The sequence below is a fragment of the Pseudomonas sp. WC1 genome (genome assembly GCF_050586565.1).
GTDB lineage: Bacteria > Pseudomonadota > Gammaproteobacteria > Pseudomonadales > Pseudomonadaceae > Aquipseudomonas.
On record NZ_JBOBDQ010000048.1, the window covers coordinates 1 to 46,545 of the forward strand.

The 46,545-nt window shown below is 66.4% G+C and carries 36 protein-coding genes, 1 pseudogene and 1 riboswitch; of the genes and pseudogenes, 20 read left to right on the forward strand and 17 right to left on the reverse strand.

From position 1 onward, the window contains the following. Positions 1–627 precede the first annotated feature (627 nt). The 10 genes and pseudogenes from ACQ4OD_RS19720 to ACQ4OD_RS19765 form a co-directional block, all read left to right on the forward strand. Positions 628–727: pseudogene (locus ACQ4OD_RS19720) on the forward strand (transposase); the annotation flags it as partial. A gap of 280 nt (positions 728–1,007) precedes the next feature. After that, on the forward strand, positions 1,008–2,558 hold the full coding sequence (locus ACQ4OD_RS19725; protein WP_430944807.1) for a ShlB/FhaC/HecB family hemolysin secretion/activation protein: 1,551 nt from the start codon (positions 1,008–1,010) through the stop codon (positions 2,556–2,558). 40 nt (positions 2,559–2,598) lie between these two features. Further along, positions 2,599–4,404, forward strand: a complete 1,806-nt coding sequence (locus tag ACQ4OD_RS19730; RefSeq protein ID WP_430944789.1) for a DUF2341 domain-containing protein — start codon at positions 2,599–2,601, stop codon at positions 4,402–4,404. Positions 4,405–4,414: 10 nt separating this feature from the next. Continuing rightward, positions 4,415–4,840 (forward strand): ExbD/TolR family protein, encoded by a 426-nt coding sequence (locus ACQ4OD_RS19735; protein ID WP_430944790.1) that lies wholly within the window; start codon positions 4,415–4,417, stop codon positions 4,838–4,840. 8 nt (positions 4,841–4,848) lie between these two features. After that, a complete protein-coding gene (locus ACQ4OD_RS19740; RefSeq protein ID WP_198755584.1) occupies positions 4,849–5,523 on the forward strand; it encodes an energy transducer TonB family protein in 675 nt (224 codons plus the stop codon). A gap of 38 nt (positions 5,524–5,561) precedes the next feature. Then, on the forward strand, positions 5,562–7,259 hold the full coding sequence (locus tag ACQ4OD_RS19745; protein WP_430944791.1) for a putative porin: 1,698 nt from the start codon (positions 5,562–5,564) through the stop codon (positions 7,257–7,259). Between the two features lie 15 nt (positions 7,260–7,274). After that, on the forward strand, positions 7,275–7,922 hold the full coding sequence (locus ACQ4OD_RS19750; protein WP_430944792.1) for a DNA repair protein: 648 nt from the start codon (positions 7,275–7,277) through the stop codon (positions 7,920–7,922). A gap of 28 nt (positions 7,923–7,950) precedes the next feature. Next, positions 7,951–8,427 carry a YbjN domain-containing protein gene (locus ACQ4OD_RS19755; RefSeq protein ID WP_139670603.1) on the forward strand — a complete coding sequence of 159 codons (477 nt, stop codon included), beginning with the start codon at positions 7,951–7,953 and terminating at the stop codon, positions 8,425–8,427. After that, complete coding sequence (locus ACQ4OD_RS19760; protein ID WP_198755585.1) at positions 8,424–9,380, forward strand: peptidylprolyl isomerase; 957 nt, start codon at positions 8,424–8,426, stop codon at positions 9,378–9,380. The genes ACQ4OD_RS19755 and ACQ4OD_RS19760 overlap by 4 nt, the downstream gene beginning before the upstream one ends. 57 nt (positions 9,381–9,437) lie before the next feature. Beyond that, a complete protein-coding gene (locus tag ACQ4OD_RS19765; protein WP_430944793.1) occupies positions 9,438–10,400 on the forward strand; it encodes a LysR substrate-binding domain-containing protein in 963 nt (320 codons plus the stop codon). A 2-nt stretch (positions 10,401–10,402) separates the two neighbouring features. Here the strand turns inward: ACQ4OD_RS19765 and alkB are convergent, their stop codons facing one another. Then, the gene (gene alkB / locus ACQ4OD_RS19770) at positions 10,403–11,047 is read right to left on the reverse strand and encodes a DNA oxidative demethylase AlkB (protein ID WP_198755586.1); all 645 of its coding nucleotides are present in this window, start codon (positions 11,045–11,047) and stop codon (positions 10,403–10,405) included. A gap of 81 nt (positions 11,048–11,128) precedes the next feature. Continuing rightward, the gene (locus tag ACQ4OD_RS19775; RefSeq protein WP_430944794.1) at positions 11,129–13,219 is read right to left on the reverse strand and encodes a TonB-dependent siderophore receptor; all 2,091 of its coding nucleotides are present in this window, start codon (positions 13,217–13,219) and stop codon (positions 11,129–11,131) included. Between the two features lie 133 nt (positions 13,220–13,352). Between ACQ4OD_RS19775 and ykgO the strand changes: the two genes are divergently transcribed. Beyond that, positions 13,353–13,499 carry a type B 50S ribosomal protein L36 gene (ykgO, locus tag ACQ4OD_RS19780; protein WP_023632134.1) on the forward strand — a complete coding sequence of 49 codons (147 nt, stop codon included), beginning with the start codon at positions 13,353–13,355 and terminating at the stop codon, positions 13,497–13,499. A gap of 50 nt (positions 13,500–13,549) precedes the next feature. Here ykgO and ACQ4OD_RS19785 read toward each other — a convergent pair whose 3' ends face one another. The 3 genes from ACQ4OD_RS19785 to ACQ4OD_RS19795 all read right to left on the reverse strand — a co-directional run bounded on the left by ACQ4OD_RS19785 (position 13,550) and on the right by ACQ4OD_RS19795 (position 17,621). Next, positions 13,550–15,004: a PepSY domain-containing protein gene (locus ACQ4OD_RS19785; protein ID WP_430944808.1), complete on the reverse strand. Its 1,455-nt coding sequence runs from the start codon at positions 15,002–15,004 to the stop codon at positions 13,550–13,552. Positions 15,005–15,009: 5 nt separating this feature from the next. Continuing rightward, a complete protein-coding gene (locus ACQ4OD_RS19790) occupies positions 15,010–17,160 on the reverse strand; it encodes a TonB-dependent receptor (RefSeq protein WP_430944795.1) in 2,151 nt (716 codons plus the stop codon). A 71-nt stretch (positions 17,161–17,231) separates the two neighbouring features. After that, positions 17,232–17,621, reverse strand: a complete 390-nt coding sequence (locus ACQ4OD_RS19795) for a DUF2946 family protein (RefSeq protein WP_102685002.1) — start codon at positions 17,619–17,621, stop codon at positions 17,232–17,234. 143 nt (positions 17,622–17,764) lie between these two features. Continuing rightward, positions 17,765–17,968: riboswitch (cobalamin riboswitch) on the forward strand. Between the two features lie 90 nt (positions 17,969–18,058). Here ACQ4OD_RS19795 and ACQ4OD_RS19800 point away from each other — a divergent pair. The 3 genes from ACQ4OD_RS19800 to ACQ4OD_RS19810 are packed head-to-tail and all read left to right on the forward strand — an operon-like array spanning position 18,059 to position 21,670. Next, on the forward strand, positions 18,059–20,014 hold the full coding sequence (locus ACQ4OD_RS19800; protein ID WP_430944796.1) for a TonB-dependent receptor plug domain-containing protein: 1,956 nt from the start codon (positions 18,059–18,061) through the stop codon (positions 20,012–20,014). 11 nt (positions 20,015–20,025) lie between these two features. Continuing rightward, positions 20,026–20,754, forward strand: a complete 729-nt coding sequence (locus ACQ4OD_RS19805; RefSeq protein ID WP_430944797.1) for a (2Fe-2S) ferredoxin domain-containing protein — start codon at positions 20,026–20,028, stop codon at positions 20,752–20,754. Continuing rightward, entirely contained in the window at positions 20,747–21,670 is a 924-nt protein-coding gene (locus tag ACQ4OD_RS19810; protein ID WP_198755592.1) for an ABC transporter substrate-binding protein, read from the forward strand. Before ACQ4OD_RS19805 ends, ACQ4OD_RS19810 begins: the two co-directional genes overlap by 8 nt. A gap of 45 nt (positions 21,671–21,715) precedes the next feature. Here the strand turns inward: ACQ4OD_RS19810 and ACQ4OD_RS19815 are convergent, their stop codons facing one another. Then, positions 21,716–23,074 carry an 8-oxoguanine deaminase gene (locus ACQ4OD_RS19815; protein ID WP_430944798.1) on the reverse strand — a complete coding sequence of 453 codons (1,359 nt, stop codon included), beginning with the start codon at positions 23,072–23,074 and terminating at the stop codon, positions 21,716–21,718. A gap of 569 nt (positions 23,075–23,643) precedes the next feature. Between ACQ4OD_RS19815 and ACQ4OD_RS19820 the strand changes: the two genes are divergently transcribed. Next, a complete protein-coding gene (locus tag ACQ4OD_RS19820; RefSeq protein ID WP_430944799.1) occupies positions 23,644–26,520 on the forward strand; it encodes an HD domain-containing phosphohydrolase in 2,877 nt (958 codons plus the stop codon). Between the two features lie 32 nt (positions 26,521–26,552). Continuing rightward, positions 26,553–27,083 (forward strand): MgtC/SapB family protein, encoded by a 531-nt coding sequence (locus ACQ4OD_RS19825; protein ID WP_102684996.1) that lies wholly within the window; start codon positions 26,553–26,555, stop codon positions 27,081–27,083. Positions 27,084–27,621: 538 nt separating this feature from the next. On the opposite strand, the gene ACQ4OD_RS19830 is transcribed toward ACQ4OD_RS19825, so the two are convergent. The 3 genes from ACQ4OD_RS19830 to ACQ4OD_RS19840 form a co-directional block, all read right to left on the reverse strand. Beyond that, complete coding sequence (locus ACQ4OD_RS19830) at positions 27,622–28,521, reverse strand: hydroxymethylglutaryl-CoA lyase (protein ID WP_430944800.1); 900 nt, start codon at positions 28,519–28,521, stop codon at positions 27,622–27,624. Positions 28,522–28,541: 20 nt separating this feature from the next. Next, positions 28,542–28,943, reverse strand: a complete 402-nt coding sequence (locus ACQ4OD_RS19835) for a MerR family transcriptional regulator (RefSeq protein ID WP_023631568.1) — start codon at positions 28,941–28,943, stop codon at positions 28,542–28,544. An 83-nt stretch (positions 28,944–29,026) separates the two neighbouring features. Next, positions 29,027–29,899 carry a helix-turn-helix domain-containing protein gene (locus ACQ4OD_RS19840; protein ID WP_258601165.1) on the reverse strand — a complete coding sequence of 291 codons (873 nt, stop codon included), beginning with the start codon at positions 29,897–29,899 and terminating at the stop codon, positions 29,027–29,029. Between the two features lie 183 nt (positions 29,900–30,082). On the opposite strand from ACQ4OD_RS19840, the gene pobA reads away from it, so the two are divergent. Continuing rightward, a complete protein-coding gene (gene pobA / locus ACQ4OD_RS19845; RefSeq protein WP_430944801.1) occupies positions 30,083–31,270 on the forward strand; it encodes a 4-hydroxybenzoate 3-monooxygenase in 1,188 nt (395 codons plus the stop codon). Positions 31,271–31,278: 8 nt separating this feature from the next. On the opposite strand, the gene ACQ4OD_RS19850 is transcribed toward pobA, so the two are convergent. Beyond that, the gene (locus ACQ4OD_RS19850) at positions 31,279–31,941 is read right to left on the reverse strand and encodes an ankyrin repeat domain-containing protein (RefSeq protein ID WP_198755595.1); all 663 of its coding nucleotides are present in this window, start codon (positions 31,939–31,941) and stop codon (positions 31,279–31,281) included. A 158-nt stretch (positions 31,942–32,099) separates the two neighbouring features. Here ACQ4OD_RS19850 and ACQ4OD_RS19855 point away from each other — a divergent pair, with 158 nt between their 5' ends. Further along, on the forward strand, positions 32,100–32,981 hold the full coding sequence (locus tag ACQ4OD_RS19855; protein ID WP_023631572.1) for a LysR substrate-binding domain-containing protein: 882 nt from the start codon (positions 32,100–32,102) through the stop codon (positions 32,979–32,981). A 12-nt stretch (positions 32,982–32,993) separates the two neighbouring features. Here ACQ4OD_RS19855 and ACQ4OD_RS19860 read toward each other — a convergent pair whose 3' ends face one another. From ACQ4OD_RS19860 to ACQ4OD_RS19890, 7 genes are all read right to left on the reverse strand, one after another. Beyond that, a complete protein-coding gene (locus tag ACQ4OD_RS19860; protein ID WP_430944802.1) occupies positions 32,994–33,722 on the reverse strand; it encodes a DUF899 domain-containing protein in 729 nt (242 codons plus the stop codon). An 876-nt stretch (positions 33,723–34,598) separates the two neighbouring features. After that, entirely contained in the window at positions 34,599–35,381 is a 783-nt protein-coding gene (locus tag ACQ4OD_RS19865) for an amino acid ABC transporter ATP-binding protein (RefSeq protein ID WP_198755852.1), read from the reverse strand. A 23-nt stretch (positions 35,382–35,404) separates the two neighbouring features. Further along, positions 35,405–36,649 (reverse strand): FAD-dependent oxidoreductase, encoded by a 1,245-nt coding sequence (locus tag ACQ4OD_RS19870; protein WP_430944803.1) that lies wholly within the window; start codon positions 36,647–36,649, stop codon positions 35,405–35,407. A 16-nt stretch (positions 36,650–36,665) separates the two neighbouring features. Further along, positions 36,666–37,376 (reverse strand): ABC transporter permease, encoded by a 711-nt coding sequence (locus ACQ4OD_RS19875; protein WP_102685465.1) that lies wholly within the window; start codon positions 37,374–37,376, stop codon positions 36,666–36,668. Next, a complete protein-coding gene (locus tag ACQ4OD_RS19880; protein WP_102685466.1) occupies positions 37,373–38,092 on the reverse strand; it encodes an ABC transporter permease in 720 nt (239 codons plus the stop codon). The genes ACQ4OD_RS19875 and ACQ4OD_RS19880 overlap by 4 nt, the downstream gene beginning before the upstream one ends. Positions 38,093–38,193: 101 nt before the next feature. Beyond that, a complete protein-coding gene (locus ACQ4OD_RS19885) occupies positions 38,194–38,946 on the reverse strand; it encodes a transporter substrate-binding domain-containing protein (RefSeq protein WP_430944804.1) in 753 nt (250 codons plus the stop codon). A gap of 26 nt (positions 38,947–38,972) precedes the next feature. Next, a complete protein-coding gene (locus tag ACQ4OD_RS19890; protein WP_430944805.1) occupies positions 38,973–39,845 on the reverse strand; it encodes a MurR/RpiR family transcriptional regulator in 873 nt (290 codons plus the stop codon). A 143-nt stretch (positions 39,846–39,988) separates the two neighbouring features. Between ACQ4OD_RS19890 and ACQ4OD_RS19895 the strand changes: the two genes are divergently transcribed. Together ACQ4OD_RS19895 and ACQ4OD_RS19900 are read left to right on the forward strand one after the other, a co-directional pair. Next, positions 39,989–41,014, forward strand: a complete 1,026-nt coding sequence (locus tag ACQ4OD_RS19895) for an Ldh family oxidoreductase (RefSeq protein ID WP_198755849.1) — start codon at positions 39,989–39,991, stop codon at positions 41,012–41,014. A gap of 326 nt (positions 41,015–41,340) precedes the next feature. Next, positions 41,341–46,545, forward strand: a 5,205-nt coding sequence (locus ACQ4OD_RS19900; protein WP_430944806.1) for an amino acid adenylation domain-containing protein, incomplete at its 3' end; no start/stop codon positions are given.

Sequence of the window (46,545 nt, forward strand, 5' to 3'; positions counted from 1 at the left end):
TGGAGCCAGGATTTTTTGGTTCCTTTTTGATCCTTCAAAAAGGGACCCGCCGTAAGGGCGGAAAGGTGACTAGATGTCGACATCTTCTACGAATGCGCAAACAAAAATCAAAACAATCACTTCCGACCCCGACCCCGACCCCGACCCCGACCCCGACCCCGACCCCGACCCCGACCCCGACCCCCTCGAAACCACCCCCTCTGATGAACCTTTCATGACAAAACTTCGGTAGCAATCCGCCACCCCCGTCAAAGCCATGGACACCAACAAGGCACCTGGCCATCAGGCCGATGAAGCCTTGAGAACCGGCCTGGGAGCGGGGCAATGGGCACTATGGAACGCTACACGAAAGTGGGAATGCAGGAGCTCGACCAGCGTCTGGCCAAGATCGTCGAGGCCGCCCGCAAGCAGCCCGTCTCGGTCTACCGCTACGGCGCCCCCTGGGTATGGATCGTCTCCCAGGACGACTGGCAGGGCGCCCTGCGCGAGGTGGCCAGCTGCGTGCCGCCCGGCCATTCGCTGGCGCTGCTCAAGCCGCGCATAGAGGCATTGCTGGACGCGCACCAGCCCGCGCTGGCGCTGCTGGCCGAACAGCAGGGCATGATCATCGCCCCGCGCACGCTGATGCATGTGCTGCTCCTGCAGCTGCTGTATTCGGTGCCCAGCGAAAAGCAGCTCTACGAACAGCTCAACTACAACCTGCTGTTCCGCTGGTTCACCGGCCTGGAGCTGAAATCGCGGGTGTGGAACTTCAGCCTGTTCAGCCATGACCTCGGCGTGCTGCTGGGCAGCGCCATGGCCGTTTCGCTGCTGCAGCGCATGGTCGACGAAGTGCTCGGCGCAAGCCTGCAGGCCATGCCCGAGTTCAGCCTCAACCTGGCCCTGTTGCACAGCTGGCTGGCCCGCCACCAAGGCCAGGCCGCACCCAGCGACAACCACTAGAAAACCAACGAATTCCTGGCGCTCAAGGGGGCGGTGTGGAGCATTTTTTCTTCAAGCGATGCGGCATGGGCGCAGGGGCGCTGCTGTGCCTGTTGGCGGTCGAGGTGATCGCGGACGAGGCGCAGCGCCGGGTCGAGATCAACGAGTACGTGGTGCGCGGCAACACCGTGCTCGACGCCCAGGCCATCGAAGAGGCGGTCTATCCCTACCTGGGGCCGGACAAGACCCTGGCCGACCTTGAAGGCGCCCGTGAGGCGTTGCAGAAAAGCTATCAGGCCCAAGGCTACCAGTCGGTGTTCGTCGAGCTGCCCGAGCAGAAGGTCGAAGGCGGCGTGGTCTACCTGCAGGTGAGCGAAACCAAGGTCGGCCGCGTGCGGGTGGTGGGCGCCAAGCATTACTCGCCGCTGGAGATCCGTGAACAGGTGCCGGCGTTGGAGGAGGGCAAGGTCCCCGATTTCGCCCAGGTACAGAACGAGCTGGCCACGCTCAATCGTGCCCCGGGGCGGCAGGTCATGCCACTGGTGCGCGAAGGCCAGCGCCCGGGCACCATGGACGTCGACCTGCAGGTCGAGGACAAGCAACCCTGGAACCTGAGCCTGGGCCTGAACAACGACCACAGCGCCGATACCGAGAAGCTGCGCAGTGTCGTCAGCCTGGGCTACAACAACCTCTGGCAGGCCGGCCACAGCGTCTCGCTGACCTGGTTCACCGCGCCCCAGGACCGTAACAACGCCGAGGTCTGGTCCGGGTCCTACGCCGCGCCGCTGAACGAGCGCTGGACCGTGCAGTTCTCCGGCTACCACTCCGACAGCAACGTCGCCACGGTGGGCGGTACCAATGTGTTGGGCAAGGGCCATTCCTACGGCGTTTCGGCGATCTATAACCTGCCGGGCGTCGGCGCCTGGGCCAGCGCCCTGTCGATCGGCGTGGACTTCAAGGACTTCGACGAACAGGTCGGCCTGGGCGGCAGCAGCGACAAGGTCCCGCTCAAGTACGCCCCGATCACCCTGGGCTATACCGGCTACCGCTTCACCGAACAGGACCAGCTGAGCCTCGGCCTGAGCCTGGTGGCCGGGACGCGCAGCCTGCTGGGCTATGGTAGCGACGATTCCGAGTTCGATTACAAGCGCTACCGCGCCGACTCCAGCTTCGCCGCGCTCAAGGGCGACGGCAGCTACACCTTCGACTTCGCCGGCGCCTGGCAGAGCGCCTCCAAGCTGGCCTTCCAGCTGGCCTCGGGGCCGTTGGTGTCGAACGAACAGTTTGCCGCCGGTGGCGCCACCTCGGTGCGCGGCTATCTCGCCGCCGAACGCACCGGGGACGACGGCCTGCTGTTCTCCCAGGAACTGCGCACCCCCTCCATTGGCCGCTACGTCGGCAGCTACATCAGCGACTGGCGCTTCTACCTGTTCGCCGAGGGTGCCCAGTTGCGCCTGCAGGACGCACTGCCCGAACAGGACGACAGCTACAGCCTGGCCAGCGTCGGCGTCGGCACCCGCGCCACGCTCAACGACTGGTTGTCCGGCAGCCTCGACTGGGCCGTGCCGCTCAAGGACGGCCCCAACACCGACAAGAACGCTTCCCGCGTGCACTTCAGCGTGCAGGCGACTTTTTGAACGATTGACCTACTGACCGGCATCGGCCTGGAGACCTCTCATGCAACGCCTGATATTGACCTTGCTGCTATGCCTGGGCTTCGCCCTGCCGGGCAGCGCCAGCGCCTGGTGGCAGGACGACTGGATGTACCGCAAGCAGATCGCCGTGGACACCACGCCCCAGGGCGCCGGCCTGACCCAGGCGCTGGGCCGCACCGCGCTGCTGGTGCGTCTGCACACCGGCAACTTCAGCTTCGACGGCGTCAGCGAAACCGGCGCGGACATCCGCTTCGTCGCTGCCGACGACAAGACCGTGCTCAACCACCATGTCGAGCAGTTCGATCCACTGATGGGCATGGCGCTGATCTGGGTCGACGTGCCGCGTATCGAGCCTGGCCAGCGCCAGGACCTGTGGATGTACTACGGCAACCCCAAGGCCCAGGCACCCGCCGGCCAGCCGAGCTTCGACGCCGACTACACCGCGCTCTACCACTTCGACGGTGCCACCGCCCGTGACGCCAGTCCTTACGGTAACCAGCTGCAAGGACCAACGGTCAGTGTCGATGGTGTGATTGGCCGGGCCATCCAGCTCGGGGGACAAGCCTTGCAACTGCCCGCCAGCGCCTCGCTGCAACTGCCGGCGGGCGCGGCGTTCAGCTTCAGCACCTGGCTGCGCCAGGACCAGGCGGTGGGTGAGCAACTGCTGCTGGCGCGCCGCGAGGCCGGCCACAGCCTGCTGCTCGGCCTGGCCGAAGGCGTGCCCTTCATCGAGGTGGACGGCCAGCGTGCCGCCGCCAATCAGGCGCTCGGCGCCGGCCAATGGCAGCATCTGGCGCTGGTGGGCGAGGGCGGCAACCTCACGCTGCTGCTCGAAGGCCAGCCGGTCGCGCGACTGGCCGCGAGCCTGGCGGCCTTCAGCGGCGCCATCGGCATCGGTGGCGACCTGCCAGCGGCCGAGGGCGAGGCCGCCGGCCACTACGCGACCTTTGTCGGCGCCCTGGACGAGCTGCGTGTTTCCCGCGTCGCCCGCAGCCAGGCCAGCCTGCAGGCCGACGTGCTGGCCCAGGGGGCCGAGTCGCGCCTGGTGGTCTATGGCGTTGACGAAGAACAATCCGGCTTCGGCTTCGGCGGCCTGGGCTTCCTGCTCAAGGCGGTGCCGGTGGACGCCTGGGTAATCATCGCTGTCCTGGTGCTGATGATGGTGCAGTCGTGGGTGATCATGCTGCGCAAGCAGCGCACGCTCAACCGCGTCACCGCCGCCAATACGCGCTTTCGCGAGCGCTTCGCCACGGTCGGCACGCGCCTCGAGCAGTTCGCCGACGATCGCGAACTGCATGACCGACTGACCGACTCCTCGCTGTGGCGCCTGTACCTGGTGGCGGTGCAGGAAATCCGCACCCGCCGCGCCCAGGGCGCCGACACCAGTGAAGTGTCCGCGGCCACCATCGAAGCCATCCGCTGCTCCATGGACGGCGTGCGCACCCGCGAGAACCAGGCGCTGTCGTCGAAACTGTCGACCCTGTCCAACGCCATCGCCGGCGGCCCCTACATCGGCCTGCTCGGCACGGTGCTGGGGATCATGGTGGTGTTCCTCGGCACGGCCATGGCCGGCGACGTCAACATCAACGCCATCGCCCCGGGCATGGCCGCGGCGCTGCTGGCCACCGCCATGGGCCTGTTCGTCGCCATCCCCGCGCTGTTCGGCTACAACCGCCTGACCACGCGCAACCGCGAAGTCAGCGCCGACATGCGGGTGTTCGTCGACGAGTTCATCACCCGCCTGGCCGAGCTGCACGGCGAGGGCCAGGCCGGTGAAGCGGCGCTGTGTCCGGCCGGGCGCAGCGTCAACCCGTCGATCCCAGCGTGAGGAGGCAGCCATGGCATCCGTGAACAACGCCCAAGACGACGACGCCGACGCCGCGGTCGACAGCATCAACATCACCCCGCTGGTGGATGTGCTGATGGTGGTGCTGGTGATGTTCATCCTCACCGCCACCGCGCAGGTCTCCGGGATCCAGGTGCAACTGCCCAAGGCCAGCGCCACGGTGTCGCTGGCCCAGCCCAAGTCCAAGGCGATCTCGATCAACGATGCCGGCCAGGTGTTCCTCGACGCCTACCCGGTGACGCTGCAGGAGCTGGAGGACCGCCTGCGCAGCGAAAAGGCACGCAGCCCGGATTTCCCGTTGATCGTGCGCGGTGACGCGGGTGTGCAGTACCAGAAAGTGGTCGAGGTGCTCGACCTGCTGCGCCGTCTCGAACTGGCCCAGGTCGGGCTGGTCACCGGCAAGCCGAACCAGGGGTGAGGGCAGGCATGGAACCTAAAGCCAACTTCCGCCGCCTGCTGACCTGGGCCGTGCTCGCCGTCGCTGGCGCGGGCCTGGCCTGGCTGCTGTGGCAGTGGGCCAACGACATGGCCGGGGTGCGCCGCGAGGCGCCCAAGGTGCCGGCGATCATCCCGCTGCCGCCGCCTCCACCGCCGCCCCCGCCCGAGCCGCCCAAGGAGCCTGAACCGCCGGTCGAGGAAAAGATCGTCGAGCCGCAGCCGGTGCCCGAGGCCGAGGAGGTCAAGCCCGCCGAGGACGCGCCGGACCCGGCCCAGGACCTGGCCGACCCCATGCAGATGGACGGCGACGCCCAAGCGGGCGACGACAGCTTCAACGTCGGTGCCGGCAAGGGCGGCGGCATGGCCGGTGGCGGCGGTGGCGGCCTGGGCAGCGGCACCTATAGCCAGTACCTGGCCTATGCCTTCCAGCGCCTGCTGCGCGACAACCCCGAGCTGCGGAACCTGGTGTTCAACCTGCAGGCCGAAATCTGGCTCAGCGCCGCCGGCGAGATCACCCGGGTCGAGCTGCTGCGCGGCAGCGGCGAGCCCGAGGTCGATGCCCAGGTGCTCGCCGCCCTGCGCGGCGCCCGCGCCCTCGACCAGCGCCCGCCGGCCAACCTGACCTTGCCGGTGAAGATCGCCCTGCAGGGGCGCCGGCCATGAACAACGAAGCACGACTGACCCACAGGAGCTGCAAACCCATGAAGTGCCCAGTCAACCGATTGACCCTGGCGCTCGGCCTGCTGGCCGCCGCCACCGCGGTCGGTCCGGCCGTCGCCCACGCCGCGCCGTCGGAGAACGCGACCGTCAACCTGATCCGCCTGCTGGTGGAACAGGGCGTGCTCAAGCAGGACAAGGCCGACGCGCTGATCGCCCAGGCCGAGCGCGAGGCCCAGCAGGCGCAGGCTGTCAGCGCCGCGCCGATCGTCGCCCAGGCCCCCGCGGCCAACGGCGAAGTGCGCGTGCAGTATGTGCCGGCCATCGTCCGCCAGCAGATCCGCGATGAGATCAAGGCCGAGGTGATGAACACCGCCAAGCAGGAAAACTGGGCCGCGCCCAACACTTTCCCCGACTGGGCCTCGCGCATCAGCTTCGACGGCGACCTGCGCCTGCGCTACGAGTCGCGCGGCTACGCCGATGGCAACAGCAACGAGATCGTCGACTTCGCCAAGCTCAATGACAAGGGCCCGTACGATGTCAACGCCAACAGCGGCTCGAACCTGCCGCCGCTGCTTAACACCCGCGAGGACCGCGACAGCCTCCTGCGCCTGCGCGCGCGCTTCGGCCTCAAGGCCCAGCTGGCGGACAACTGGGTGGCCGGCATCCGCGTCGCCACCGGCTCCAACAACAACCCGGTGTCGACCACCCAGAACCTCGGTGGCGGCTTCGGCAAGAAGGACATCTGGCTCGACCAGGGCTATGTCACCTGGACGCCCAGCGAGCGACTGACGTTGACCGGCGGGCGCATCGCCAATCCGTTCATGTCCACCGACGTCCTCTATTCCCACGACCTCAACTTCGATGGCGTGGCGGCGATCTTCGACCAGCCGCTGAGCCGCGACCTCAGCCTGTTCGGCACCGTCGGCGCGTTCCCTGTGCAGTACAGCGACGACAGCGCCAGCAGCAACGGCCTGGACAAGGAGGACAGCGACAACAAGTGGCTGTACGGCGCGCAGCTGGGCGCGAAATGGGCGCTCAACGACCATCACCGCCTCAAGGGCGCGATGGCCTACTACCGCTTCGACGACATCGCCGGCGAGCGCTCCAGCCCCTGCGCGCCCTGGGATGGCCAGCCGGCCTGCGACAGCGACGAAACCCGCCCGACCTTCATGCAGAAGGGCAACACGGTGTTCCTGCTGCGCGACATCACGCCCAATCCGGCCAACCCGGCGGCCACGCCGCAGCCGCAGTTCGTCGGCATCGCCTCGGAGTTCGAACTGCTCGACCTGAACCTGGTGTGGGATGCCGACCTGCCTCATGACTTCAAGCTGCGCAGCCAGGCCAACTACATCCACAACCTGGCCTACGACGAGGGCGACATGCGCAAGCGTTCGGCCGGCCAGCTGGCCAACAACATCGACGAGAACGGCAACATCAAGAGCGGCGGCGACGCCTGGATGTTGCAGTTCACCCTGGGCAACGCCCTGGACATGCGCAAGGCCGGCGACTGGAACCTGTTCGCCGGTTACAAGCGCATCGAGCCTGACGCGCTGCCGGACGGGTTCAACGACTCGAGCTTCCACCTCGGCGGCACCAACGCCAAGGGCTATTTCCTCGGTGGCAACTACGGCCTGGCCGACAACGTCTACGCTACAGCCCGTTGGTTGAGTAGCGAGGCACTCTACGGCGCGCCGTTTGACATCGATGTGCTACAACTTGAAGTCAACACGCGGTTCTAGGGAAGGAGCACGGGCATGAACAAGGGAGTCTATCGCCATCGTTGCGCCTGGTTGATGCTGGCGCTGGGCGCAAGCCTGGCCGCCTCGGCGTCGGCCGAAACCCTCGAAGAGCGCCTGCGCACCCAGCTGCGCAGCACCACGCAACAGCTGCAGGCCCTGCAGAGCGAGCAGGCCCAGGCCAGCGCCGCCCGCCAGGCGGCGGAACAGCAACGCGACGCGGCCCTGGGCCAGGTGCGCGAGCTGACCGCGCAACTGGCCAAGGCGCGCGGCCAGAGCGAACAGCTCGCCGGACAGCAGCAGGCCGTGCACAGCCAGGCCCAGGCGCTGGTGGCCAGCAGCAACGAACAACTGCACAAGTACAAGCACGCCTATGACGAACTGCTGGGCATGGCGCGCGCCAAGGAAAGCGAGCGTGCCGGCCTGCAGGCACAACTGGCCGAACGCGATGGCCAGGTGCAGCAGTGCCAGGCGCGCAACCAGCAGATGTACGGGGTGGCCAAGGAGATGCTGGCCGCCTTTGAGAAGGTCGATATCGCCGATGTGATGAAGATGCGCCAGCCCTTTGCTGGCTCGGCCCGGGTCCGCTTCGAGGAACTGGCCCAGGCCTATGGCGACAGACTCTACGAAAGCCAGTTCGACGCCCCCACGGGCGTGACCCAGTGACGTTTTCTCAACGCAAGGAAGTAAGCACATGACCGAAGTCACCCTGATCGAAACCGTTAGCGCCGACTCCCTGACCAAGCTGCTGCAGGATGCCGGCTGCCGGGTCAATCGCACCGAGCAGAATGCCGTGGTGCAGTTGCTTAGCGCCAGCCAGGGCGTGGGTTACGCCGTACGTTTCGGCAATCGGGCGCTGAACCAGGAAGGCGAGTTCCTCGATTTCACCTTCAGTTGCGCGCTGCGTATCCAGGGCGAGCTGCCCGCGGGCCTGGCCGAGCGCTGGAACGCCACCCGGCGTTTCGCCCGCCTGTCGGTACAGGGCGAGTTCCTGGTAATGGAGAAGGACGTGGTGGTTGCCGACGGCGTCAGCGAGAAGCACCTGCATGGCAGCCTGTTGCTGTGGGATCGCCTGCTGCAGGAGTTCATCGTCTACCTGCGTGACTACAGCCGCAATGTCGCCGAAACGGCGCCCGAGCAGGTGGCCAGCGATGCGGTGAGCGCTTCGTGACGGCGCGAACCCTGTGGGCCGGCGCTGGCGCGCTGGCCGTTGTCGCGGTGGCAGTCGCCCTGGCCTTGCGCCCGGGCGACGAGCCGGTGGCAGCGGCGCGCCCGGCTTCGCCCGCCACCCTGGTGGCCACCGACAACGGCCCGGTGCTGGCGCGCCTTGGCGAGCAACAGGTGGGCAGCGGCGAGCTCAAGGCGCTGTTCGCCCAGTTGCCCGAAGAGTCCCGCGCCAGCCTGCGCGGCGACCGGCCGGCACTGGAGGCCTGGATCCGCGCCCGCTTGGCGGAAAAGGCCCTGTACCAGCAGGCCGAGGCCCAAGGCTGGCTGCAGCGTCCGGAGATCCAGGTGCAGACCCGCGCGGCCACCGAGCAGATCGTCTTGCGCGACTATCTCGACTCGGTGAGCAAGGTGCCCGACGACTACCCCACCGAAGCTGAGCTCAAGCAGGCCTACGAGGCAGGCAAGGCTGGTTTGCAACTGCCGGCACGCTATCGCCTGAGCCAGATCTTCCTGCGGGTGGAAAACCCCAAGGATGACGAGGCCGTGCGCAAGCAGGCCCAGGCCCTTGCCAAGCAGGCCCAGGCCGCGGATGCGGACTTTGGCGCATTGGCCCGCGAGCATTCGCAGGATGCCGGCACCGCCGCCAACGGCGGGGATACCGGCCTGCAGGCCTTGGCGCAACTGTTGCCGGAGGTGCGCGGGGTGGTGCCGAAACTCAAGGTGGGCAGCGTCAGCGAACCGGTGCAGAGCGCGGCGGGCTATCACATCATCAAGCTGGTGGAACTGCAGCCGGCCCGGGCGGCGACCTTCGACGAGGTGGCCCCGCGCCTGCGCCAGGTGCTGCGTGCCCAGCGCCAGGAGCAGGTGGCCAAGGCCTATGTGGAGGGCATGTTCGACACTGCCACCCTCAGCATCGACGGCGCGGCGCTCAACCAGGTGCTGGAAAGCAGCCGCTAGTCGCCTACAACCATGGAAGAAGCGGGCCTGCCAAGGCGGGCCTGCGGGAGGCGAGGGATGCCTATCGATCTGTCCCGGGGGCGAGCCCCGGATACCAGCGTGCCCGTCGTTCGCCCCCAGGTGCCGCTGGCCCTGGACGAACAGACCCTGAACTGTTTTCTGGTCACCGCGCGCTGCGGTTGTTTCATGCAGGCGGCACGGCGGCTCAACCTCAAACCGGTGGCCCTGCGCAAGCGCCTGGCGGCGCTGGAGGCGCGCCTGGGCTACAGCCTGTTCGTCAACCGCAACAACAACCCGGTGCTCAGCCAGCAGGGCGAGCGCCTGCAGCAGGTGCTCCAGGCCCGCGAACCGGTGGTGCCAGCGCCGCGGGAAGCCAGCGCCAGAGTGCGCCTGGCCGTGGCCGAACCACTGCTGCAGGACCTGCTGGGCCGCAACCTGATCAACTTCGTGCGCCAGCATGCCGGCATGCGCCTGGAGGTGGCCACGCTCGATGGCCGCCAGGTACCCGAGCAGGCCGCGGATGTGGCGTTATGGCTGGGCGACCTTGACCAGGGCGCCCGCAGCGGCTGTTTTGCCGACACCACCGCCGAAGCCCTGGCCACCCTCGAATACCTGCCGCATATCGCCAAGCGTTATGCCCGCGAGGCCAACCGCCCGACCAGCCTGGCGCACCTGCAGGACTACATGCTGGTGCAATGGCAAGGCGAGGTCGGCGTGCAGGCGTTGACGCCCTGGCAGACGCTGTTGAGCACCCGCTCGGCCGGCGTGACGCAGATCCAGGACTACGAGATGTACTGCCAGCTGATCAAGTGCAGCGCCAGTGTCGGTTTGCTGCCGCACTACGCGGCGCATCTGGATCGTGGCCTGCTGGCCTTGCCGGGGTTGTTCCGCGAGCCGATGCGCCGGCGCGTGTGGCTGGCGGTCGATGAGCGCACCGAAGCCGACCCGTTGGTGCAGGTGATGGTCGGGGCGATCCGGGCCGCGTTCGAGGAACGCCGGGAATGGTTTGCCGGTCGTTAGGGTCAGCCGGCCTTGCGCAGTGTCAGGTTGATCCGCCGTTCGCCCATGCGCGGATGAACGCCAGGCTTTATCGGCAGCACGCCATGAAAGCGCAGGCGGTCCTCGCCGCCCCACACCAGCACGTCGCCGTGGTTCAGCGGGATGCGCCGGGTACGGTCCGAGCGTTGCAGCCCGCCGAACAGGAACACTGCGGGCAGGCCCAGCGAGATCGAGACGATCGGATGGGCGTAGTCCTGCTCGTCGCGGTCCTGATGCAGGCTCAGGCGGGTACCCGGCAGGTAGTGGTTGATCAGGCAGGCATCCGCCACGAAACCCTCGAACCCGGCCTGGGCGGCAGCGCGCGAGGCCAGCTCGACCAGCACCCGGGGCAGGGCAGGCCAGGGCTTGCCACTGACCGGGTCGGTGGCGGAGTAACGATAGCCGCTTGCGTCGCTGACCCAACCCAGCGCGCCGCAATTGCTCAGCGCCACGGCCATGCGCAGGCCGCCGGGGGTCTGCATGTGGCGAAACGGCGCCGCGCGCAGCACCGGGCGCAAGGCATCGAGCAGGGGCTCGAGCTCCGCCAGGGCGAAACCTGGCAGCAGCGTGGTGTGAGCGGCCAGCTGCTGGGGGTGTGCGTCGAACAGATCGAGATCGGACTGGATCATGCCAGGGGCTGCTTGGGTGGTGTCCGCACAGTGTATCGCGATGCCCCGGTGCGTGGGGCATCGCGAGCCACTGCGCCGGCCTCAGAGGCTGAGCGTCAGGCTGACACTGACATTGCGCGGCTCGCCCGGCAGCACCCATGAACTGTTGTACGAGCGCTCGTAGTACTTGCGATCGAACAGGTTGTTGAGGTTCAGACCCACAGTGACCTGCTCGCTGGCCTTGTAGTGCGCCAGCAGGTCGACCGTGCTGTACGAGGGCAGGGTGAAGGCGCTGCCGGCCTGACCGGAGCGCTCGCCGACATAGTTGAACGCCGCGCCCAGGTCCGAACCGCGCAGGGCGCCATTCTGGAACTCATACACGCCCATCACGCTGCCGCTGTTACGGGCAATGCCCAGCAGGTCGCTGCCCTTGGGCAGGCTGGCATCGCCCTTGGTGACCTCGGCATCGATGTAGGCATAGGCGCCGATCACCCGCACCGCCTCGCTGAGCTGGCCGCTGAACTGCAGGTCCAGGCCCTGGCTGCGCGCCTTGCCGGCCGCGATGCTCTCGCCCAGGGCATCGGTGGTGATGACGTTCTCCTTGTCGATATGGAACAGCGCCACCGTGGCGCCCAGGCGGCTGTCGAACAGGTCGAGCTTCAGGCCGGTCTCGTAGCCGAGGCCTTTCTCGGGCTTGTACACCTGCCCTTGGGTGCCGATGGTGTTGGGCTTGAACGACGTCGATGCGTTGGCAAACACGCCGACCTGCGGCGTCAGCTGGTACAGCAGACCGACGCGGGGCGTGGCGACATCCTTGGCCTGGCTGTTGCTGATACCGCTGCTGCGGTTCTGCGAGGTCTGCTCGATGCGCTCCAGGCGTACCCCGACCAGCCCGCGCAGGCGCTCGCTGAAGGCGATCTGGTCCTGCAGGTTGAGGGCATGGCTTTCGGTGCGTTCGAAGAAGTCATTGGCGCGGGTGAGGGCCGGCTTGGGCTTGCCGTACACCGGGTTGCGGATGTCCAGGCCATAGCTGGCCAGGGTCGCGCTCTGCGGGTACTTCTGGCTGTTGCGGTAGTTCTCGTATTCCAGGCCGATCAGGCTCTGGTGCTGCCAGCCGAGCAGCTCGAACTGGCCGTGTAGCTCGGCTTGGGTGATGTTGTCGTTCCACTCGAAGTCGCGCTCGCGGTAGAAGCGCGTGAGCGTGTTGCCGACCAGGGCCTGGGGCTCGGAGCTGTTGCCCTTCAGTGTGCCCTGGGTGTAGTGGTTGGCCAGGCGCAGTTTCCAGTTGTCGTCGAGGAAGTGCTCCAGGGCCAGGTCGACGGTCTGGTTGTCGTTGCGGATCTTGCCGTCGTTGGGCTCGCCCATGAACGCCGAGCGCTGCAGCGAGCCCATCTGGCCATTGACCGCCGGGATGCCGCGGTCGAACACTGATTCGGTGCGGGAAAACTCGGTGTCCAGCAGCAGGCGGGTGTCGGGCGACAGTTGCCAGCTCAGCGACGGGCTGACGATCCGTCGCTCGCTGTTGACGTGATCGCGGAAGCTGCCATTGTCCTCCACCGCCAGGTTGACCCGGCCCAGCAGGTTGCCTTGGCTGTCCAGCGGCGCGTTGGCGTCCAGCGTGCCGCGGTAACGGTCCCAGCTGCCGGCGCTCAGGTTCACGGTGCTGAACGTCTCGGCCTGGGGCCGCTTGCTGACGATGTTGACCAGCCCGCCGGGGTCGCCGCGGCCATAGAGGCTCGCGGCCGGGCCCTTGAGCACCTCGATGCGTTCGATGCTGGAGGTGTCGGGCGCGCTGTAGCTGCCGCGGTTGACGGCGAAGCCGTTCTTGTACAGCTCCCCTGTGGTGAAGCCGCGCACGCTGTAGTTGAGAAAGGTCAGGCCACCGAAGTTGTTCTGCCGCGACACGCCGCCGGCAAAGTCCAGGGCGCGGTCGATGCGGGTGGTGTTGAGGTCCTTGAGTACCTGGGCCGGCACCACTTCGATGCTCTGCGGGGTGTCGCGGATATCGGTGTCGGTGCGCGTGGCGGTGGCCGAGCGGGTGGCCCGATAACCCTGGACCGGGCCGTCGGCGCGTTCTTCGAGGTAGGCGTCGGTGATCGAGGTTTCGTCCAGCACCAGGGGTTGGGCCGCAGCGAGCGGTTGACCGAACAGGCCCAGGGTCAGGCCGGCCAGAAGGGGAGCGCGAGGGTTCAAGAGGGATCTCCGTTAAATATGTAATAACATTACATTATCGTTCCAGTCATCGCCAGAAGAAGGTGTGACAGGGCGGTTGCGCGATGAGAATGATTTGCGTTAATGTTATGTTATTACGTATTCGGAGGTTTTCATGCAAGTACTGTCCTCACTCAAGCAGGCCAAGCGCCGTCATCGTGACTGCCAGGTGGTCAAGCGCCGTGGTCGGATCTATGTGATCTGCAAGTCCAATCCGCGGTTCAAGGCCAGGCAGGGCGGGGTAAAGAAAAAGCGCGGGTAACCGGTCAATGGCAGTCAGGCGAAAGGGGCTGCTCAGCAGCCCCAATGACGCTACCGAAGCGTCCTGCGCAGGCGTCGCCAGGCCAGTACCACACCACTGAGGGCTATCACCAGGCCGCCGCTACTCAGGCCGATGATCAACCCTTCGCGCAACAGCGGCCGCGCCAGCAGCGGTTGCCAATCCCAGCTGTGCAACAGGTTGAACAACCAGCGCCCGGCACGTTGCGCCCGGTCGTGGCTGGCCACCAGCGTGCCGCTGGCAGGGTCCAGGTAGGCCCAGGTGTCCGCCGCGTCGGCGAAGCGCAGGCGCAGCACGGGCTGTGGACGCGCCTGGGAACCGTACATGCTCTGTGGCTCGCGGGCGAAGTAGTGGAAGTCGTAGGCGCTCTGCCAGTCATCCGCCACCGTCACCCCCGGAGCCATCGCTTGCGCGGCCGCCCGCAGCCTTTCCCGGCTGAAGGTACGCGCCGGCGGGGCGTGTGCTTCAAGGATGCGGCTGTCTCCGTCGGCGCTGCGGGCCACTGCATAGGTGACGTCGGCCAGGCGTTGCCATTGCAACTCCACTGCGGCGAACCCGGTTTCGTCGCGCAAGCGGGCCAGTGCCGTGGCAATCGGCAGTTGCAGGTCGGTGGCACGCAGCGGCGCTTGTTGCAAGGCGATCTGCGAGCGGCTGTCGGTCACGCCCCAGGGGCGCATCGACATCAACCCGCTGAACACCCACAGCACCAGCACCCCACCGAACAGCAGCCCGCCGATGTGGTGCCAGCGCAACCAGCCGCCGGGGTAGGGGCTGCACGATCCGCTACGGTAAGGCTTGCGCAAGCGCAGGCGCAGGAGGCCCACCGCGATGCCCGTGAGCGCCATCAGCGTGCCGAGCAGTGAAAGGCCGATCACCAGTGTGCGCCAGCCATTGTCGAAGCCCAGGCCGCCGCGCAACGGATAGAGCCAGTGCAACCAGGCGCCGACCCAGTTCCAGGCGCGCTCGCGGCCGCTCGCATCGCGCACCACCTCGCCGGTGCGTCCGGACAGGTACAGCCAGGTGCCGGCCGCATCGTCCACTTGCACCCGGTGCAAGGGGCGATCGCTGTCCAGGGCCCGGGAGTGGGTCCACATGTCCTCGTCCAGCGTGCCCTGGTAAGCCAATGCCGCGCTGCCGGCGTACTGCCGGGCATTGGCCAGGGCCCAGGCCGCGTCGGCGTTGGCCAGGGGCTCGCCGTTGGCGGCATCGAGGGTGACGCGGCGACCGTCCGCCAGCTCCAGCAAATAGTACGGTTGCCCGCCCAGGCTGGTCAGGCGCAACGCCTTCAACGGCTGCTCAGCCCATTGCGCCGGCAACTCGGCGCAGCATCCCGCCGGCAAGGCCGGCAGGTGGGCCAGGCGCTCGGCCGTGGTCAGCTTGGGGTAGCCGACATACAGCATGACCACTCCGGAGACGAACCACAGCGCCATGAACAGGCAGGCGACGATGCCCAGCCAGCGATGCCACAGGTACAGCTGGCGTTTCAGGCCCATCAGTAGCGCCACTGCACAGCGACTTCCAGGCTGCGCGGCTCACCCAGGTAGTACTGGGTGTTGGTCTGGTGGATGAAGCGGGCGTAGACCTCGTCGGTGAGGTTGCGCAGGCGGGCGCTGAGTTGCACGTGCTGGTCCAGGTCGTGGGTCATCGACAGTCCGTAGACGGTGTACGAAGGCACCCACTGGGTGTTGGCGGTGTTGGCGTAGACCGCCGAGACGTAGCGGGCGTCGGCGCCGACCTGCCAGCCCGGCGCCAGGTCGTAGGTCAGCCAGAGGTTGGCCACCCGGTCGGGGATGTTCACCGGGTTCTTGCCCTTGCGCGAGTACACCACGCCGCCGATGTTCTCGTTGAACTCGTCGTATTCGGCGTTGACCCAGCTGAAGTTGCCCGCCGCCAGCAGTTTGGGCGTGACCTTGAACGACGCCGCCAGCTCGATGCCGGTGGAGGTTTGCTGGCCGGCCTGCTCGGTGGTGTTGGGCACGGTCGAGGAGGGCACCGAGATGTTCTTGCGCACGATGCGGTAGGCCGCCGCGGTGGCCGAGCCGCGCCCGTCGAGGAAGTCGAACTTGCTGCCCACTTCAACCTGCCTGCCGGTGCTCAGGTCGAAGTCGCCGACCTGGCTGAGCGAGGCGCCGGTGAGCGAGCCCCCTGGAGGCTCGGCCGAGGTGCTGTACTGGGTGTAAAGGCTGACATTGGAGGTCAGGTCGTAGACCAGCCCCAGGCGCCCGGTGAAGGCATCCCAGCGCCGATTCAGCTTGGCCCGGGTCACGTGGTCGACCACGTCGAAGTCGATATGGTCGTAGCGCAGCGCGGTGACCAGCGACAGCTGGTCGGTCAGGCGGGTACGGTTTTCGACGAAGCCCGCAGTGGTGTCGGTGGTGGTGCTGCGCCCCTTGGCGCGTGGAGCGTCCATGCCAGGGATGTCGAGGAAGTGGTCGGGCTGGAAACCGTTGGGATCGATGCTGTCGAACGCGCCCTTGGACAACGGGTAGGCGGTCTGCTGGTTGCGGTTGTAGTCCATACCGAACGCCCAGTCGCTGGCCAGGCCGAACAGCTGGCCCTGGTGGGTCAGCTCGACGCGGTTGCCGTTGACCTCCTGGTCGTGGCGCTGGCGGTAGCCGCCGGAGCGGGCGATGGCGGTGTTGCCGGGGTTGTAGCGGTACACCTCGAGGTTGCGGTAATCGCGCTGGCCGTTGTAGTGGTAGAAGGTGTTGCGCAACTGGTTGCTGTCGTCGATGCGGTAGTCGGTGATCGAGCGCAGCCAGCGGGTGCGTTGCTCGTAGCGGCCGTCCTCGACGTTGTAGTTGTCGAAACGGTGATGCTTGTCGATGTGCAGGGTGCCGCTGGCCGGTTGCAGCACCGGCGCGCCCCAGTAGGGGCTGTCTTCCTTCTCTTCGAGGTACTCGATGGCCAGGGTGTGCGACAGCTGGTCGTTGATGTCGCTGAGCAGCGAGAAGGCCAGGTTGCCTGCCCCGTTCTCCTGGCGGTCGATGTAACCGTTGGTGCTGGTGCGGCTGTAGTCGAGCCGCGCGTAGTGGCGTGGGCCGTCACCGCTGTTGAGCGCCTTGTTGAAGCCGACCGAGGTTTCCATCGTGTCGTAGCGCCCGTAGCTGACGCGGCCCTCGAAGGTGTCCTCGTCGCGGTTGGCCAGTTTGGTGATCATGTTCAGGCTGCCGCCCACGGCGCCGCTGCCGTTGAGGAACGACGACGGCCCGCCGAGCAGTTCGACACGGTCGTAGATCCATGCCCCGACCGGGCGCCCGGCGGCGCCGTACTGCAGGTTGATGCCGTTGAACAACTGGCTGACCTGGGCACCGTTGAAACCACGGTACGACACGTAGCCGCCCCAGCCGGGCGGTGCCGAGGCGTTGACCCCGGGCAGGGCGTTGGCGGCGTCCTGGAAGTTGCGCGCGCCGATGCGTTCCATGTTCTTGCGGTCGGCGACGCTGACCGAGGCCGGGTTTTCGCGGGCGCTGAGGTTGAGCCGCGAGCCGCTTTCGATAGGCCGGTCGAGGTCCAGGGTGGTGGCTTCTTTGGGGGCGGCGGTGGCCGTGACGTTGCTGGCGGGCAGGGTCAGGGTGTCATCCTGCGCCCAGGCGCAGGTTGCGCTGCCAACGAGCAGCGCCAAAGTGGTCATGCGGAACATGCAAGGCTTCCTGGCTGAAATCGGTGGGCGCACGCCCGCTGCCGATCAGGCGGCACTCGGGCGTGGCGATGTCAGAACGCGAGAAGCGAGGCGGGGGAGGCGCGGGGATTGACCAGGGGCCAGCGCTGCTTGGGCAGGGTCGGCGCGGGTTGTCTGGGTAAGGGTTTGCTCGACTCCCCGGCGAGCAGGGCCAGCAGGCCGAAGAACACCGCCAGCAGGGTGGCGCTGAACAGGCTGGCGATCACGCAGTCGCCGCCGGCGGGCAGCACCGGGTCGGTGACGTCCTGGTCGCCCTTGAACACGCCGCTGCTGTCGGCCGCGCACCAGGCGGCGTCATCCAGGCCGGCCAGGCGCAAGCCTGCCATCTGTCCATGGCCCATGGCGCACAGCAACGAGCCGAACAGGATGCTGAAATACAGCACCCAGGCGACTTGCGATCGTGTGTGGCGGGCCAGCTTCATCGGCAAAGCTCGAAGGGAATGGGAATGGGTTAGGCGTGCGGATTCTACAACTTTTGACACATCTGCCTAGAGTGATTGGCAGATAAAAAACACGCGAAACGATTCACCGGCCTTTGCTTGACGCACCTTGCCCCAAGGTGTTCAGATGCCGACCGATTTCAGGTGTCCCATGCCGCCGCGCATGGGGTGAAACGGGAAACCGGTACGCGCTTCGCGCCAGTCCGGTGCTGCCCCCGCAACGGTATGCAAGTGATGCCTTCGACAGACCACTGTGGCCCGCGCGTCATGGGAAGGTGAAGACATCTTGTCTTGCGAGCCCGGAGACCGGCCTGGAATGTTGTAGGCAAACTCCTGCGGTGGGCGGGCATGGGCCGGTATTGGCGTGTGCGCGATCCGTGCTCCTGCGTGCTTCTGCGAAAGTCACTTTCGAGAAGAGCATGATTGCTGTGATTCACTCCCGACGTCGTTTCCCCAAGGCCCGGACTTTGTTCCTGGGCTGCCTGGCCAGCCCCCTGGCACTGGCCGAAAACACCCCCCTGATCCTCGACCAGCAGATCGTCGCCGCGCCGTCGGTGGAGTCGACCACGGTCGCCGCCATGGCCCAGTACGGCAGCAAGGTCGAGATCGTCAGCCGCGAGCAGATCGAGCGCGCCGGCCCCGGCGCCGACATCACCCGGGTGATGCAGATGTTCATCCCCGGCTTCTACGTCGCGCCGAAGAACGGCCCGTTCGACTACGGCACCTACTCGCTGCTCGGCGGGCGCAACGACGACACCCTGATCCTGCTCGACGGTGTACGCCTGAACAACCGCCTGTACGGCGGCCTGTACCTGGACACCCTGCCGGCCAACGCGGTGGAGCGTATCGAGGTGCTCAAGGGCGGCCAGAGCCTGTTGTTCGGCACCCAGGCCGTGGCGGGGGTGATCAATATCGTCACCCGCAGCCCGCAACGCCGTCAGGCTTCAGGTGAGGTCAACCTGGGCCTGGACAGCTTCGCCGGCAGCAGCAAGGACGCCCGCGTCGAGCGGATCTTCAGCAATGGCTTCGGCGACCTGGGCCTGCTGGCCTATGTCAGCCACAACGTCTCCGACGGTTACCAGCCGTTTCGCAACCGCGACTACAGCGGCAACGTCAGTGACAAGAAACGCGGCTACGAGGTGACCACCTTCGGCGGCAAGGCGATCCAGGCCTTTGGCGACGATGCGCGGCTGGAGCTGTTCTACCAGTACACCGACGCCAACCTCGATTTCGCCCGACCGGTGAACAATTACAAGACCACCAATGACCGCGTGCAGCAGATCGCCACGGCCACCTTCGAACAGCGCATCAGCGAGCGCCTGAGCTACTTCGTCAAGGGGCACGTCAACGACTGGGACACCCGCTACACCCGCATCAACAACCGCGCCGACGGCTCCCGCGATGTGGTCAACCACAACGACTACTGGGGCTTCACCGATTGGGGCGTGCAGGCCGAGGGCAAGGCCGAACTCGACGGTGGCCACGTGCTGGTGTTCGGTTCCGACAACCAGTGGTTCAAGGGCCAGGACGACGTGCTGGTGATCGATGACAACGAGGCCCAGGCCAATGCGTTGTACGCCCAACTGCGGCCCAGGATCGAGACCTTGCCCAACTGGCACCCGAGCCTCGGCCTGCGCCACGAGGCCATGAGCGGCGGCGACAGCGCCACCGTCGGCATGCTCACCTCGCTGTACGACCTGAACGACAACTGGCAACTGCGCGGCCAGTATGGCAGCGCCTACAAGCTGCCCAATGCCGAGCAGTTGTTCGTCAACGAGCCTGGTGACGAGATCGGCAACCGTGACCTCAAGCCCGAGAAGAGCCGCAATGCCGAGCTTGGCCTGGACTACCACGGCCTGCTGCTGGAGCGTGAATTCAGCGCCAGCGTCACCGTGTTCCGCCGCAAGATCACCGACTTGATCACCCTGGACGGCAGCCAGTGGGTCAACGGCCAGGGGCAGGTACAGATGCGTGGCTTCGAGGCCGATGCGCGTATCCAGCTCGACGACCAATGGAGCCTGCAGGCCGACATGACCCGCAACCTCACCGAGACGCGCACCGGGGCAACGATCAACGACGTGCCGAGTTTCTTCGCCCGTTCGCGGCTCGGTTACGAATCGGCGGATCGCAGGTGGGGGGCCGGGGGCGCCATTCGCTATATCCGCGACGTGGTCAGCTCCAAAGGCGTCGACTACGGCCATTACTCGGTGGTCGACGCCGATGCTTATCGCTACCTGGACGGCGCCCGCCAGCACCGGCTGAGCCTGCTGGTGGAGAACCTGTTCGACCGCGACTATGTCACCAGTCGGGCGAGTAACGTTGACAATCTCGGGCGGCCGTCCACCAGCGAACTGCGCTACACCTACACCTTCTGAGGGGCGTGAGCATGGACTACCAGCGCGTGTTGTTCGTCGGCCCCGGCCTGGGTGGCGGTTCGGCGGCGGAAGCTTTTGGCGCCGAGATTCGTGACCTGCGTGGCCACGAGGCGGGCCGGGATATCGTCGACACCCTGGAGGGGTTCGACGGGCTCTGGGCGGTGATCCGCGAGGCCCTCGACCAGGGCGTGGAACGCCTGCTGGTGGTGGACCTGGAACCCACCTCGGACAGCGCCTACCTTGACTGGCTGCGCGATGAGCTGGGGCGCCTGGCGCAAGGTCGGGCCGGCGTCTGGGTCACGGCCCAGGCCCTGGGGCGGCGCGGCCTGGATGCGCGAGTGGCCTGTGCCAGCATCGGCGAACCTGTGCGCCACCTGGCGTGCGACCAGGTCAACGCGGTGGCCAGCGACCCGGACTGGTCACGGGTGCCCGAGCATGCTCGCCAGGTGTTCCTCTGCACCGGCCCCCGCTGCGTGCGGCGCGGCGCCTTGCCGCTATGGAAACGCCTGCGCCGGCTGCTGCTGGAGCGTGCCCTGATCGAGACCCCGGGCGGCGTGCTGCTGACCCGCACCGGTTGCCAGTTTCCCTGCAACCTGGGGCCAGTGTTGACGGTGCATCCGGACGGCTGCTGGTATCGGGTACGTGATGATCGGGAGGTGGAGGAATTGGTGGAAACGCATCTGCAGGGAGGAAGGATCGCCGAAGGACTGTTGATCAAGGGAAGGGCGTGCGATGCGTAAAGCCTGGCTACTGTCCCTCGCCTTGTGCTGTGGCGCACCAGCCCTGGCCGACAGCTATCGCAACTGCGGGCAGGACTGGCAACGGCCCGCTGCGGCGCCTGCGCGTATCGTCGCCCTCAATCAGCACGCGGCCGACCTGCTGCTCGCCCTCGGCGCGGGTCCGTCGATGGTCGGGGTGGCCTACCTGGACGACAACGGCGCCGCCTACAAGCAGGGCCGCTACCAAGGTGTGCCAGTGATTGCCCGGGAGTATCCGGCCAGCGAAGTGTTGTACGCGCAAAGGCCGGATCTGGTGGTCGGCGGATTCGCCACGGCATTTGGCGATGGGATCACCTCGCGCAGCAGATTGGCCGGCAACGGGATTGCCACCTACCTGCTCGAGTCGGCCTGTAACGGCCACTCGCTGGACTACTACGGCCATGTCCGGCGTGACCTGACTGTGTTCGGCGAGCTGTTGGGCAGACAGGCGAGGGCGCAGGCGTTGATCGAGGCGATGGAGAACGACCTGGCGCAGGCCAGGGCGATCGCACCCAGCGGCAAGCCTCTGTCGGTGTTCTACCTCGACAGCGAGGTGCGGGGGCTGGACAGCGAAGGCGGGCGCGGATTCGTCACGCCGTTGCTGGCCGCCGCCGGGGCGCGCAATGTGCTTGCCGGAATCGACCAGTACCGCGTGACGATCAACCGCGAGGCGCTGCTGAGCAGCGACCCCGACGTGATCCTGCTGGCCGACGCCCTGTGGTCGCCGGCCAGCCGCAAGCGTCAGCTGCTGACCCGCGACCCGGTGCTCTCGAGCCTGCGGGCGGTGCGCGAGAACCGCATGATCGATATCCCGTTCACCCAGCTGATGCCCACGCCGGCCAGCGGGCGGGTGGCCCTGGAACTGGCGCAGCGGCTCAGGGGGATGGCTGTTCCATAGCAGGCCCTTGAGCTGATCGCGAAGCCTGGCGCGGGAGCGGCTGTGCTACTCGCCGCTGACCAACTGCCGCGCCAGCTGGTTGTGACGCTCCAATACCCGCGGCAAGTCAACGGTGGCGATGCGCCCGTCCTGAACCACCACGCGCCCGTTGATCACACTGGTGTCGACGTGGGTCGGGGTGCAGAACACCAGCGCCGCCAGCGGGTCGTGGAGGGCGCCGGCATAGGCCACATGGCCAAGGTCGAAGGCGACGAAGTCGGCGACCATGCCCGGTGCCAGGGCACCGATATCGTCACGGTTGAGCACCTTGGCACCACCCAGGGTGGCGATTTCCAGCGCTTCGCGGGCGGTCATCGCATCCGGGCCAAAGCCGACCCGTTGCAGCAGCAAGGCCTGGCGTATTTCGCCGATCATGCTGGCGCCGTCGTTGGATGCCGAACCATCGACCCCCAGCCCCACCGGCACGCCGTGGTCGCGCATCTTGCGGATCGGCGCTATCCCTGAGGCCAGGCGCATGTTCGAGCACGGGCAGTGGGCGACCCCGGTGCCGGTGCGGGCGAACAGCTCGATGCCGTGCTGGTCGAGCTGCACGCAGTGGGCGTGCCAGACATCGTGGCCGACCCAACCCAGGTCCTCGGCGTACTCGGCCGGGGTCATGCCGAACTTCTCGCGGCTGTAGGCGATGTCGTTGACGTTCTCGGCCAGGTGGGTATGCAGCGACACGCCGTACTCCCGGGCCAGGACCGCTGCTTCGCGCATCAGGTCGCGGCTGACAGAGAACGGCGAGCAGGGCGCCACCACCACGCGCCGCATCGAGCCATGGCTGGCGTCGTGGTAATCCTCGATCAGACGCTGGGATTCCTTGAGGATGTCGCTTTCCTTTTCCACCACCGAGTCCGGCGGCAGGCCGCCCTGGCTGCGGCCGACGCTCATGCTGCCGCGAGCGGCGTGGAAGCGCATGCCGATTTCCTCGGCGGCGTGGATGCTGTCGTCGAGTTTGCAGCCGTTGGGGTAGATGTACAGGTGGTCGCTGGAGGTGGTGCAGCCCGAGAGGATCAGTTCGGCCATGGCCGTCTGGGTCGAGACCGCGATCATCTCCGGGGTCAGTCGCGCCCAGATCGGATAGAGGTTGGTCAGCCAGTTGAACAGCTCGCCGTCCTGGGCCGCCGGCACCACGCGGGTAAGGCTCTGGTACATGTGGTGGTGGGTGTTGACCAGGCCCGGGATGACCACCTTGCCGGTCATGTCGAGGATCACGTCGGCGTTTTGCGGCAGCGTTTCGCTGGGGCCGACCTGGCGGATCACGTTGTCTTCGATGTACAGGCCACCGCGTTTGATTTCACGGCGTTCGCCGTCCATGGTCACCAGCAGTTCGGCGTTCTTGACCAGTAGGGTCTTGGGCATGTGTGTCCCCTCCCGTTTGGGATGTGTTTTCTGATTGTAGAGAGGCGCCTGGTGCATGGGCCGGGCGCACCAGGGCCGTCAGGCGACGCGGCGTGGCCGGGCGTCGATGACAGGGGCGAACGGTTCACCGCGCACGTGCGAAGGCTGCGCCATGGCGGGCGCATCGGGCAGGTGGGCAGACGGTGACAAGGCGAATGCGGCAAGCGGCATTCGGGAAGGATGCCCGGTGAAGGCGGGCGGTAGTGGATGTCGCATGGCTTGAGCCTGTCGCAATACGCAACGGCGATGACCGTTGTCGTAGGCGCGAGGCAGTGTAAACAGAATTCGCTTGTTTTGTATACGATGGATTGTTTCATCTAACCGCGCCCTGCAATCGCTCCGGAAAAGTGCATGCAGTCTTGCATGGCATCATGCCACTATCTGGCTGTCTCTCGGCCAGCGGATATCTCGGGCCGGCACGTTCGCATGGGCTGATTACACTGTGGAAATCGCCACACGGGAGTAACTGGGATGGGCTGCGCGTTGATGAGGCAGATGGCTGGACGGGTGTCCGCTCGAAGTAGACGGCCATGAACAACCGTGGCCGGAGCATTTCCCTGCAGTGGCTGGTGGCATTGGCGATCATGCTGGGCATGCTGGCACTGGGCGCGGCGCTGGCCTGGCAAGGCTACCTGGGCGTGCGCCAGGCCCTGGTGGCCGCCGCCGGCGATGCCGCCCAGCAAGTCGGCCGAACTATCGACGAGCGCGCCCGGCGCCTGGTCGACCCGGTGCAGAGCAGCATTCGCCTGCTGGCCGTCAGCCCGGCGTCGGGTACGTTGGCCGAGCGCCTCGAGCAATTGCCGCAACTGGTCGAGAGCCTGCGTGCCAACCGCATGCTCAGCGCCGCCTACGTCGGTTACCCCAATGGTGAATTCCTGCTGGTCCGCCGCTTGCGCGACCCGCAGCTGTTGCAGCGTTTCGCGGCACCGGCGGACACGGCGTTCCTGGTGCAGACCGTCACCCAGGGCGCCGATGGCGCGATGCAGGGCGAGTGGCGCTTCTATGACTCGCTACTGACCCTGTTGCAGCGCCAGAGCAAGCCCGACTACCAATACGATCCACGCCAACGGCCCTGGTTCATCGAAGCCAGCGCGCAGCCCGAGACCGTACTCACTCGTCCCTACGTATTCTTTACCACCCGCGAGATCGGCCTGACCATGGCCCAGCGCAGCGCCGAGGGCACGGCGGTGATCGGCATGGATGTCTCGGTCAATGACCTGGCCAGCGAGAGCCGCGACCTGCGCATCACCGCCGGCACCGAGATCGCCGTGGTCGACGATCAGGGCAACGTAGTGGCCTACCCGGAACTGCAACGGGTTGTCGTGCGCGAGGGTGAGAGCGTGCGCCTGTCGCGCATCGGCGAGCTGGGCATCGGCAGCCTTGCGCATATCTACGCCGACATGCCCCAGGGCGCGAGCCCGCAGCCGTACCAGGTCGAGGGGCAGACCTGGTACGGCATGCGCCTGCCGCTTACCTCCATAGCCGGGCAGGACCTGCAGGTGCTGATCGCCGTGCCGGCCCACGAACTGCTGGCCGGGGCGCGCAAGGTGCTGTTCGAGCAATTGCTCTGGGCCGTAGCCGTGGCAGCTGTGTTGTTGTTGCTTGGCGGGCTGCTGGGCCGACGCATCGGCCGTCCGTTGCGCCGGCTGACCGAGCAGGTGCAGGGCCTGGCCAGTTTCGATTTCAGCCGTGAGGTGGGCGTTGTCTCGCGGGTCTGCGAAGTGCGTGAGCTGAGCCGGGTGCTGAGCCGTATGTCCGGCACCATCCGCAACTTTCAAGCGATCACCCTTACGTTGAGCCGCGAGACTCAACTCGAAAGCATGCTCGACGGCGTGCTCAATCACCTGGTGGCGGCAGCGGGCGTCAGTGCCGGTGCGGTGTATCTGTACGACGACAACAGCCGGTTGCGCCTGGCCGCCGCCAGTCGCGGCCATGACTACCCCGAGGAACTGACGCTACCTGAAGGCGAGCGGCAGGACCTGGCCAGCGCGGTGACCCAAGCCCTCGCATGGCAAGGGCGCAGCCTGGCGGTGGTGCTCAATGACCGCGGCCAGGCGCTGCTCGGCATCCTGGTGCTGCAACTCGCCGATGCGAACGCGGCCGTGGGCCAACCGTTCCAGCGCTTTGTCGAGGAACTGTCCGGTGCAGCCGCCGTGGCCATCGAGACCCGTCAGCTGGTCGAGGCCCAGCAACGCCTGCTGGACGCCATGATCAAGTTGCTGGCCGACGCCATCGACGCCAAGAGCCCCTATACCGGCGGCCATTGCGAACGGGTGCCGCAACTGGCGCAGATGCTCCTGGACCAGGCCGTGCAGGCTGACAGCGGCCCCTATGCCGACTTCAACATGAGCGAGGCCGAGCGCTACGAATTTCGCGTGGCCGCCTGGCTGCACGACTGCGGCAAGATCACCAGCCCCGAATACGTGGTGGACAAGGCGACCAAGCTCGAGACCTTGTACAACCGCATCCACGAGGTGCGCATGCGCTTCGAGGTGCTCTGGCGCGATGCCGAGGTCGCCTACTGGCAAGGCGTCGCCAACGGCGATGATGAACCGGCGCTGCGGCGCACGCTGGAGGCATGCCGGGCAACCTTGCAGGAGGACTTCGCCTTCGTCGCCAACGCCAACATCGGTGGCGAGTTCATGCAGGAGGCCGACATCGAGCGCCTGCGCACTATCGGCCAGCGCCGCTGGCGGCGGCACTTCGACAACCGCCTGGGCATCTCCCGCGACGAGGCAGCGCGGTTCACCGACACCTCGGCGGCAACCTTGCCAGTGGACGAGCCCCTGCTTGCCGACCGCGATGAGCACCGGGTGCCCTGGGGCGCTCGTACGCCGCCTGTGGCCAAGGACGACCCGCGCAACCACTGGGGTTTCGACATGCGCCTGCCGGCCCATGCCAGCAACCACGGCGAGCTGTACAACCTGTCGATCCGCCGCGGCACGCTCAACGACGAAGAGCGCTTCAAGATCAACGAGCACATCGTGCAGACCATCATCATGCTCAGCGCGCTGCCGTTCCCGCGCCAGCTCAGGCGCGTGCCGTCAATCGCCGGCAACCATCACGAGAAGCTGGACGGCAGCGGCTACCCGCGCAGGCTTGGCCAGGAGGCGCTGAGCATCCCCGAGCGGGTGATGGCGATCGCCGACATCTTTGAGGCACTGACCGCGGCGGACCGGCCCTACAAGGCGCCGAAGACCCTGTCCGAGTCGGTGAAGATCCTGGTGTTCATGGCGCGGGACAAGCATGTCGACGGGCAGTTGCTGCGCTTGTTCCTGAGTAGCGGGGTGTACCGGCAATATGCCGAGCGCTTCCTGCGCCCCGAGCAGATCGACGAACTGGACGTGGCGTACTGGCTGGAGCAGTTGCAGGGTTTCACGCCTGAGCAATCCACCTACACTCCTTGAGACCTGTTCGGCGGGATCTCTGGAGACATCCGATGGAAGCATTCTGGCAAGCCTTTTTGGCGACGTTGCACACCGAATTCGCCGATGTTGCCGACGAGCGCGAGGTCTCGCGGATCCTCATCCGCCTGCTGATGGCGGCCTTGCTGGGGGCGGTGCTGGGCTTCGAGCGCGAGAGCAAGGGCAAGTCGGCCGGCGTGCGCACGCACATGCTGGTGTCCATGGGCGCGGCCTTGTTCGTCCTGGCGCCGAGCATGGCCGGGGCGGACGAGCAGGCGTTGAGCCGGGTGATCCAGGGCATCGTCGCCGGTATCGGCTTTCTCGGCGCGGGCACGATTCTCAAGGGCAACGGCCGTGACACCAGTCACGTCAAGGGCCTGACCACCGCCGCCGGGCTATGGATGACCGCCGCCATCGGCACGGCTGCAGGGATGGGGCGCGAGGCCACGGCACTGATCAGCACGGTGCTGGCGCTGTTGGTGCTGGCAAGCATGCCGTTGCTGGTGGACAAGGTCGAAGGCGAGCATGAGGACAAGCGCGAGGAGGAGGAGGGCAGGAAGCACTGAGGGGAGCCGAAGCTCCCCTCATAAGCGTTGTTGCCTGCTCTTTTCTTATTATTGGAGACTGGCCTGTTGTTGTTTTTGTCGGCTGTCGTCTCTGCACTGCGGGGCCCCCAACCGGGGCCAAGAGCAAACGTATTTTTTTGAGCGCTGACCTGCGTTCATCCAACGTGATCCAACCTTGACTGCCGCTACCTCGGAGGTAGTTTTATTGTTCTTGCCAGGTTGCGGGGCCGGAACCCCTGGAATGCACGTCGACTCCAAAAAAATCTGCTTGCTACGCCTCTGCCGTGTTGTTCTTGTTATGTCAGAGCCGTTTACTGTTGTTTTTATTGGGTATCGCGTTTTTTGTTCTTGTTATGCCAAAAGATATAGCAGGTGGCGTGCCAACTTTTACAAACCCTTTAAAATCAATGGCTTGGTGATTTTGCAGAGTGGATTGGCACGTGAAAATTTGTCGAATTGTTTCCCTGTTACCCGATTTTCTTCTGCACAGCGTGTAGGCGGTAACACTCCACCCACACCTGTGTGACAACCGTGTGACTCAGCGAATGCCGCGGGCCTTCGCCACCCGCGATCCGGTGACGCGCCCGAGCACTTCGCTGATACGCAGGCCCGCGGCGATGAGTCGGTCCAGGTCGATGCCCGTGTCGATGCCCAGCCCTTGCAGCAGGTACACCACATCCTCGCTGGCGACGTTACCGGTGGCGCCCTTGGCGTAGGGGCAGCCGCCCAGGCCGGCCACCGAGCTGTCGAACACGCTGATGCCCTCGAGCAGGCTGGCATAGACGTTGGCCAGCGCCTGGCCATAGGTGTCGTGGAAGTGCCCGGCCAGTTGCGCGCGGGGCACCTGAGCCGAGACCACGTCGAACAGGCGGCGGGTGTCACCGGCGGTGCCGGTGCCGATGGTGTCGCCCAGCGATACTTCATAGCAGCCCATGTCATGCAGGGCCTTGGCCACTGGTGCCACCTGCTCGGCGCTGATGCGTCCCTCGTAGGGACAGCCGAGCACGCAGGAGACATAACCGCGCACCCGCACACCCTGGCTGCGGGCGGCCTCCATGATCGGCTCGAAACGCTTGAGGCTGTCACTGATCGAGCAATTGATGTTGCGCTGGGAGAACGCTTCGGAAGCCGCCGCGAACACCGCCACTTCCTTCACCCCGGCGGCCAGGGCATCCTCGAAACCGCGCAGGTTGGGTGCCAGCGCCGCATAGGTGACCCCCTCGCGCTGACGGATACCGGCGAACACTTCGCCGGAGCCGGCCATCTGCGGGACCCATTTGGGCGAGACGAAGCTGCCCACTTCTATGTAGGCGAGCCCGGCGTCGGTGAGGTCGTCCACCAGGCGCACCTTGTCGGCGACGCTGATGGGCTGGGCTTCGTTCTGCAGGCCGTCGCGCGGGCCGACTTCGACCAGGCGGACATTCTTGGGCAATGACATGGCGGGCTTCCTGTGGCGGATCAACGGTGGGTGTGCGGCGGGTTCAGGGTGGCGGCCAGGGCCTGCTCGCAACGCTCCTGGGCGGTGTCCAGCTCCAGGTGCATCTGCTGGATGTCGAGCATCTGCTGTTCGAGCTGGGCGCGGCGTTCGGCGATCTTCGCCAGCATGCTGGTGAGCTGTTTCTGGTTGCCGCCGGAGGGGTCGTAGAGTTCGATCAGTTCACGGCATTCGGCCAGCGAGAAACCGATGCGCTTGCCGCGCAGGATCAGTTTGAGCGTGACCTTGTCGCGGGCCGAGTAGATGCGTTCCAGGCCGCGTCGTTCAGGGCTGAGCAGACCCTGCTCCTCATAGAAGCGGATGGCGCGGGTGGTGATGTCCAGTTCGCGGGACAGGTCGGAAATGCTGTAGGTCTGGCTGCTCATGCTTGCGCTCGGGGGAGGGAATGCGAGTAACCTAATGCCAGGTTGACGTATACGTCAAGCAAGGGCTGCGCTCGCCGGCCCGCTCAGGCATTCACGGACTTGCGGTAGGCCTTGGGCGTCTGCCCGTCGAGCCGTTTGAAGAACCGCGCAAAGTAGGTCGGGTCGCTGAACCCCAGGCTGTCGGACAACTGGCCGATGCTCATGCGCGTGTAGGCAAGATTGCGCCGTGCTTCGAGCAGCAGGCGCTGGTGGATCACCTGCAACGCCGATTGCCCGGCCAGCGCCCGGCACAGCTGGTTCAACAGCAGGCTGGTGATGCCCAGGCGCGCGGCGAAATCGTCCACGGCAAGGTGTTCGCGGTAATGCGCCTCGACCAGGCGCAGGTAACGGCCGAGCAACTGCTGGTCCCGTTCGTCCTGGCTGCGCGCTGGCAAGGCGGCTTGCTGGCGGTTGATCCACACCATCAGCGCGGTGACCAGTGCCTGCAGCATGGGGCCGCGGGCCGGGGCGCAGCCCTGGTACTCCTGCTGCAGCGTGTCGATCAGGCCGTGCAGGCGCACGCGGTCCTTGCCCAGCGGGTAGCACCGCGCCGCCGCCAGTACGCTCAGGGGAGCGCCGAGGCGCTTTTCCAGGTCGACCACCAAGGCCGTGCCGAACGTCAGCACATGCCCCTGGATATCGGCACTGAAGCGAAAGCCATGGACAGTCAGCGGCGGCACCACCTGGATCGCCGCCTCGCGAATCACCCGGCGCTCGCCCTCGATCTCCACCTGCACCTCGCCGCGTTGCACATAGAGCAGCTGGAACAGTTCTGCGTGCCGGTGCGGCTTGATCTCCCAGTGGTGCAGACGGCTGCGTGCCGGGATCGACTCGCAGTGCAGCAGGTCGGTATCCGGCCAGGCACGGTGCTCGCCATACAGCTGGAACAACGGGATGCCGGGAAGGGGGCTGTGCATGGGGCTGTGCATGGGGTGGGACCTGTCCGTTAATCGAACGAATTTCAGGAAAGTGCAGTTTTCAAAAAGGATTTCGCACGTTCTGCACATTTTTCAGCAGTAAAAATACAGGTGCAAACCCTAACAGCAGATGCGCGGCCATTGCCAGTGCAAAGCCGGCATCGTCATCGTGAGACAACAACAATGAAGACTCAGGTTGCAATCATCGGCGCCGGCCCGTCCGGCCTGCTGCTCGGCCAACTGCTGCACAACGCCGGCATCGACACGCTGATCGTCGAGCGTCAGACCCCGGACTATGTGCTGGGGCGGATTCGCGCCGGTGTACTCGAACAGGGCACGGTCGAGTTGCTGCGCGAAGCCGGCGTGGCCCAGCGCATGGATCGCGAAGGGTTGGTCCATGAAGGGGTCGAGTTGCTGGTCGGTGGCCATCGCCAGCGTCTGGACCTCAAGGCACTGACCGGTGGCAAGACGGTGATGGTCTACGGCCAGACCGAGGTCACCCGCGACCTGATGCAGGCTCGCGAGCAGAATGGGGCACCGATCATCTATGCGGCCAACAATGTCCAGCCCCATGACATCGAGGGGCCGCGGCCCTACCTGACGTTCGACAAGGATGGCCGCCAGCACCGGGTGGAGTGCGATTACATCGCCGGCTGCGATGGCTTCCATGGCGTGGCCAGGCAGAGCATCCCGGCCAGCGTGCTGAAGGTGTACGAGCGGGTCTATCCGTTCGGCTGGCTGGGACTGCTGGCCGATACCCCGCCGGTCAACCATGAGCTGATCTACGCCCATCACGAACGCGGTTTCGTGCTGTGCAGCCAGCGCTCGCAGACGCGCAGCCGCTACTACCTGCAGGTGCCGCTGCAAGAGCGGGTGGAGGACTGGTCCGATGAACGCTTCTGGACCGAGCTCAAGGCGCGGCTGCCACAGGCGGTGGCCGAGCAACTGGTGACCGGGCCTGCGCTGGAGAAAAGCATCGCGCCGCTGCGCAGCCTGGTGGTCGAGCCGATGCAGCATGGCCGCCTGTTCCTGGTCGGCGACGCCGCCCACATCGTGCCGCCTACCGGCGCCAAGGGCCTGAACCTGGCAGCCTCGGACGTCAACTACCTGTACCGGATCCTGGTCAAGGTCTACCGCGAGGGGCGCACCGACCTGCTGGCGCAGTATTCGCCCATGGCGTTGCGGCGGGTATGGAAGGGCGAGCGCTTCAGTTGGTTCATGACCCAACTGCTGCATGACTTCGGCGAGCACCAGGATGATTGGGACCGCAAGATGCAGGCGGCCGACCGCGAGTACTACCTGGGGTCGGCGGCGGGGCTGGCGAATATCGCCGAGAACTATGTGGGGCTGCCGTTCGAGACTGTGGAATAGCGGGCGCGTCAGCGGCGCCTGGGGCTTTCCAGCAAGGCGACCATCTCGCGATAACCGCGTAGGCGCGCATGCTCCAACGCGGTCACGCCGTCCTTGTCGGCAATGAGCGGGTCCGCCCCGGCCGCCAGCAACTGGCGCACGATCTCCACATGTCGCGGGCCGCCATCGCCGAGGATCACCGCCTCGAGAAGCGCGGTCCAGTGCAAGCGGTTGAGGTGGTTCACATCGACACCGGCCGCGATCAGCAACTGCACGGTGCTGACATGCCCGCGTTCGGCGGCCGGGATCAGCGCGGTACCACCGTAGCGGTTGGTGCTCTTCAGGTCGGCGCCATGGGCCAGGGTCAGGCGCAGGATGTCGTCCAGCCCCCGTGCGCCCGCGTACAGGTAGGGGCTGTCGCTGATGTTGTCCTTGGCGTTGACGTCGGCGCCGGCCTCGATCAGTACCTTGGCGGCTTCCACTTCATTGGCGTGGGTGGCCACCAGCAACGCGGTCTGGCCCTGGTCGTTGCGGGTATCGGCCTGCGCGCCCCGGTCGAGCAGTTGGCGCACGGCAGGGGCATCGCCGCGGCGGGCGGCATCGAGCAACGCTGTGTTCATGGCGGGGGTCTCGGCGTGGCTGGCAAGGCTGGTGGACAGGGTCAGCAGCAAGGCGGTGAGCGGCAGGCGCATGGTGGTCGGCTCCTGATAGGACGAGGGTCCATGCTAGGGCGCCTGTGTTTGTAGCAGAAGTGAATAATCTGGATGGAGCCCAGTGTATTTGCGCATGTTGCCGGGTATCGGTACCCGTGGTAGAAGTCAGGCTTGTCATTCAGAAGTCGAATATCAAGATGTCTGCCAGCGTAAAACCAAATAGGGCCTTGTTCGACCTCGACCTGTTGCGCGCCATTGTCGTGGTGGCTGACTGCGGCAGTTTCACCACCGCCGCGGCGCGCCTGCATTCCACGCAGTCGACCATCAGCCAGAAGGTCCGCCGCCTCGAGGACATGGTCGGCCACCGCCTGCTGGTGCGTGGCAACCGCGATGTGCTGCCCACCGATGCCGGGCAGACCCTGCTCGGTTATGCCCGGCACATGCTGGCCCTCAACGACCAGATGCTCGAGGCGTTGGCCGGGGCCATGGTCGGGGTAACCGTGCGCCTGGGCGTGCCGGAGGATTTCGTCGGCGGGCGCACCACCAATGCGTTGTCCGCGTTCAGCCGGCAGCACCCCCAGGTCAAGCTGGAAGTCACCAGCGGGCTGTGCCGCGATCTCAGCCAGGCCTATGACAACGGCGAGCTCGACCTGGTGCTGCTCAAGCAGCGGCGCAACAGCCGCGAGGGCGTGGCCTGCTGGCCGGAGCGCCTGCAATGGATCGACAGTGCGCGCATGCCGTCCTTCGATCTCGACCCGATTCCCTTGGTGACCTTTCCGCCACGCGGGCTGTACCGCGATGACATGATCAGCGCGATCGAAGGCATGGGCCGGCGCTGGCGCATCAGTTTCACCAGCTCGAGCCTCAGCGGTATCCAGGCGGCGGTGGCCGACGGCATGGGCATCAGCCTGCTGCCGCCGCGGGCGGCGCTGCTCGAGCACCGGGTGCTGGGCATCGAGCAGGGGCTGCCGGAGGTGGACAGCTACGAAATCGTCATCGTGCACCGGCCCACGGCGGATGTGATGGTCAAGGCACTGGCCGAGGTGTTGACGGAGTTGCTGGCGGTGCAGGCGATCTGATCCCGCCGGAACTCAATCCTTGCAGCAATGCGGCTTGTCACTGGCACTTTCATAGCGATCATGATGCCGCACCCAGTCCATCGTCCTGTCCTCGTTGCGCCCAAGTGGCGCCAGGTCGAGGAAGTTGTACGCGTTGACCAGGATGTCCAGCCCGCGGGCATAGGTGGAATAGGTGTGGTACAGGCTGCCGTCGCTATCCCGGTAGAACGCGCTGAGCCCGGGCAGCTCCGTTTCGTCGCCGGTGTAGGGTTCGTAGTTGTACTGGGCGCTGCCATCGGTGGCGACAGTGACGCCGAAATCCTGGTTGAAGCGGCTGCCGTGCGAGGAGAACCATGGGAAGTGCCAGCCCATGCGTCGGCGGAACGCCTGGAACTCGGCAAAGGGCGCCCGCGAAACCGCCACCAGGGAAACATCGTGGTGGGCCAGGTGCAGGTTGGCGCCGTCGAAGTGGTCGGCCAGGAACGAGCAGCCCGGGCAGCCTTCGTGCCAGCCGTCGGCGAACATGAAGTGATAGACCAGCAACTGGCTGCGTCCGGCGAACAGCTCGCCCAGGCTTAGCTCGCCGTCCGGGCCCTGGAAACGGTAGTCCTGTTCCACCGCTACCCAGGGCAGGGCGCGGCGGGCGGCGGCAAGCTCGTCGCGTTGATGGGTGAAGGCTTTCTCGTGCAGCCAGAGCTGGTGGCGGGCGGCGAGCCACTGGCTGCGGGTGGCCACGGTGTGTTTGGAAGTGGGATGGCTCATGGCGTGACTCCACGCTTGGGGGTTCATCCCGTAGTCGGGTGGCCTTTGGGTAATTCGACAGGTTTTATCCGTTATCGACGAATGGTTGATCCACTGTTTGCTCTTGCTCTTGCTCTTGCTTCTAAGCGCGCGATAGTTCAGGCGACACAAATTGCGACTTCAGGAGGCCGAACGCAGGTCTTGCGGAGGGAGGTGACGGGCATGGATGCCCGTCAAGCGCTGCGCCCCAGGATGGGGCGTTCAGCGCGGTCCTCCCGGGAGCAAGGCCGGAGTGAGGGGACCCGGAGCGAAGCGGAGGGCCGGATGAATGGAGCGAGCGGTTTTTGCCTTCTTTTGCCCGCGTGCAAAAGAAGGTCGCCGTAAAGGCGAAAAGGTGAGTATGCGTCGACACCGCAAATGAATGCGTTTACAACAATAAAAACCGATGCCGATTGACTTTGACTTTGATTTTGGATTTTCACAGCGTATGTTTTGAAAGTTATATACGCATTCATTAACCATGTCGACGTACAGTCACCTTTTCGCCTTTACGGCGACCTCCTTTTCTCTTGGGAAAAGGAGGCAAAACCGTTCGGCTCCGTTCATACGGCCCCTACGCTTCGCTCCGGGGTCCCCTCACTCCGGGCTTGCTCCGGGAGGACGCGCCGACGGGCCATCCATGGCCTGATCGGCGCTTGACGGGCATCCATGCCCGTCACCTCCCTGCGCAAGCCCTCCGTTCGGCCTCCTGAAGTCGCAATTGGTATCGCCTGAACTATCGCGCACTTAGAAGCAAAAGCAGAGCAAGAACCGATCAAGATCAAATCTTTATATATTGCATCGCTGTTTTGCGGGAGGCGGACTGGGTTGCTTATATCTGCGCAGGACCACGAACCACTAATGCAGGATCTGCTTCAAAAACGCCTGTGCCCGCGCCGTCCTGGGCTGCCCGAAGAACACTTCCGGTGAAGAGTCCTCAATGATCTGCCCACCTTCGAGAAACAACACCCGCTCTGCCACCTGTCGGGCAAAGCCCATCTCGTGGGTCACGCAGAGCATGGTCATGCCGGTGCCGGCCAGTTGCACCAGCACGTCCAGTACCTCGGCCACCATCTCCGGGTCGAGTGCCGAGGTCGGCTCGTCGAACAGCATGATCCTCGGCTTCATGCACAACGCCCGGGCGATCGCCACCCGCTGCTGCTGGCCGCCGGAGAGCTGGCTGGGGTACTTGTGCGCCTGGCTTTCGATCCCGACCTTGCTCAGGTACGAGCGCGCCCGTTCCTCGGCGTCCCGCCGCGACAGGCCGCGCACGCTCATCGGTGCCAGCAGGCAGTTGTCGAGCACGCTCATGTGCGGGAACAGGTTGAAGTGCTGGAACACCATGCCGATTTCGCTGCGCACCTGGCTGGCTTGGCGGCCAGTGCTGGCAAGGTCGGTGCCGGCCACGCGGATGCTGCCCTGCTGGGCGATCTCCAGGCGGTTGATGCAGCGGATCAGCGTCGACTTGCCCGAGCCCGACGGGCCACAGAGCACGATTCGTTCGCCCTCGCGCACCGACAGGTCGATATCGTGCAGCACATGGAACGCGCCGTAATGCTTGTTCAGGCCCTCGATACGGATCAGCTCCGGGCGCGGGTCGGGGGCAGGGTGCAGGCTGGCAAGGCTCAAGGATGCGGTCATCTTGTTGTTCTCCCGCTCAAGGTTCAGGCGAAGCGTGCGGCGCTGTAGGGCGCAGGGTCGGTGAAGGGGCGCTCGCCGGTCATCAGCTCCGCCAGCAGGCGGCCGCTGACCGGCCCCAGCGTCAGGCCATGATGGGCATGGCCGAAGTTGAACCACAGGTGCTTGTGCAGCGGCGCCGGGCCGATCACCGGGCGCATGTCTGGCAGGCAGGGGCGACGGCCCAGCCAGGGCTTGTCGTCCAGGCGCTCGCCCAGGGCCGGGAACAGCTTGCGCGCCAGGGCCTCGCAGCGGCGCAGCTGGATCTCGTTGGCCGGGGCATCGCTGGCGGCGAACTCGATGCCGGTGGTCAGGCGCACCCCCCGGGCCATCGGCGCCAGGACATAGCCGCCCTGGGTGTCGCAGATCGAGTGACCCAGTTCGGCGCCGTCGCGGGTCGCGTAGTGCATGTGATAGCCGCGCTTGATCCCCAGCGGAAAGTGGTAGCCCAGCCGTTCATAGAGGTCGGCCGACTGCGGGCCGAGGCAGGCCACCACCTCGTCGGCGGTCAGCGTGCCGCGGCGGCTGTCCACCTGCCAGCCGCCCTCGACCTGGCGCAGGCTGCGCGCATCGCCGTAGAGGAACTGCCCGCCACGCTGGACGAACAGCGCGGCGTAACCACGGGTCAAGCCGCCGGGGTTGCTCACGGTCTTCGGGTCGAGCCAGTGGATGCCACCGATCACCCCACCGTCCAGTTGCTGCTCGCGGGCCTGCAGTTGCTCGCGTTCGAGGATCTCGTAGCGCAGGCCGTAGCGGGCCAGGCCTTGAAGGTCGTGCTTGGCCTGGGCGAACAGCGCGGCGTCGCGGTACACCTCGATCCAACCCTTGGCTTGCACCAGCCCTTGCAGGCCGGCGGCTTCGATCAGCACATCGTGTTCCTCGACGCTGCGCTGCACCAGCGGCAGCATGTCGGCGGCGGCCTTGGCCAGGCGCCCGGGAGCGGACTGGCGCCAGTAGCTGAGCAGCCAGGGTGCGGCCTTGGGCAGGTGGGCAAGGCTGTAGCGCACGTCGGGCTGGCGGTTCAGGCCATAGCGCAGCAGGGCGCTGTACTGGCGCGGGAAGGCATAGGGGATCACGCTGGAACGCTCGATCAGCCCGGCGTTGCCATGGCTGGTGCCGCTGCCTGGCTCGTCGCGGTCGATGAGGATCACCTGGCGTCCGCGGGCCTGCAGATGCAGGGCGGTGCTGACGCCGACGATGCCGGCGCCCAGGACGATGGTCTGGCAATGCATGGAAGATTTCCTTCAGTCAGTTCAGGTGGCGGCCCAGGCGGGCTTCCAGGTGTTTCAAGGTGCGCCGGACCACCTCGACGATCAGCAGGTAGAGCACTGCCGCCCACAGGTAGATCTGGAAGTCGAAGCTGCGCGAGAAGGCCAGCTTGGTCACCCCCATCAAGTCGTAGATCGTCACCAGCGAGGCAATGGCGCTGGCCTTGATCATCATGATCAGCTCGTTGCCCAGCGGGCCTATGGCTACCAGCAGCGACTGTGGCAGGACCACCTTGAAGAAGGTGGTCGAGCGCTTGAGGTTGAGTGCCTTGGCCGCCTCGTACTGGCCCGGCGCGACCGCCATCAGGCTGGCGCGGAAGATCTCGGCCTGGTAGGCCGCCGTGTTGAGGGTGAAGGCGAGCAGGGCGCAGTACCAGGCCTCGCGGAAGAACCACCAGAGGCCCAGCTCCTGCCAGAAACCCTTGAGCGAACCCAGCCCGTAGTACAGCAGGAACAGCTGGGCCAGCAGCGGTGAACCGCGGAAGAAGTACACGTAGCCAGCCGCCAGGCGCCGCAGCACGCGGCTGGGTGACATGCGCGCCAGCGCCAGGAGCATGCCCAGCAGCGCGCCGAGGGTGAACGAGATCGCCACCAGCTTGGCGGTGACCAGCAGGCCATCGACGAAACGCGCGCCGTAGCGGTCCAGCAAGTCCGGGTCGAGCACGTAGGCCAGCAGTTGCTCCAGGCTCATGGGCGGGCTCCTTGCAGGTGGCGATTGCTGCGCCGCTCGAGCAGGGCAAAGACCCTGCCCGACAGCGCCGAGAACAACAGGTAGACCAGGCAGGCCACCCCGTAGAACAGCATCGGTTCCTTGGTCACGCTGACCGCCAGGTTGGTCTGGCGCATCAGGTCGATCAGCGAGATGGTCGAGACCAGCGAGGTGTCCTTGAGCAGGCTCAGCCAGTTGTTCGACAGGCCCGGCAGGGCGATGCGCGTCAGTTGCGGCAGCACCACCTTGAAAAAACCGGTGCGCTTGCCCAGGCCCAGGGCCGCGCAAGCCTCCAGTTGGCCCTTGGGCAGGGTCTTGAAGGCCATCAGCCAGATCTCGCTGGAGAACGCGGCGAACACCAGGCTGAAGGCAGCCATGGCGGCGAGGAAGGTGTTGATCAGCACCTCGCCTTCATAGCCCAGCGCGGCGAGGAGCTTCTGCGCGGCGATCTGGCAGCCGTAGTAGATGATCAACAGGGTGAGCAGTTCGGGCAGGCCGCGAAACACCGTGGAGAAGGTGGTGGCCCAGGCCCGCGGCAGGCGTTTGCGCGAGCGCGCGGCGAGCGCCACCAGCAGGCCCAGTGGCAGGCCGATGGGCAGGCAGGCCAGGGCTAGCGACACGGTCACCAGCGCGCCGGCCAGCAACGCCTGGCCCCAGCCGCCGCTGGCGAAGGAAAGCAGGGAGAGTTGATCGAGCATGGCTAACCCCCAGGAAACAGGTGCCCCGGTGGGAGCGGGCTTGTCCCGCGATGGCGTGGTTCACTGATCCGCCATCGCGCGGCAGGCCGGCCTCCACGAGATTACTGGTAGATATCGAAGGCGAAATACTTGCTCGCGATCTTCTGGTAGGTGCCATTGGCCACGATCGCCGCCAGCGCCTCGTTCAGCCGGGTGCGCAGGGCCTGGTCGTCCTTGCGCACGGCAATCGCCGCGTCGGCCTTGGTGCCGTCGACATCGCCGAGGATCTTGCAGCAGTTCTTGCCATTCTTGTTCAGCCATTCGTGCAGCGGGAACTTGTCGGCGATCACCCCGTCCAGGCGCCCGGCGGCGAGGTCGGCGTTGGCTTCGTCAAGGGTCGGGTACAGCTTCACGTCCGCGCCGGCCTTGCCGTATACGTCCTCGGCGTAGATCGCCTGGGTCGAGGCGGATTGCGCGCCGACCGTGTAGCCCTTGAAGTCGGTCTGCGCATCGCTGATCGGGCTGTCCTTGGCGACGGCCACGGTCAGTGGGGTGCGGTAGTAGTGGTCGGTGAAGGCGATCTTCCGGCGCCGTTCCTCGGTGTCGATCATCGAGGCCACCACCGCATCGTACTTGCGCGCCATCAACGCCGGAATGATGCCTTCCCAGTCCTGGGCCACCAGGGTGCACTCGACCTTCATCTGTTCGCACAGGGCATGGGTGATGTCGATGTCGAAGCCGTGTAGCTTGTTGTCGGCATCGACGTAATTGAAGGGGGGATATGCCCCTTCAGTGGCAAAGCGCAGGGTCTCGGCACTGGCGTGGCCCGCCAGCAGCAGGGCGCACGCACCCACCACAGCCATGGTTCCTTTCATCTCGCACCTCGGTCATCGCACTCTTGCTATTGTTGTTTGCCCGCCGGCCACGAGGTGTAGCCGACGAACTCGTTATGTAGAGCGGCAGTTGCTTCCAAGCGTTTTTCAACATCCGGTCCGAGCTGCTTGCAGACCTCGTTGACCATCAGGTGCACCCACGACAGCATGGTCGCGGTGGATTCCCAGAACAGGTTGAATTCGGTGGGGATGCGGAACACCTCGTCGGCGTTGGCATCGGCCCATTCACAGAAGGTGTCGGTGACCAGGGTCACCGGAATGCCCAGCGCACGCGCCTTGTGGCACAGCTGCTGGGCGTGGCGCGAATAGCGGCGCGCCTCGAACACCACCAGCGCGCAGTCCTGCGGGCGCCCCAGCAGTACCTCGCCGAAATGCCCGGCGCTGCCATCGACCAGTTGCACGCCGTCGCGCAGGTACTGCAGCAGGTGGCTCATGCACATGGCCACGCCACGCTCGGTCTGAAAGCCGGCGACGAATACCCGGGGTTTGTCGGCCAGGCGCCGAGCGACCTGTTGCCAGGTTTCGCCGCGGCTGTACTCGTGCACGCGCACCAGCGCGGCCATCTCCAGCTCCAGGCTGCCTGAGCGCTGGTCGTCCTCGGGTTGCTGGCGAAACGCCTGCAGGCGGTCGCCGGCCAGCCACGGGCCGTCGCCCAGGTCGTTCTGCAGGTCGTGCTTGAGGGCCTTGAGGTGGGCATAGCCCAGGGCGCGGCAGAAGCGGCCGACGCTCGATTCGCTCACGCCCAGCTTGGCGGCGATGCTGGCCGAGGTCTGGAACGGCAGCTCATGGAGGTTGGCGAGCATGTAGCTGGCGATCTGGCGGCCCGAGGCGGCAGCAGTGTGCAAGCTGCTTTCCAGGCGTTGCTTGATCGATTGGCTCATGGTCGGTTCCGGCTGATTTCTGGCGTGGAAGCCAAAATGGCTGTTTTCTGTCATCAAGTCAATATTTGACAGATAGCTGTCATTGGCGGGAAAGTCTGTGCAGTTGCGCTGTAGCGATTCCAATTCCAAGAAAGGAGCTCCAGATGTCTTCACCTTCCACCGGCCCTGTCGTGCGCGTGCCTTTTACCGAACTGCGGGCGTTATTGCAGTCGATCTTCGCGCGGCATGGCTGCAGCGCGGCGGTGGCCGCCGCGCTCGCCCACAACTGCGCCAGCGCCCAGCGTGACGGTGCCCACAGCCACGGGGTGTTCCGTATTCCCGGTTATGTCTCGACCCTCGCCAGCGGTTGGGTCGATGGCCGCGCCGAGCCGCAGGTAACCGACCTGGCGCCGGCTTATGTGCAGGTCGATGCCAAGGGTGGGTTTGCCCAGCCGGCCCTGGCCGCCGCCCGCGCGCTGTTGGTGGAGAAGGCGCGCACGGCCGGCATCGCGGTGCTGGCGATCCATAATTCGCACCATTTCGCCGCGCTGTGGCCGGATGTCGAGCCATTCGCCGATGAAGGCCTGGTGGCCCTGAGCGTGGTCAACAGCATGACCTGCGTGGTGCCCCATGGCGCGCGCAAGCCGTTGTTCGGCACCAACCCCATCGCCTTCGCCGCGCCTTGCGCGGGGCACGACCCGATCGTCTTCGACATGGCCACCAGTGCCATGGCCCATGGCGACGTGCAGATTGCCGCCCGGGCCGCCGAACAGCTGCCGCCGGGCATGGGCGTGGATGCCGCCGGCCAGCCGACCAACGACCCCAGGGCGATTCTCGAAGGGGGGGCCTTGCTGCCGTTCGGCGGCCACAAAGGCTCGGCGCTGTCGATGATGGTCGAACTGCTGGCGGCAGCGCTGACGGGGGGCCATTTTTCCTGGGAGTTCGACTGGTCCGGGCATCCGGGAGCAAAGACCCCATGGACCGGGCAGTTGCTGATCGTGATCGACCCCACCAAGGCGCAAGGTGATCGTTTTGCCCAGCGCAGCCGCGAACTGGTGGAGCAGATGCAGGAAGCGGGGCTGACGCGCATGCCGGGGGAACGGCGCTACCGTGAGCGTGAAGTGGCACTGCGTGAGGGCGTGGGTTTGACCGAAGGGGAGTTGGCCGAGTTGCAAGCGCTGGCTGGCTGAACCCGCTCTTTTGTCAATCGGGGAGTCAGGCGCCTGAGCGGCCTGGCTCCCTAGTGTGGTGTTTTGCAAATACGACCAATAAATCGCGAGCGTTTTTTGCGCTCAGGCAAGGCGTCGCGACGAGTCGTAGCCCAGCTACGGCGAGGAGCGACAACGCCGCATGAGCGCAAAAAGCGCCGCGAGTTATGGTCGTTATTTGTGAAACACCACACTAGCGTTGAACCCTTCTGCTCCTGCCGTTGTCCCCCCTTCCCATGTCAGCCCGCCCCCCCGCGATCCATTAGCGTTCCGAGCATTTCCGACTGGCAAAAGCAGGATGCTTACCAATGCTCTTCAGCGAACTCATGGCAGCGCTTTCCACCCGTGCGATCCGACTCCAGCGCGAGGAGGCCGACCTGATCGTCGAGGGCGATGACGACACCCTCGATGACGCGCTGTGGGACGCATTGGCGGCGCACAAGCCAGCGCTGCTGGAGATGCTTGCGGGCCTGGAGGATGGCTGGCTGAGCCCGGCGCTGCGCATCACCCCCGACATGCTGCCCCTGGCCGGGCTCGACCAGGCCGCCATCGACCGCATCGTCGCCGCGCTGCCCGGGGGCGCGGCGAATCTGCAGGACATCTACCCGCTGGCGCCGCTGCAGGAAGGCATGCTCTACCACCACCTCACGGCCGCCGAGGGTGACCCCTATGTGCTGCAGGCGCAGCTGCGTTTTGCCAGCCCGGCGCACCTGCAGGCGTTCGCCGAGGCGCTCGACTGGGTGATCCAGCGCCATGACATCCTGCGCACGGCACTGGCCTGGGAATACCTGGACCAGCCGCTGCAGGTGGTGTGGCGCAAGGCGCCCCTGGCTTGCGAGGCAGTCGGAAGCCTGGACGGTGACGAGCCGCTGGAGCAATTGCGCGCCCGTTTCGACACGCGTCATTACCGCATGGACCTGGCCCAGGCCCCCTTGCTGCGGCTGGTGCATGGCCAGGATCGCGACGGCCGGGTGCTGGGCTTGCTGCTGTTCCACCACACGGTCATGGACCACACCGGCCTGGACATCGTGCGCCGCGAGATCCAAGCCTATCTCGCAGGTGATGGCGAGCGGCTGCCAGCGCCGGTGCCGTTCCGTGACCTGTTGGCCAGAAGCCGCCAGGCCCAGGACGAACAGGCCCATGAAGCATTCTTTGGCGCCATGCTGGCCGATATCGATGCGCCGACCCTGGCCTTCGGCGTCCAGGAGGTGGCCGGCCAGCCCATGGAGGAAGCACGGATCACCCTGGCGCCCGGCCTCAGCCAACGTCTGCGTGCCCAGGCCCGGTTGCTCGGGGTCAGCCCGGCCAGCATCATGCACCTGGGGCTGGCGCGCCTGTTGGGGGCGTGGTCCGGGCGCGAGTCGGTGGTGTTCGGCAGCGTGCTGCTGGGGCGCATGGCGGCGGGCGAGGGCGGCGAACACGCCCTCGGGATGTTCATCAATACCTTGCCGCTGCGGGTCGACCTGCAGGGGCAGGGTGTGCGGGATGCACTGTTGCTGACTCACCGCCAGTTGACCGCGCTGCTCGGCCACGAACAGGCGCCGCTGGCCCTGGCCCAGCGTTGCAGCGGTGTGGTGGCGCCGATGCCGTTGTTCAACAGCATGCTCAACTATCGGCATAGCGCGGCGGGCGACGCCGCCGCGGTGATCGCAGTGGCGCCGGGCATCGATGTGGTCGGCACCGAGGAGCGCACCAACTACCCCTTGAACCTGGCGGTCGACGATCTGGGTGTCGACCTGCGCCTGACGGTCCAGGCCCTCGCCGAATGGGGCGCCGAGCGGCTATGCGGGCAACTGCGGCAGGTGTTCGAGGGGCTGGTGGAGGCACTCGAGCGCGCCCCCGACCTGCCCGTGCTGGCGCTGCCGGTGCTGACGCCCGAGGAGCGCCATCAACTGCTGATCGGCTGCAACACCACGGCCGCAGAACACGACCTCGACCAGCCGCTGCACGCGTTGTTCGAGCGCCAGGCGCTGCTGCATCCACAGGCGGTGGCCATCGAGGCGGAAGGTGAACAGCTGACCTATCGGCAGCTCAACGAACAGGCCAACCGCCTGGCCCACCATTTGATCGCCCTGGGCGTGCGCCCGGACGACCGGGTGGCGATCTGCGTCGAGCGTGGCCCGTCGATGGTGGTTGGCCTGCTGGCCATCCTCAAGGCCGGTGGCGCCTATGTGCCAGTGGACCCGAGCTACCCGGCCGAGCGCATCCGCCACATGCTCGTCGACAGCGCGCCGCTGGCCGTGCTGGTGCACGCGGCCACCCGCGAGGTACCGGGCGCGCTGGCCGTGCCGCAGATAGACCTCGACCAGGCGGGCTGGGAAAGCCTGCCGGCGACCGACCCACGGGTGACCGGGCTGACTTCGCGCCACCTTGCCTATGTGATCTACACCTCCGGCTCCACCGGCCTGCCCAAGGGTGTGATGGTCGAGCACCGCAGCGTGGTCAACCTGGTGCACTGGAGCGCCGGGCTGTGCCCCGCGACTGCGGACGGCGCGGTGCTGCACAAGACTCCGATCAGTTTCGACGCCTCGGTGTGGGAGCTGTTCTGGCCGCTGGGCAGCGGCCTGCGCCTGGTGCTGGCGCGGCCGGACGGCCAGCGTGACGCGGACTATGTGGCGCGGCGAATCATCGAGTCCAGGGTCAGCGTGGTGCAGTTCGTGCCGGCGCTGTTGCAGCAGTTCCTCGAACAGGCGCGCAGCGCGCAGTGCAGCAGCCTCACCGACATCGTCTGCGGCGGGGGCGAGCTGACCGAAGCCCTGGTGCGCCAGGTACGCGAGCGCCTGCCGCAAGTGCGCCTGCACAACGTCTACGGCCCCACCGAAACCACGGTCGATTGCAGCGTCTGCACCCTGGAGCCTGATCAGCCCGTGCCGGAAGGCGCGCTGCCGATCGGCCGGCCGATCGACAACACCCGCCTGTACGTACTGGACGGCACGGACCAGCCGCTGCCCTGGGGCGTGGCCGGGCACCTGCACATCGGTGGCGTGGGGGTTGCGCGTGGCTACCTGGGCTTGGCCGGGCAACAGGCCGAACGCTTCATCGACAGCCCGTTTGTGCGCGGCGAGCGCCTGTACCGCAGCGGTGACCTGGTGCGCCAGCGCGCTGACGGTTCGTTGCAGTTCCTCGGCCGCAACGACCACCAGGTCAAGCTGCGCGGCCTGCGTATCGAACCGGGCGAGATCGAAGCCTGCCTGAACCGCGTGGACGGCGTGCGCGAGGCGCTGGTGCTGGTTCATGAACACCCGCACAGCGGCCAGCGCCTGGTGGCTTACCACACCGGCCTGGATCACGCCGCGCAATACCTGCGCGAGCGCTTGCTGGAGCAGTTGCCCGAATACATGGTGCCAGCCTTGTTCATCCACTTGGATGACATGCCGCTGACGCCCAACGGCAAGGTCGACCGCAAGGCCCTGCCGACCCCCGAAGCGCCAGTGCGCCAGTACCAGGCGCCCCAGGGCCCGATCGAGACCGCCCTGGCTGCGATCTGGGTGGACCTGCTGGGTGTGGGGCCCGTGGGGCGTGACGACAACTTCTTCGAACTGGGCGGCCATTCGCTGCTGGCGGTACGCCTGGTGGAGCGCATGCGTCAGCAGGCGCTGGAGGCCGATGTGCGGGTGCTGTTCAGCCAGCCCACGCTGGCCGCGCTGGCGGCCTCGGTGGGGGGGCGGGCCGCTGTCGACGTGCCGGCCAACCGTATTCCGGCAGGCTGCACGCGGATCACCGCGGACCTGCTGCCCCTGGCCGACCTCGGCCAGGACGCCATCGACACGCTGGTGCGGCAGATCCCCGGTGGCGTGGCCAACGTCCAGGACATCTACGGCCTGGCCCCGCTGCAGCAGGGCATTCTCTATCATCACCTGGCCAGCGAAGGCGCCGACCCCTATGTGGTGCAGGCGCGTTTCGCCTTTGCTGGGCAGGCCGAACTGGACGCCTTCGTCGCCGCGCTGAACCAGGTCATTGCCCGTCACGACATCCTGCGCACCAGCCTGCATTGGCAGGGTCTGGACGAGGCGGTGCAGGTGGTCTGGCGCGAGGCGCCGCTGCTGCTGAGCCCGGCGCTCGAAACGCCACGGCTCGACCTCGGCCAGGCGCCGTTGCTGCGCCTGAGCAGCCAGCGCCAGGCAGGGCGGCTGGAGGCGACCCTGCTGCTGCATCATATTCTGGTCGACCACACCGCCGTGGAGCAACTGATGCTCGAGGTGGGGGCGTTGCTGCAAGGCTCCGCAGAGCTGCCTGCCAGCATCCCGTATCGCAACTACGTGGCCCAGGCACGTCTTGGCGCGGACCCTCAGGCCGACGAGGCCCTGTTCCGCGAGTTGCTGGGCGATATCGACGAACCGACCGAGGCGTTCGGCCTGCGCGAGGCCATGGCCGACACCCATTCGGTGGGTGAAAGCCGTTGGCCCTTGGAGCCGGCGCTGGTCGCACGTCTGCGCGGGCAGGCCAGGGCGCTGGGGGTCAGTGTCGCCAGCCTGGTGCACCAGGCCTGGGGCCAGGTGCTGGCGCAGATGTCCGGGCGCGAAGAGGTGGTGTTCGGCACCGTGCTGCTCGGTCGCCTGCTGGGCGGCGAGGGTGCCGATCGGGCGTTGGGCATGTTCATCAACACCCTGCCGCTGCGGGTCAGCGTGGGCAGCGGCGGTGTGGCCGAAGGCGTGCGCCTGACCCATCAGCGCCTGGCGCGCCTGCTGGCCCATGAACAGGCCTCCCTGGCCCTGGCCCAGCGCTGCAGCGGCGTGCCGGCCTCGCAGGCGCTGTTCAGCAGTCTGTTGAACTACCGCCACAGTGCCGGCCAGCCCGCGCAGGGTCCCGTCTGGCCGGGGATCGAACTGTTGGCCGCGCAGGAGCGCAGCAACTACCCGCTGGTGGTCAGCGTCGATGACTATGGGGATGATTTCCGGTTGACGGTGCAGGCCGTGGCGTCGGTCGATGGCGAGCGCGTCTGCCGCTTGCTGCAGTGGGCCTTGACGCAGTTGGTCACGGCGCTGGAGCAGACCCCGCAGGTCGCGCTGCACAGTCTGCATGGATTGCCCAGGGTCGAACGCGATTGCGTGCTGGGTCGTTTCAATGCCACGGCATGCGACTACCCGCGCGACCTGGCCGCCCACCGCCTGTTCGAAGCCCACGCCGCGAGCACGCCAGAGGCACTCGCGGTGATCCACGGTGAACGCCAGTGGAGCTATGCCCAGCTCGATGACCAGGCCAATCGCCTGGCCGTCTACCTGCTCGAGCAGGGCCTACGTGCCGGTGATCGCGTGGCCTTGTTGCTGCCACGCTCCTTCGACCTGTTGGCGGCCCAACTGGCGGTGAGCAAGTGCGCGGCGGTGTTCGTACCGCTGGACGGCAATGCCCCGGTCGAACGCCAGGCGTTCATGGTCGGCGACAGCGGGGCGGCGCTGCTGCTGACCCACAGCGATCAGCCCGAAGTGGCGGGAGCGCGCCGGGTCGAACTCGACCGGCTCGACCTGAGCACCTATGCGGCTGCGCCGCTGGGGCTGGCGGTGGACGCCGGCAGC

Coding starts and splice junctions, on each gene's coding strand:
- ACQ4OD_RS19725 (WP_430944807.1), top strand. CDS start 1,008: ATGGGCGCAGGGGCGCTGCTGTGCCTGTTGGCGGTCGAGGTGATCGCG.
- ACQ4OD_RS19730 (WP_430944789.1), top strand. CDS start 2,599: ATGCAACGCCTGATATTGACCTTGCTGCTATGCCTGGGCTTCGCCCTG.
- ACQ4OD_RS19735 (WP_430944790.1), top strand. CDS start 4,415: ATGGCATCCGTGAACAACGCCCAAGACGACGACGCCGACGCCGCGGTC.
- ACQ4OD_RS19740 (WP_198755584.1), top strand. CDS start 4,849: ATGGAACCTAAAGCCAACTTCCGCCGCCTGCTGACCTGGGCCGTGCTC.
- ACQ4OD_RS19745 (WP_430944791.1), top strand. CDS start 5,562: ATGAAGTGCCCAGTCAACCGATTGACCCTGGCGCTCGGCCTGCTGGCC.
- ACQ4OD_RS19750 (WP_430944792.1), top strand. CDS start 7,275: ATGAACAAGGGAGTCTATCGCCATCGTTGCGCCTGGTTGATGCTGGCG.
- ACQ4OD_RS19755 (WP_139670603.1), top strand. CDS start 7,951: ATGACCGAAGTCACCCTGATCGAAACCGTTAGCGCCGACTCCCTGACC.
- ACQ4OD_RS19765 (WP_430944793.1), top strand. CDS start 9,438: ATGCCTATCGATCTGTCCCGGGGGCGAGCCCCGGATACCAGCGTGCCC.
- alkB (WP_198755586.1), bottom strand. CDS start 11,047: ATGATCCAGTCCGATCTCGATCTGTTCGACGCACACCCCCAGCAGCTG.
- ykgO (WP_023632134.1), top strand. CDS start 13,353: ATGCAAGTACTGTCCTCACTCAAGCAGGCCAAGCGCCGTCATCGTGAC.
- ACQ4OD_RS19790 (WP_430944795.1), bottom strand. CDS start 17,160: ATGTTCCGCATGACCACTTTGGCGCTGCTCGTTGGCAGCGCAACCTGC.
- ACQ4OD_RS19795 (WP_102685002.1), bottom strand. CDS start 17,621: ATGAAGCTGGCCCGCCACACACGATCGCAAGTCGCCTGGGTGCTGTAT.
- ACQ4OD_RS19800 (WP_430944796.1), top strand. CDS start 18,059: ATGATTGCTGTGATTCACTCCCGACGTCGTTTCCCCAAGGCCCGGACT.
- ACQ4OD_RS19805 (WP_430944797.1), top strand. CDS start 20,026: ATGGACTACCAGCGCGTGTTGTTCGTCGGCCCCGGCCTGGGTGGCGGT.
- ACQ4OD_RS19810 (WP_198755592.1), top strand. CDS start 20,747: ATGCGTAAAGCCTGGCTACTGTCCCTCGCCTTGTGCTGTGGCGCACCA.
- ACQ4OD_RS19815 (WP_430944798.1), bottom strand. CDS start 23,074: ATGCCCAAGACCCTACTGGTCAAGAACGCCGAACTGCTGGTGACCATG.
- ACQ4OD_RS19820 (WP_430944799.1), top strand. CDS start 23,644: ATGAACAACCGTGGCCGGAGCATTTCCCTGCAGTGGCTGGTGGCATTG.
- ACQ4OD_RS19825 (WP_102684996.1), top strand. CDS start 26,553: ATGGAAGCATTCTGGCAAGCCTTTTTGGCGACGTTGCACACCGAATTC.
- ACQ4OD_RS19830 (WP_430944800.1), bottom strand. CDS start 28,521: ATGTCATTGCCCAAGAATGTCCGCCTGGTCGAAGTCGGCCCGCGCGAC.
- ACQ4OD_RS19835 (WP_023631568.1), bottom strand. CDS start 28,943: ATGAGCAGCCAGACCTACAGCATTTCCGACCTGTCCCGCGAACTGGAC.
- ACQ4OD_RS19840 (WP_258601165.1), bottom strand. CDS start 29,899: ATGCACAGCCCCCTTCCCGGCATCCCGTTGTTCCAGCTGTATGGCGAG.
- pobA (WP_430944801.1), top strand. CDS start 30,083: ATGAAGACTCAGGTTGCAATCATCGGCGCCGGCCCGTCCGGCCTGCTG.
- ACQ4OD_RS19850 (WP_198755595.1), bottom strand. CDS start 31,941: ATGCGCCTGCCGCTCACCGCCTTGCTGCTGACCCTGTCCACCAGCCTT.
- ACQ4OD_RS19855 (WP_023631572.1), top strand. CDS start 32,100: ATGTCTGCCAGCGTAAAACCAAATAGGGCCTTGTTCGACCTCGACCTG.
- ACQ4OD_RS19860 (WP_430944802.1), bottom strand. CDS start 33,722: ATGAGCCATCCCACTTCCAAACACACCGTGGCCACCCGCAGCCAGTGG.
- ACQ4OD_RS19865 (WP_198755852.1), bottom strand. CDS start 35,381: ATGACCGCATCCTTGAGCCTTGCCAGCCTGCACCCTGCCCCCGACCCG.
- ACQ4OD_RS19870 (WP_430944803.1), bottom strand. CDS start 36,649: ATGCATTGCCAGACCATCGTCCTGGGCGCCGGCATCGTCGGCGTCAGC.
- ACQ4OD_RS19875 (WP_102685465.1), bottom strand. CDS start 37,376: ATGAGCCTGGAGCAACTGCTGGCCTACGTGCTCGACCCGGACTTGCTG.
- ACQ4OD_RS19880 (WP_102685466.1), bottom strand. CDS start 38,092: ATGCTCGATCAACTCTCCCTGCTTTCCTTCGCCAGCGGCGGCTGGGGC.
- ACQ4OD_RS19885 (WP_430944804.1), bottom strand. CDS start 38,946: ATGAAAGGAACCATGGCTGTGGTGGGTGCGTGCGCCCTGCTGCTGGCG.
- ACQ4OD_RS19890 (WP_430944805.1), bottom strand. CDS start 39,845: ATGAGCCAATCGATCAAGCAACGCCTGGAAAGCAGCTTGCACACTGCT.
- ACQ4OD_RS19895 (WP_198755849.1), top strand. CDS start 39,989: ATGTCTTCACCTTCCACCGGCCCTGTCGTGCGCGTGCCTTTTACCGAA.